The sequence below is a fragment of the Microbulbifer elongatus genome (genome assembly GCF_020524885.1).
Classification (GTDB): Bacteria; Pseudomonadota; Gammaproteobacteria; order Pseudomonadales; family Cellvibrionaceae; genus Microbulbifer; species Microbulbifer elongatus_A.
Genome location: NZ_JAIVKJ010000002.1, coordinates 288,358 through 344,017, shown reverse-complemented (window position 1 = coordinate 344,017; position 55,660 = coordinate 288,358). Strand labels below are relative to the sequence as shown.

At 59.6% G+C, this 55,660-nt stretch carries 61 protein-coding genes (2 of these 61 running past the window's edge); 26 read left to right on the top strand and 35 right to left on the bottom strand.

The genetic code is table 11. From position 1 onward, the window contains the following. On the bottom strand, nt 1-452 hold the beginning of the coding sequence (locus LC059_RS08870) for an NAD-dependent epimerase/dehydratase family protein (protein WP_226703491.1). Its footprint begins 565 nt before the window's first position; 452 of the gene's 1,017 nt are visible here — the first part of the coding sequence; the start codon lies at nt 450-452; its stop codon lies off the left edge, out of view. 58 nt (nt 453-510) lie between these two features. Beyond that, complete coding sequence (locus LC059_RS08865) at nt 511-2,643, bottom strand: prolyl oligopeptidase family serine peptidase (protein ID WP_226703490.1); 2,133 nt, start codon at nt 2,641-2,643, stop codon at nt 511-513. A gap of 96 nt (nt 2,644-2,739) precedes the next feature. On the opposite strand from LC059_RS08865, the gene dtd reads away from it, so the two are divergent. After that, a complete protein-coding gene (gene dtd, locus LC059_RS08860; RefSeq protein ID WP_226703489.1) occupies nt 2,740-3,186 on the top strand; it encodes a D-aminoacyl-tRNA deacylase in 447 nt (148 codons plus the stop codon). Here the strand turns inward: dtd and LC059_RS08855 are convergent. Continuing rightward, nucleotides 3,117-4,217: an aminopeptidase gene (locus tag LC059_RS08855; RefSeq protein ID WP_226703488.1), complete on the bottom strand. Its 1,101-nt coding sequence runs from the start codon at nt 4,215-4,217 to the stop codon at nt 3,117-3,119. The two genes, dtd and LC059_RS08855, sit on opposite strands and share 70 nt — an antisense overlap. A 76-nt stretch (nt 4,218-4,293) precedes the next feature. Here LC059_RS08855 and LC059_RS08850 point away from each other — a divergent pair, with 76 nt between their 5' ends. Next, entirely contained in the window at nt 4,294-4,527 is a 234-nt protein-coding gene (locus tag LC059_RS08850; protein WP_226703487.1) for a hypothetical protein, read from the top strand. Nucleotides 4,528-4,567: 40 nt separating this feature from the next. On the opposite strand, the gene tatC is transcribed toward LC059_RS08850, so the two are convergent. From tatC to ubiE, 8 genes are all read right to left on the bottom strand, one after another. Then, nucleotides 4,568-5,308 (bottom strand): twin-arginine translocase subunit TatC, encoded by a 741-nt coding sequence (gene tatC / locus LC059_RS08845; protein ID WP_226703486.1) that lies wholly within the window; start codon nt 5,306-5,308, stop codon nt 4,568-4,570. Next, nucleotides 5,305-6,039, bottom strand: a complete 735-nt coding sequence (gene tatB, locus LC059_RS08840; protein ID WP_226703485.1) for a Sec-independent protein translocase protein TatB — start codon at nt 6,037-6,039, stop codon at nt 5,305-5,307. The genes tatC and tatB overlap by 4 nt, the downstream gene beginning before the upstream one ends. Before the next feature lie 42 nt (nt 6,040-6,081). Next, nucleotides 6,082-6,333 carry a twin-arginine translocase TatA/TatE family subunit gene (gene tatA, locus LC059_RS08835; RefSeq protein ID WP_226703484.1) on the bottom strand — a complete coding sequence of 84 codons (252 nt, stop codon included), beginning with the start codon at nt 6,331-6,333 and terminating at the stop codon, nt 6,082-6,084. A 61-nt stretch (nt 6,334-6,394) separates the two neighbouring features. Further along, a complete protein-coding gene (locus LC059_RS08830; RefSeq protein WP_226703483.1) occupies nt 6,395-6,742 on the bottom strand; it encodes a phosphoribosyl-ATP diphosphatase in 348 nt (115 codons plus the stop codon). Between the two features lie 9 nt (nt 6,743-6,751). Further along, nucleotides 6,752-7,159 (bottom strand): phosphoribosyl-AMP cyclohydrolase, encoded by a 408-nt coding sequence (hisI, locus tag LC059_RS08825; protein ID WP_226703482.1) that lies wholly within the window; start codon nt 7,157-7,159, stop codon nt 6,752-6,754. A gap of 108 nt (nt 7,160-7,267) precedes the next feature. Continuing rightward, complete coding sequence (gene ubiB, locus LC059_RS08820; protein WP_226703481.1) at nt 7,268-8,902, bottom strand: ubiquinone biosynthesis regulatory protein kinase UbiB; 1,635 nt, start codon at nt 8,900-8,902, stop codon at nt 7,268-7,270. A gap of 3 nt (nt 8,903-8,905) precedes the next feature. Beyond that, nucleotides 8,906-9,568: an SCP2 domain-containing protein gene (locus LC059_RS08815; protein ID WP_226703480.1), complete on the bottom strand. Its 663-nt coding sequence runs from the start codon at nt 9,566-9,568 to the stop codon at nt 8,906-8,908. Nucleotides 9,569-9,748: 180 nt separating this feature from the next. Then, nucleotides 9,749-10,498: a bifunctional demethylmenaquinone methyltransferase/2-methoxy-6-polyprenyl-1,4-benzoquinol methylase UbiE gene (gene ubiE / locus LC059_RS08810; protein ID WP_226703479.1), complete on the bottom strand. Its 750-nt coding sequence runs from the start codon at nt 10,496-10,498 to the stop codon at nt 9,749-9,751. Between the two features lie 145 nt (nt 10,499-10,643). Between ubiE and LC059_RS08805 the strand changes: the two genes are divergently transcribed. Then, on the top strand, nt 10,644-11,474 hold the full coding sequence (locus LC059_RS08805; protein ID WP_226703478.1) for a CHAD domain-containing protein: 831 nt from the start codon (nt 10,644-10,646) through the stop codon (nt 11,472-11,474). Nucleotides 11,475-11,495: 21 nt separating this feature from the next. Here the strand turns inward: LC059_RS08805 and LC059_RS08800 are convergent, their stop codons facing one another. The 5 genes from LC059_RS08800 to hslV all read right to left on the bottom strand — a co-directional run bounded on the left by LC059_RS08800 (nt 11,496) and on the right by hslV (nt 17,373). After that, nucleotides 11,496-13,115 (bottom strand): alkaline phosphatase, encoded by a 1,620-nt coding sequence (locus tag LC059_RS08800; protein WP_226703477.1) that lies wholly within the window; start codon nt 13,113-13,115, stop codon nt 11,496-11,498. Between the two features lie 16 nt (nt 13,116-13,131). Beyond that, a complete protein-coding gene (locus LC059_RS08795) occupies nt 13,132-14,691 on the bottom strand; it encodes an alkaline phosphatase (protein WP_226703476.1) in 1,560 nt (519 codons plus the stop codon). Between the two features lie 164 nt (nt 14,692-14,855). Further along, nucleotides 14,856-15,233 carry a gamma-butyrobetaine hydroxylase-like domain-containing protein gene (locus LC059_RS08790; protein ID WP_226703475.1) on the bottom strand — a complete coding sequence of 126 codons (378 nt, stop codon included), beginning with the start codon at nt 15,231-15,233 and terminating at the stop codon, nt 14,856-14,858. Nucleotides 15,234-15,303: 70 nt separating this feature from the next. Continuing rightward, entirely contained in the window at nt 15,304-16,617 is a 1,314-nt protein-coding gene (gene hslU, locus LC059_RS08785) for an ATP-dependent protease ATPase subunit HslU (RefSeq protein ID WP_226703474.1), read from the bottom strand. 216 nt (nt 16,618-16,833) lie between these two features. After that, on the bottom strand, nt 16,834-17,373 hold the full coding sequence (hslV, locus tag LC059_RS08780; protein WP_226703473.1) for an ATP-dependent protease subunit HslV: 540 nt from the start codon (nt 17,371-17,373) through the stop codon (nt 16,834-16,836). A gap of 119 nt (nt 17,374-17,492) precedes the next feature. On the opposite strand from hslV, the gene LC059_RS08775 reads away from it, so the two are divergent. Next, the gene (locus LC059_RS08775) at nt 17,493-17,726 is read left to right on the top strand and encodes a DUF2798 domain-containing protein (RefSeq protein WP_226703472.1); all 234 of its coding nucleotides are present in this window, start codon (nt 17,493-17,495) and stop codon (nt 17,724-17,726) included. 6 nt (nt 17,727-17,732) lie between these two features. Here the strand turns inward: LC059_RS08775 and LC059_RS08770 are convergent, their stop codons facing one another. Together LC059_RS08770 and LC059_RS08765 are read right to left on the bottom strand one after the other, a co-directional pair. Beyond that, nucleotides 17,733-18,299 (bottom strand): SPOR domain-containing protein, encoded by a 567-nt coding sequence (locus LC059_RS08770; protein ID WP_226703471.1) that lies wholly within the window; start codon nt 18,297-18,299, stop codon nt 17,733-17,735. A gap of 65 nt (nt 18,300-18,364) precedes the next feature. After that, on the bottom strand, nt 18,365-20,635 hold the full coding sequence (locus LC059_RS08765) for a primosomal protein N' (protein ID WP_226703470.1): 2,271 nt from the start codon (nt 20,633-20,635) through the stop codon (nt 18,365-18,367). Nucleotides 20,636-20,923: 288 nt separating this feature from the next. On the opposite strand from LC059_RS08765, the gene LC059_RS08760 reads away from it, so the two are divergent. The 12 genes from LC059_RS08760 to rsd all read left to right on the top strand — a co-directional run bounded on the left by LC059_RS08760 (nt 20,924) and on the right by rsd (nt 29,900). Continuing rightward, nucleotides 20,924-21,499 carry a hypothetical protein gene (locus LC059_RS08760; protein ID WP_226703469.1) on the top strand — a complete coding sequence of 192 codons (576 nt, stop codon included), beginning with the start codon at nt 20,924-20,926 and terminating at the stop codon, nt 21,497-21,499. Beyond that, nucleotides 21,496-21,801, top strand: coding sequence for a winged helix-turn-helix domain-containing protein (locus LC059_RS08755; protein ID WP_226703468.1), 306 nt, complete (start codon nt 21,496-21,498; stop codon nt 21,799-21,801). Before LC059_RS08760 ends, LC059_RS08755 begins: the two co-directional genes overlap by 4 nt. A gap of 178 nt (nt 21,802-21,979) precedes the next feature. Next, nucleotides 21,980-22,192 (top strand): 50S ribosomal protein L31, encoded by a 213-nt coding sequence (gene rpmE, locus LC059_RS08750; protein WP_226703467.1) that lies wholly within the window; start codon nt 21,980-21,982, stop codon nt 22,190-22,192. 23 nt (nt 22,193-22,215) lie between these two features. Beyond that, nucleotides 22,216-23,064 (top strand): thermonuclease family protein, encoded by an 849-nt coding sequence (locus tag LC059_RS08745; RefSeq protein ID WP_226703466.1) that lies wholly within the window; start codon nt 22,216-22,218, stop codon nt 23,062-23,064. A 167-nt stretch (nt 23,065-23,231) separates the two neighbouring features. Next, nucleotides 23,232-24,485, top strand: a complete 1,254-nt coding sequence (locus tag LC059_RS08740) for a malic enzyme-like NAD(P)-binding protein (RefSeq protein WP_226703465.1) — start codon at nt 23,232-23,234, stop codon at nt 24,483-24,485. 136 nt (nt 24,486-24,621) lie between these two features. After that, complete coding sequence (locus LC059_RS08735; RefSeq protein WP_226703464.1) at nt 24,622-25,110, top strand: hypothetical protein; 489 nt, start codon at nt 24,622-24,624, stop codon at nt 25,108-25,110. A 137-nt stretch (nt 25,111-25,247) separates the two neighbouring features. Beyond that, the gene (gshA, locus tag LC059_RS08730) at nt 25,248-26,855 is read left to right on the top strand and encodes a glutamate--cysteine ligase (RefSeq protein ID WP_226703463.1); all 1,608 of its coding nucleotides are present in this window, start codon (nt 25,248-25,250) and stop codon (nt 26,853-26,855) included. A 188-nt stretch (nt 26,856-27,043) separates the two neighbouring features. Further along, nucleotides 27,044-27,652 (top strand): ACP phosphodiesterase, encoded by a 609-nt coding sequence (locus LC059_RS08725; RefSeq protein ID WP_226703462.1) that lies wholly within the window; start codon nt 27,044-27,046, stop codon nt 27,650-27,652. A 4-nt stretch (nt 27,653-27,656) separates the two neighbouring features. Then, nucleotides 27,657-28,157 (top strand): disulfide bond formation protein B, encoded by a 501-nt coding sequence (locus LC059_RS08720; protein WP_226703461.1) that lies wholly within the window; start codon nt 27,657-27,659, stop codon nt 28,155-28,157. A gap of 13 nt (nt 28,158-28,170) precedes the next feature. Further along, the gene (locus LC059_RS08715) at nt 28,171-28,569 is read left to right on the top strand and encodes a CidA/LrgA family protein (RefSeq protein ID WP_226704109.1); all 399 of its coding nucleotides are present in this window, start codon (nt 28,171-28,173) and stop codon (nt 28,567-28,569) included. Next, nucleotides 28,559-29,305 carry an LrgB family protein gene (locus LC059_RS08710; RefSeq protein ID WP_226703460.1) on the top strand — a complete coding sequence of 249 codons (747 nt, stop codon included), beginning with the start codon at nt 28,559-28,561 and terminating at the stop codon, nt 29,303-29,305. Before LC059_RS08715 ends, LC059_RS08710 begins: the two co-directional genes overlap by 11 nt. Nucleotides 29,306-29,432: 127 nt before the next feature. Continuing rightward, a complete protein-coding gene (gene rsd / locus LC059_RS08705; RefSeq protein ID WP_226703459.1) occupies nt 29,433-29,900 on the top strand; it encodes a sigma D regulator in 468 nt (155 codons plus the stop codon). 77 nt (nt 29,901-29,977) lie between these two features. Here the strand turns inward: rsd and LC059_RS08700 are convergent, their stop codons facing one another. Beyond that, nucleotides 29,978-30,766 (bottom strand): FKBP-type peptidyl-prolyl cis-trans isomerase, encoded by a 789-nt coding sequence (locus LC059_RS08700; protein ID WP_226703458.1) that lies wholly within the window; start codon nt 30,764-30,766, stop codon nt 29,978-29,980. A gap of 495 nt (nt 30,767-31,261) precedes the next feature. Between LC059_RS08700 and LC059_RS08695 the strand changes: the two genes are divergently transcribed. Continuing rightward, nucleotides 31,262-32,260 (top strand): histidine kinase, encoded by a 999-nt coding sequence (locus LC059_RS08695; protein WP_226703457.1) that lies wholly within the window; start codon nt 31,262-31,264, stop codon nt 32,258-32,260. Between the two features lie 22 nt (nt 32,261-32,282). Here LC059_RS08695 and LC059_RS08690 read toward each other — a convergent pair whose 3' ends face one another. Then, nucleotides 32,283-32,825 carry a TIGR02444 family protein gene (locus LC059_RS08690; protein WP_226703456.1) on the bottom strand — a complete coding sequence of 181 codons (543 nt, stop codon included), beginning with the start codon at nt 32,823-32,825 and terminating at the stop codon, nt 32,283-32,285. Nucleotides 32,826-32,923: 98 nt separating this feature from the next. On the opposite strand from LC059_RS08690, the gene LC059_RS08685 reads away from it, so the two are divergent. Next, nucleotides 32,924-34,840, top strand: a complete 1,917-nt coding sequence (locus tag LC059_RS08685; RefSeq protein ID WP_226703455.1) for an ABC-F family ATP-binding cassette domain-containing protein — start codon at nt 32,924-32,926, stop codon at nt 34,838-34,840. An 18-nt stretch (nt 34,841-34,858) separates the two neighbouring features. Here the strand turns inward: LC059_RS08685 and LC059_RS08680 are convergent, their stop codons facing one another. The 7 genes from LC059_RS08680 to ftsY form a co-directional block, all read right to left on the bottom strand. Further along, on the bottom strand, nt 34,859-35,683 hold the full coding sequence (locus tag LC059_RS08680) for an outer membrane beta-barrel protein (protein ID WP_226703454.1): 825 nt from the start codon (nt 35,681-35,683) through the stop codon (nt 34,859-34,861). A gap of 87 nt (nt 35,684-35,770) precedes the next feature. Beyond that, nucleotides 35,771-36,508, bottom strand: a complete 738-nt coding sequence (trmB, locus tag LC059_RS08675) for a tRNA (guanosine(46)-N7)-methyltransferase TrmB (protein ID WP_226703453.1) — start codon at nt 36,506-36,508, stop codon at nt 35,771-35,773. A gap of 221 nt (nt 36,509-36,729) precedes the next feature. Then, entirely contained in the window at nt 36,730-37,107 is a 378-nt protein-coding gene (locus LC059_RS08670) for a DUF423 domain-containing protein (RefSeq protein ID WP_226703452.1), read from the bottom strand. Nucleotides 37,108-37,361: 254 nt separating this feature from the next. After that, on the bottom strand, nt 37,362-38,216 hold the full coding sequence (gene rpoH, locus LC059_RS08665) for an RNA polymerase sigma factor RpoH (protein ID WP_226703451.1): 855 nt from the start codon (nt 38,214-38,216) through the stop codon (nt 37,362-37,364). A 314-nt stretch (nt 38,217-38,530) separates the two neighbouring features. Then, entirely contained in the window at nt 38,531-39,544 is a 1,014-nt protein-coding gene (gene ftsX / locus LC059_RS08660; protein WP_226703450.1) for a permease-like cell division protein FtsX, read from the bottom strand. Then, nucleotides 39,528-40,211, bottom strand: a complete 684-nt coding sequence (ftsE, locus tag LC059_RS08655) for a cell division ATP-binding protein FtsE (RefSeq protein ID WP_226703449.1) — start codon at nt 40,209-40,211, stop codon at nt 39,528-39,530. The genes ftsX and ftsE overlap by 17 nt, the downstream gene beginning before the upstream one ends. Before the next feature lie 239 nt (nt 40,212-40,450). Then, the gene (ftsY, locus tag LC059_RS08650) at nt 40,451-41,680 is read right to left on the bottom strand and encodes a signal recognition particle-docking protein FtsY (RefSeq protein WP_226703448.1); all 1,230 of its coding nucleotides are present in this window, start codon (nt 41,678-41,680) and stop codon (nt 40,451-40,453) included. Between the two features lie 177 nt (nt 41,681-41,857). On the opposite strand from ftsY, the gene rsmD reads away from it, so the two are divergent. From rsmD to ggt, 3 genes are all read left to right on the top strand, one after another. Then, the gene (rsmD, locus tag LC059_RS08645) at nt 41,858-42,463 is read left to right on the top strand and encodes a 16S rRNA (guanine(966)-N(2))-methyltransferase RsmD (RefSeq protein ID WP_226703447.1); all 606 of its coding nucleotides are present in this window, start codon (nt 41,858-41,860) and stop codon (nt 42,461-42,463) included. Between the two features lie 108 nt (nt 42,464-42,571). Beyond that, complete coding sequence (gene coaD / locus LC059_RS08640) at nt 42,572-43,060, top strand: pantetheine-phosphate adenylyltransferase (RefSeq protein WP_226703446.1); 489 nt, start codon at nt 42,572-42,574, stop codon at nt 43,058-43,060. Between the two features lie 111 nt (nt 43,061-43,171). Continuing rightward, the gene (gene ggt / locus LC059_RS08635; RefSeq protein WP_226703445.1) at nt 43,172-44,944 is read left to right on the top strand and encodes a gamma-glutamyltransferase; all 1,773 of its coding nucleotides are present in this window, start codon (nt 43,172-43,174) and stop codon (nt 44,942-44,944) included. A gap of 21 nt (nt 44,945-44,965) precedes the next feature. Here the strand turns inward: ggt and LC059_RS08630 are convergent, their stop codons facing one another. From LC059_RS08630 to radC, 6 genes are all read right to left on the bottom strand, one after another. Further along, the gene (locus tag LC059_RS08630; protein WP_226703444.1) at nt 44,966-45,538 is read right to left on the bottom strand and encodes a disulfide bond formation protein B; all 573 of its coding nucleotides are present in this window, start codon (nt 45,536-45,538) and stop codon (nt 44,966-44,968) included. A 27-nt stretch (nt 45,539-45,565) separates the two neighbouring features. After that, nucleotides 45,566-45,718 carry a DUF5993 family protein gene (locus LC059_RS08625; protein ID WP_226703443.1) on the bottom strand — a complete coding sequence of 51 codons (153 nt, stop codon included), beginning with the start codon at nt 45,716-45,718 and terminating at the stop codon, nt 45,566-45,568. Between the two features lie 67 nt (nt 45,719-45,785). Further along, complete coding sequence (mutM, locus tag LC059_RS08620; protein ID WP_226703442.1) at nt 45,786-46,601, bottom strand: bifunctional DNA-formamidopyrimidine glycosylase/DNA-(apurinic or apyrimidinic site) lyase; 816 nt, start codon at nt 46,599-46,601, stop codon at nt 45,786-45,788. Nucleotides 46,602-46,834: 233 nt separating this feature from the next. Next, nucleotides 46,835-46,990, bottom strand: a complete 156-nt coding sequence (rpmG, locus tag LC059_RS08615) for a 50S ribosomal protein L33 (RefSeq protein ID WP_066960071.1) — start codon at nt 46,988-46,990, stop codon at nt 46,835-46,837. A gap of 32 nt (nt 46,991-47,022) precedes the next feature. Further along, a complete protein-coding gene (rpmB, locus tag LC059_RS08610; protein WP_010132080.1) occupies nt 47,023-47,259 on the bottom strand; it encodes a 50S ribosomal protein L28 in 237 nt (78 codons plus the stop codon). A gap of 403 nt (nt 47,260-47,662) precedes the next feature. Next, the gene (radC, locus tag LC059_RS08605; RefSeq protein WP_226703441.1) at nt 47,663-48,337 is read right to left on the bottom strand and encodes a RadC family protein; all 675 of its coding nucleotides are present in this window, start codon (nt 48,335-48,337) and stop codon (nt 47,663-47,665) included. A gap of 141 nt (nt 48,338-48,478) precedes the next feature. On the opposite strand from radC, the gene coaBC reads away from it, so the two are divergent. From coaBC to slmA, 4 genes are all read left to right on the top strand, one after another. After that, nucleotides 48,479-49,693, top strand: coding sequence for a bifunctional phosphopantothenoylcysteine decarboxylase/phosphopantothenate--cysteine ligase CoaBC (coaBC, locus tag LC059_RS08600; RefSeq protein WP_226703440.1), 1,215 nt, complete (start codon nt 48,479-48,481; stop codon nt 49,691-49,693). Between the two features lie 134 nt (nt 49,694-49,827). Beyond that, nucleotides 49,828-52,155 (top strand): phosphomannomutase/phosphoglucomutase, encoded by a 2,328-nt coding sequence (locus tag LC059_RS08595; protein WP_226703439.1) that lies wholly within the window; start codon nt 49,828-49,830, stop codon nt 52,153-52,155. A gap of 43 nt (nt 52,156-52,198) precedes the next feature. Beyond that, complete coding sequence (gene argB, locus LC059_RS08590; protein ID WP_226703438.1) at nt 52,199-53,119, top strand: acetylglutamate kinase; 921 nt, start codon at nt 52,199-52,201, stop codon at nt 53,117-53,119. A 238-nt stretch (nt 53,120-53,357) separates the two neighbouring features. Beyond that, a complete protein-coding gene (slmA, locus tag LC059_RS08585) occupies nt 53,358-53,972 on the top strand; it encodes a nucleoid occlusion factor SlmA (protein WP_226703437.1) in 615 nt (204 codons plus the stop codon). A gap of 57 nt (nt 53,973-54,029) precedes the next feature. On the opposite strand, the gene LC059_RS08580 is transcribed toward slmA, so the two are convergent. Both LC059_RS08580 and pyrE read right to left on the bottom strand, forming a co-directional pair. Then, the gene (locus tag LC059_RS08580; RefSeq protein WP_226703436.1) at nt 54,030-54,626 is read right to left on the bottom strand and encodes a hypothetical protein; all 597 of its coding nucleotides are present in this window, start codon (nt 54,624-54,626) and stop codon (nt 54,030-54,032) included. Between the two features lie 147 nt (nt 54,627-54,773). After that, nucleotides 54,774-55,430, bottom strand: a complete 657-nt coding sequence (gene pyrE / locus LC059_RS08575; RefSeq protein ID WP_226703435.1) for an orotate phosphoribosyltransferase — start codon at nt 55,428-55,430, stop codon at nt 54,774-54,776. A gap of 123 nt (nt 55,431-55,553) precedes the next feature. Here pyrE and LC059_RS08570 point away from each other — a divergent pair, with 123 nt between their 5' ends. Beyond that, nucleotides 55,554-55,660, top strand: partial view of an exodeoxyribonuclease III gene (locus LC059_RS08570; protein ID WP_226703434.1) — the start only. Its footprint extends 661 nt past the window's final position; the window shows 107 of its 768 coding nt (coding positions 1-107); it begins with the start codon at nt 55,554-55,556; the stop codon falls past the right edge of the window.

Below are 55,660 nucleotides of genomic sequence, written 5' to 3'. Positions count from 1 at the left end.
TGCATTTTGGAATAGTGGTAGTGATAGCGGGGATCCGTTGCGAGTTGCGGGCTGGCTTCGCTGATCACTCCCTTCTGGTACCCATAAGCGGAAATGGAGCTGGTAACAACCATACGACCCGGCTTGTCCTGACGCGCGAAATGCTCCCGCGCAGTCAGTGCGAGGTTCGCCGAGCCGACCACATTGTCCTGCCACTGCTGGGCATCGCCGCCGCGCCACATGCTGGTATTGCCGGCCAAATGGAATACCGCATCCGCTTCCGCCGGCAGAGCCGCGCGCAGCGAATCGCAGTCTCCGAGGGATGCCTCTACCGGTATTGCACCCAGCCTGAGAAGTCGGCTTATATCAGCTCCGGGACGATGCATGGCGGTAACTCGCCAGCCCTCGGCCACCAGTTGCTCGATCAGGTTGGCACCGAGAAAGCCCGTGCCGCCGGTTACAAATGCGTGCATGATCACCCTCAATCGCCCCTCGCTTCCGGGGCGCGGTCAGCGCCCCGATATCAGGAGATTACTCGATTGCGAGCCCCAGTTCATGGGCAAGAAACGCATACTGGTTGGTAAAGTCTTCCACCTGCATCCACACCGGCTTGCCGGCGCCATGGCCCGCGCGGGTCTCTACGGCGAGGTAGATGGGGTTGTCGCAGCCCTGGTCGCGTTGCAGCGCAGCGGCAAATTTGTAGCTATGCCAGGGCACCACGCGGTCATCGCGGTCGGCGGTGGTGATCAGGGTAGCCGGATAGCAGCTGCCTTTTTTGGTGTTATGCACCGGCGAGTAGGCGTAGAGCGCGGCGAACTCGTCTTTGTTTTCCGACAGGCCGTAGTCACTGGACCACTGGCGCGCATTGGCCGATGCCGTGTGGTAGCGCAGCATATCCAGCACGCCGACGATGGGCAGTGCCACCTTGAACAGCTCCGGGCGCTGCACTTCCGTCGCGCCTACCAACAGGCCGCCGTTGGAGCGGCCCATAATGCCGAGCTTTTCCGGTGAGGTGACCTTTTCGTCAATCAACCATTCCGCCGCACCGATAAAGTCATCGAAGACATTCTGCTTCTGCAACTTGGTGCCGGCCTTGTGCCAGTCACCGCCGTACTCGCTGCCACCACGGAGGCTGACCATGGCGAAGGTCCCGCCCATGTCCAGCCAGCCGGCAAAGCGGGTGTAGAACTGCGGCAACTGCGCCGCATTAAAACCGCCGTAGCCGTACAGCAGGGTCGGGTTACTGCCATCTTTTTTCAGCCCTTTCTTGTGTACCAGGAACAAAGGCACACGGGTGCCATCCTTGCTGGTGAAGAAATGCTGGCTAACGGTGTAATCAGAAAAATCGGCCGGGTAAGCCGGCGCCTTGACCTTCTCACTCTTTCCGGAAGCTACGTCCAGCTTGTAAATACTGGGGGGAGTCAGGAAGTTGCTGAAAGCGTAATAGGTTTCGGTATCGTCCGGATCCCCGTAAAAGCCCTCTACCGTACCCATGCCGGGAATCTTCAGTTCGTATTTCTGTTTGCCGTCCAGATCGGTGACCAGCACTTTGGATTTGGCATCTTCCAGATAGTGCAACACAAAGTGCCCGCCGATCAGGCTGGCACCCTGCAGGGCATTTTTCTGCTCCGGCACCAGCGTTTTCCAGTTGGATTTTCCCGGCTTGTCCAGGTCGATGGCGACAATGCGGCCGTTGGTAGCATCGGCATTGGTCTCGAAATAGAAGGTCGTGCCGCTGTTGCCGAGATAGGTGTACAGAGCATCCCATTGATCCAGCAGCTTTACGACCGGGCTGTCTCTTTGACTCAGGTCTTTGTAGTAGACGCCGTTGCTGTCGTAGCCGTCGAAAATACCCAAGATCAGGTATTTGCCGTCATCGCTGACTTCCGCTTCCGGGTTGCGGGTGGGGTGATCGGTAATTTTATATACCAGCTGGTCTTTGCTCTGGGGCTCGCCGATCTTGTGGAAGTACACCGATACCTGCTTGCTGTCGTCGGCAGTACCATCTTCGTTAAACGGGTATCGGCTGTAATAGAAACCGGATTCATCCTTGGCCCAGCTGGCCCCACTGAACTTGATACCGGTCAGGTGGTCCGGCAGCAGGCGGCGGGTCTTCAGGTCGCGCACATGGTAGTCGGTCCAGTCGGTGCCGCCATCGGAGGTACCGTAGGCCAAGTAGCGCCCGTTGGGGCTGACGGAATAGCGCTTGGCGGCGATGGTGCCGTCTTCACTCAGGGTACGCGGATCCAGTACCACACCACCGTCTTGTTGGATATCCCGGGTGGAGTAGAACACGCTCTGGTCCCAGGTGCCGTCGTTGTACTCGTAAAATACCTGGCCGGCCTTTTTGTAAGGCACACCGTAGCGTTCGTACTCCCACAATTCGGTGAGCCGCTTATTGATCTTGTCCCAGCCGGGCAGCGCCTTAAGTTTGGGCAGCGAAAATGCGTTTTGCTCGGTCACCCAATCTTTGACCGGTTTAGACTCCTGATCTTCCAGCCAGCGGTAAGGGTCGCTCACGTTGGTGCCGAAATAGTCGTCTTTTTGCTCGACCGTCGCGGTCTTGGGGTAGGCAGGCGTGTCGCTATTGGCGGCAATAGCGGCTACCGCGGCAATGACGGGTATGGCGGCACCCGCAATCAGGGTCAATGCGGTCTTGTTCATGGAGGCTTCCGGTTTTTTATTGGCGATCAGTGGGCTAATCTAGAAAATTCGCCGCCAGGGATCCAGCGGCTCACAGCATTTTAGAAGAGGTTATCGATGAAAGGCCTGATACAGCGGGTAAAACACGCAAAGGTGGAAGTCAGCAGTGAATCCGTCGGCGCCATCGATCACGGCATCCTGCTGCTACTGGGCGTCGAGGCGACGGACACCGAGGAGACCGCGAACAAGCTGCTGCACAAGGTACTGCACTACCGAATTTTCAGTGACGACCAGGGCAAGATGAACCTGAATGTGCAACAGGCCGGTGGCGGACTTCTGGTGGTAAGCCAGTTCACCCTGGTGGCAGACACCGGCAAGGGGCTGCGGCCCAGTTTCAGCCGCGGGGCGACGCCAGCGCAGGCGGAAGCGCTGTATGAATACTTTCTCGCACAGGCGCGGGGAAAAATTGCGGCAGGCTGCCCGGTGGCCGGCGGTCAGTTTGCGGCCGACATGCAGGTGTCCCTGTGTAACGACGGTCCGGTGACTTTCTTGCTGGAAGCCTGAGCCCGCTCATTGAGCAATTTCAGGCGCTTCTTGCGCTCGTCTTTCGGCAACGCCCCCAATTGTTCCACTGCGGTATAGAAGGCTTCCCAGTCACTACCGGAATCCTTGTACAACTGCACAAAGGCCGGTACCTGAGACTGGTACTCACTCACCAGCGCAAGCGTGGCGTTGTTGGTTTTCTCGATCAACCGGGTGAACTTTTCGTCCTCAGTCCAGCCTTCCGATACCTTGCGGTAACAATATCTCAGCTGTTGCAGGGTGTTCGCTTTTCGCTGGCGCTTTTCCTCGTCCGTAGCCTTTGAATCGTATATATCCTGAAGCTGCTTGCGTGCACTTACCATTAATCCATTCACCCGTCGTGCCTGCTCCACATTCGCCACCTTTGGCGCCGCGATGCCATTGCGGCGGCGCCAGTCCGGCAGGGCTATGCGGGAAACAGCGGTGGCAAAGCTCTCGTTGAACCGGGTATCGCCTGAGATATACACGCGGCGATGGGCCAACTCGTGGAATAGCAGGCTGGCCAATCGATCTGGCGTCCAGTTCACAAAACTCGACAGCACCGGATCGTCAAACCACCCCAGCGTGCTGTAGGCGGGCACCGGCCCGAGATATACGTCGTACCCTTCGGCGCGCAGCCGCGCCTCCTGAGTTTCCGCATCATGCTTTTTGAAATAACCCCGATAACTGGCGCATCCGGCAATGGGGTAACACCAGCGCTTTGGTGACAATGAAAATTCCGGCGCCGCCACCAGGTTGTAAAGGACGTACTCATCCTCCAACTGGGTGAAATCACTGTAGGCGGTGCCCACCGGCAACCGCAGCTCACCAGCGGCGTAGGCACGAATGGCACGCACCCACTCCAGTTGACGGCGCAGCGTAGGGTCCGTCTGCTCGTCCTGCACCAGGCGATCAATTGGCTTGCGGCCTGCGAGAACCTTGAGCTGACCAGTGGCCGCCTGGGAGTAGAAGTGGACGGTTTCGCAGCCGCCGAGGGGCAGAACCGCCATCATTACCAGAGTCGGAAACAACAAGCGACGACGGCAACTTCCGATTGCGCTGGAAGCAGCTAACTTTAGGGGAACGAGTAGGTATTTAAGGGAAGTGTCCATGCAGCCCGTGGCAGCGGTCTCATTGGTGTTTGCGATTGTGCTTAGCGTCGTTCTGTGGCTTCAGGTGCTGCGGCTGAGCTTTGCCCGGTCCGCATTTCTGGCCGTGCTGGCCTTCCTTTGTCCGCCCATCCCGCTGCTTCTGCTGTTGCTCGAAGCCAAACATCGTCAGCGCCTGTTGCCACTGGTATTACTGGTGGCCGGCTTCTCCAGCATAGTCGCAATTTATTCCTGAGGTAGCACGCCCGGCGCAACCTCAAAAACCAGCAATGATCTCAGGGGCTCTCGAGCTCTTCGCGCTTGCCGCGCTTGATCATGCGCCCGAAAAATACGCCCACTTCAAACAGGATCCACATGGGTATCGCCAGCAGGGTCTGGGAAATCACATCCGGCGGGGTGAGTAACATGCCCATCGCAAAGCAGGCGACAATCACGTAGGGACGTTTTTTGGCGAGATCTGAGGCACTCACTGCACCGCTCCAGATAAGCAGCACTGTGGCGATGGGAATCTCAAAGGCAAAGCCGAAGGCGAAGAACAGCTTCAGTGCCAGATCCAGGTAACTGCGAATATCCGGCATTACCTTGATATCCGCGTGTGCGGAACTGATGAAGAATTCAAAAATCAGCGGGAACACCACAAAGTAGGCGAACGCCATTCCCGCGTAAAACAGAAAAATGCTGGAAAACATCAGCGGCGCGATCAGGCGCTTTTCATGCTTGTACAGCCCCGGGGCAATAAACGCCCAGAACTGGTACAACACAAAGGGTATGGCGACGAAAAAGGCCAGTACAAATGTGGTTTTGAACGGGGTCAGGAAGGGCGAGGTCACTTCAGTCGCGATCATGCCTGCGCCTTCAGTGAGGCGCGCCTGCAGCGGGTCGGCAACAAAGTTATAGATGTCGTTGGCGAAAGGCACCATGCAGGCAAAAATCGCCACCACCACCAGCAGGGTCTTCAGCAGGCGGTCGCGCAATTCGATCAAATGCTCGATAAACGGCTGGTCTTTTTCGCTCATGGACGCTTGTCTTCCGACTCGGTGGGACTGTCATTCTCGGACGGGCGGTTCGGGGCGGCGGCTTCCCTGGACTTTTCCTGATTGGGCTCTTCCAGATCCAGGCGATCTACCTCTGCCCAGGCCTCGTCTTCCTCGTGCTTGAAATGATCCGGGTGGTGCGGATTAAATTCCGGGTCACCATGATCGTGCAGATGTTCCGGGTACTCTGGATCTTCCAGGTCCTCGTCGTCTTCGTCCTCTTCCGGCAAATATTCCTCACCGGCCTTTTCGTCCATCGGCGAATCGCGCTCTTCTTCCGGCAGGTAATCCGCGGCCTGGCGAAGCTTGTCGGCCTCCACATCCGGTTCGGATGGCACCTGCGCCGAAATTTTCTCTTCCGACTTTACGGCTGTATCCGCGGTTTTCGCCGCATCATCCTTGAGTGCGTTAGCCTTGGCCTCTACGGACTTCAGGTCCTGCTCGAACTTGCGCTCGGCCTCACTGAAAGTGCGCTCCATGGCCTCCTGGCTTTCGCGCAGTTCTTTCAATACCCGCTCGTTGTGCAGTTCACGACGAATATCGTCGGCGCCCACTTCCCGCTCAAGTTCATCCTTGGCATTCCCAAGGGTCTGCTTGAGCTGCGTCCACCAGCGCACGGTCGTGCGCACGGCATCCGGCAGGCGCTCGGGGCCGATGACCACCAGGCCAACGACGCCAATCAACAGCAGTTCAAAAAATCCGATATCAAACACGCGCGCTCGCTCTATCAGTTGCGGACGATGGCTGTCCTGGATTTATTTATCCTGAGACTGTTTTTCTTCGCTGGAAGTTTTCTGTTGTGGCTTGGTGCTTTCGTCCTTGGTCAGCAGCTCCGGATCCTTGTCTTCGTCTTCCTCGCCGTCTTTTTTGCCTTCGTCCTTCATGGCTTTCTTGAAGCCCTTGATGGCGCCGCCAAGATCTCCACCCAGGTTGCGCAGGCGCTTGGTGCCAAAAATCAGCAAAACGATGACCAACAGAATCAGCAGTTGTTGCCAGCTAATGCCCATGAGAAATACTCCTGAATCAATACTTAATTGCGAAATTTAAAAACTGTGTGGCAACTCGCGATCAGTCCTGGTCGCGGGAAGCTTTCTCTTCCAGCCCGGAAAGCCCGAAGCGACGTCCCAGCTCATCCAGCACGGCGCGGGAGTCGGTGCCCAAATGGTTCAGCATGACCAGGGAGTGGAACCAGAGGTCCGCGGTTTCCGCGATCATTGCCTTGTGCGCTTCGCTGTCCGTATCTTTGCCCTCGGCATCTTTGGCAGCGAGCAACAGCTCGGTGGCTTCTTCACCCACCTTTTCCAGAATCTTGTTCAGCCCTTTGTGGTGCAGGCTGGCGACATAAGAGGAGTCTGCATCACCCTGCTGCATACGCAGTCGCAGCACCCGATCCAGCTGTATCAGCATATTACTCATGGCGTCGGTCTATTTCCCTGCCTTCTTTTCTGAATATATTTCTTTCGGGTCGGTGATTACCGGCTGGCGGACCTGCCACTGGCCGTCTTCCAGTACCTGATAGAAACAACTGGTTCTCCCGGTATGACAGGCAATGCCACCCAGCTGCTCCACCATCAGCACGATGGTGTCGCCATCGCAGTCGAGACGGATTTCCCGCACCTCTTGTACGTGGCCAGAGGACTCTCCCTTGCGCCACAGCTTGCCGCGGGAGCGGGACCAATAGACCGCACGGCCTTCTTCCACGGTCAGGCGCAGGGACTCCGGGTTCATCCACGCCATCATCAGCACGCGACCGGTTTTGAAGTCCTGAGCAATGGCGGGTACCAGCCCGTCGCCATTCCAGCTGACCGCTTGGGTGAAATCGGATTCGCTCACAGTTACGTCCTTACTGCACTCGTTATTGTAGGCTGCCGACTGTTCGACCCGGCGGCCATTTTAACCCCTGCTCGACACACTGCGCGTTGCCCAACCTGTAAGTCGGGCTCAGGGCCAGAGCAACAACCCCAGCGCTACCGCACCGAGCACCCAGCTCGCCACCGGCACCTGCGCCAGCAGACCGGGCGAGGCCACAAGCGCCGCACCCGCGGCCAGCAGGCCGCCCACGATCATGCGCGCATAGCGAGCGCGCCCGCGCTGACGGCTGCCGGCCAGCTGATCGCTCAGTTGCTGCAACTTGGGTCCCAGCTCCTGCCCCTGCTCCAGGGCGGAGAAGGCCATTTGTGGCAGTTGGGGGAATTTTTCCAGCCATTCTGGGCCGTATCGCCGGATTTCGCCGACGATGGTCCGTGGGTGAATACGCTCGCGCATCCAACGCTCCAAAAATGGATGGGCAGTCTTCCACAGATCCAGTTGCGGATAAAGCTGTCGTCCCAATCCTTCGATATTGAGCAACGTTTTCTGCAGCAACACCAGTTGAGGCTGCACTTCCATCTCGAACCGCTGCGCCGTCTGAAACAGACTAATCAACACCCGCGCAAAGGAAATCTCTCCCAGCGGCTTCTCGAATATCGGCTCGCATACCGAGCGGATCGCGGATTCAAAGGCGTTGATCGGCGTGTCCTTGCGCACCCAGCCGCTCTGCACATGCAATTCCGCGACCATGCGATAGTCGCGACGGAACATGGCGAGCAGGTTGCGTGCCAGATAGTACTGATCTTCGCGCGTCAGACTGCCGACGATGGCGGTGTCGATGGCGATGTATTTGGGGCGGTCGGGATGCTCACGGGACACGAAGATATTGCCGGGGTGCATATCCGCGTGGAAGAAGTTGTGCTCGAACACCTGCTTGAAGAAGATCTCCACCCCGCGCTCAGCGAGCAGCTCCATATTGGTATTCTGCGCGCGCAGCTGATCGAGGTCCGTCACCGGGATACCGTCAATGCGCTCCAGCACCAGTACATTTTCACGGGTGTAGTCCCAGTGCACTTCGGGGATATACAGCAGGGGAGAACTGGCAAAATTACGCTTCAGCTCAGAACCGTTCGACGCCTCGCGCACCAGATCCAGTTCGCCCTCAATAGTGTGACGGTAATCCTCCACCACCTCCACCGGACGCATACGGCGGCCATCGGGAAGATAGTGTTCGATCCAGCGCGCAATATAGTGCAGTAACTCCAGATCCTGCTGGATGATTTTATCGATGCCGGGACGCAGCACCTTCACCACCACCGCCTGACCCGGCTCACCATTTTCGCCCTTCAAACGTGCGCCGTGCACTTGGGCCACGGAAGCGGACGCCAGCGGCTCGCGCTCAAACTCCGCAAACAGTTCATCCACAGGCGCGCCGAGCGCTTCCTCGATACGCGCAATGCACTGATCCGCCGGGAAGGGCGGCACATTGTCCTGCAGATGATTCAGCTCCTGCACCATGTCCGGCGGCATCACATCCGGACGGGTGGACAGCAACTGGCCGAACTTCACATAAATCGGTCCCAGATCCTCCAGCGCCCGACGCAGCCGCTCGCCGCGGCACATGTTCTTTGACGCGCCGCTCGGCAACAGCTTTGCCGGCGCCCACAGCGCCCGCAGCCACAGCGGCTGATGTTCCACAGGTACCAGTTCATTCAGGCGGTAGCGCAGGAACACCCGCGCAATGGTCAGCGTTCTCGCAATCGGCACTTGTTACTTCTCCTCGCCACCGAACTGGCCCCGGCCTTCCAATTTGCGACGCAGAACCTCGATCCGCGCCTCCAGCCGATCCACGCCCTGAGCAAACTCCGCTACATCCTCCGCAAACGCCTCAAACTGCGCCTGCGGCGGCGTCATCTGCCACTCCTCACTTACCGCCTCGGCACTGGCCTTCGGCGCCGCACCCAGCGCATCCTTCAGCCAGCTCGCCGCCACGCGCACACCGGTACCCAGCTGATGCGCAGGAGAATCACCAACCAGCTTCGCCAGTGGCTCTTCCCAATCAATATCCAGGTCTCGCATGATCGCCTGCAACTCCGCCAGCAGCGCACTGGAACCACGGACCGTCACCCCCAGCTTGGCCGGTGTAGCGTCGCGATTTCTCAGTAACTGCACAAAAGCCAGCGCAGAGCCAGACAGCTCGGTAGTCACATCGCCACTCCAGCGACTGTGCACCTCGATATAGCCTCCATCCTCGTCATCTCCATCATCGATGGGGAGGAATAAGGTCAGGGCAGGCGCAGTGAGATCCACCCGCAACACCTTGCCCGCCAGTTTTGCCAGGCGCGCGCGGCTGCCCGGGTCATAGCGCAGGGCGGTGTTGATGGCGGTTTCCAGGGTGGCGTCGAAGCCGGCGCGGAAGGTGGGGTCGGTCATTTTTATCTGTGTTCGTCCATGCGATAAACGCTGATGCGAAGGTCCGGGCGGCGGGAACCCCTCGCGAGACCTTCTAAAACAGGGATGTTTTAGAAGAGCCCCCAGGGATGGGTTCACGGCGTGTCTCGCGAGGGGTTACCGCCGCTCGGACCGCCACAGACTAGGAAAAGAGCTACAGAACTAGGGCTTGATGCCCTTGTGCAAGGCCACAATGCCACCGGTCATATTGTGGTATTCGCAGTCCACGAAGCCGGCCTCGCCCATCATGTCTTTCAGGGTCTGCTGATCCGGATGCATACGGATACTCTCGGCGAGATAGCGGTAACTGTCCGCATCGTCCGCCACCAGCTTGCCCATAAACGGCAAAAGGCGGAACGAATACTGATCGTAGACCTTCTCCAGCAGCTTCGACTGCGGCTTGGAAAACTCCAGCACCAGCAGGCGACCGCCGGGCTTCAGCACCCGCAACATCGAACGCAGCGCCAGATCCTTATCGGTCACATTGCGCAGGCCAAAGGCAATCGTGATGCAATCAAAGGTATCGTCCGGAAACGGCAGGTACTGGGCATCTGCCTGCACCGTCTCCACATTGCCCGCGATACCCCGGTCCAGCAGACGATCGCGCCCAACTTTCAGCATCGACGCATTGATATCCGCCAGCACCACCTTGCCAGTGGGGCCCACGATGCGGGAAAAGCGCGCCGTCAGATCCCCGGTACCGCCGGCAATATCCAGAATCGTCTGCCCCGGCCGCGCCGCGGAAAGCTCGATAGTAAAACGCTTCCACAAGCGGTGGATGCCGCCGGACATCAGATCGTTCATCACATCGTAGCGGGCCGCCACCGAGTGAAACACATCCGCCACCCGTCCGGCCTTCTCCTCGACCGGTACTTGCTGGTAGCCGAAATGGGTCGTCTTGCGTTCTGTCATTGTGTGCCTGCTGTGCCAAATACTGGGCGTTATTGTACATGGGGCACGCGGGAACAGCACTGCCACCGACTAAACTACCTGGTGACCGATTCTTGCACAGTACGCTCTACCCAAACCCGCTGTCCACACTCGATCGCCACACCCTATGCCCTATCGATTCCGAGCCAGGTCCAAACCCGCCAGCAATATCTCAAGGGTCGCATGGGCGCAAGCCGGGGCAGCAATCGCCTGCTGTCAGGCAGACAACCCGGCTGAAGCCATTCACAGTATTCGCAAACACGGCAAGAAAATGCGCGCGCTCGTACGCCTGACTCGCAACACTGACAGTCGCAGCAAAGCCCTGTACCGACTGGAAAATGCCCGCTACCGCCACATCAACCTGCAACTCTCAACCAGCCGTGACGCCACCTCGCTGTACCACGCCCTGAGAGACCAGCTCGGCGCCGATCGCTTTCCCGGCACCGCTGCCTACCTGCAAAGTCGGATACCGGAAGACAAGGGTGACGAACTGGAACAGGCAGAACTGCAGCTGCGAGAGGGAATGGCACACATCGAAAACTGGGATCTTGCGCGACTCAAGTGGGGGGATATCGAACGCGGCTATTGCAGAAGCTATCGCCGGGCCAGAAAGGCCAGCAAACGCGCATTCCAGCGGGAGACAGACGAAGCGTTCCACACGTTACGCAAACGGGCAAAAGACCAGTGGTACCACAGCCGCCTGCTAAAAAAACGCTACCCGAAAACTGTTGGTAAACGCGTTGCCGATTTGAAAAAACTTTCGAGCGCGCTGGGAGACTGGCGCGACCTGCGCCTGCTGTGTCACTTCGTCGCCCTGCACGGCAGCGACAACCCGGACATGGCAAAGGAAAGAATACCGCTGCTGGACCTGGCCCAGCAGCGGCTGCGGTCGCTGCGAAAGAAGATCGACCATTTGAGTGAGCAGCTGCTTCATCGCAAGAAGTGGACTTTCGACTAAGCAGCTGCCCCCTGATCGCCTTTACTGTTCTTCCAGCAGCCCGCCCGCATGGGCCATCACGTGGAAGATAAAGCTCTGCTCATTGGTGCCGGACAACAGGTGCGCGCCGGGGCCGCGCGCCCAGATGCCGACGTCTTCACCGCCGTGGGTTTCGCTACCGAGGGGCACCAGGGCTTCCTGGTGATAGCCGGCGGATTCGGTATCGCTGGCGCTGATATCCTGGCGACCGGCGCTAATCGGATCTTCATAGCGATCGTCGGCATCCGGGCTGGCACCGTAGTGGGCGTGGCCCAGACCGTTGGCATAGGTAATGGTGGTGTAGGGCATGCCATCAGCCGCCAGAGCCACCGCAGATTCCGGCTGCCCGCTGCTGTCGTTGTTGACCACCTTACCCAGGATGGGATTGCCGCGGGTGGGGTAGCCGGCGATGGTCATCACGTGGCTGTGGTCCGCGGTGACGATAATCAGGGTGTCTTCCGCACTGGTGTTGTCCATTGCCACCTGAACTGCATTGGCCATTTCCACCGCGTCGGTCAGGGCGCTGTAGGCGCTGCCTGCATGGTGGCCGTGGTCGATGCGACCGGACTCCACCATCATGAAATAGCCGCTGTCGTTCTTGCTCAGCAGCTCGATGGCCTTGGCGGTCATTTCGGACAGGGACGGCTCACCGGCCACATCATTTTTGCGGTCCGCCTCGTAACGCATATGAGCGCTTTCGAACAGGCCCAGCAGCTTGTCGGTGCTCGCCACGTCCAGTCCGTCGAAGCCCGCCTGATCCTCAATGTAGAGAGCGTTGGTGACACCGTCGCTGTAACGGTCTTTCCACGCATCGACCAGGTTTACACCGTCGGTGCGCCGACCAGCCTTACCTTCCAGATCAGTGACATCACTCGGCAGGAAATTGCGGCGGCCGCCGCCCATCACCACATCGATGCCATCGCCCGCACTCAATTCCACCATCTGCGTGGCGATATCCACACAACCCTGCGGTGCGGCGTACTCCCAGCCGCGCTCGGGTACCTTGGCGTAGGTAGCAGCAGGGGTCGCGTGGGTAATACGCGCGGTACTCACCACACCGGTGCTCTTACCCAGTCCTTCCGCCAGTTCCAGCGCGGTGGTCAGCGGGCGCTCAAGGCTTGCCGCGCAGTCGCCGCGGGGGACAGTTTCATCCACATTCAGCACGCCGGCCTTGGTTTTCACCCCGGTGACCATGGCCGTTGCAGTACCGGCAGAGTCCGGAGTCTGCTGGTTGGTGTTGTAGGTCTTGATCAGACCCGCGAACGGCATCTTCTCAAAACTGAGCTGGTACTCCTCACCGCTTTGGCCCTGCATCTGGCCGGCGAGAATGCGGGCGGCGGTGACGGTGGAAATACCCATGCCGTCACCCACAAACAGGATGACGTTTTTGGCTGCGCCGCGCTCATTGTTGATCACTACATCGCGCGCACTGGCGATTGCCGTTTCACCACTCTGGTACCAGCTGCTGCTGCGCTGGGATTCCGGCAGGCTCAGGCGCTCTGGTGCGGGCTCCGGCTGCGGGTCCGGCACTTGCGGTGCGGGACTGGAATTGTTGTCGCTACAGGCAGCGATGGTGATGGCAAACGCCGCGGTAAAGGCGACGGAAATTCGTTTCGGTTGCATGATGTTACCCCCCAACTTATTCGGCAGTGACCGGCAGCCCACTGGCGCCGATCATCAGATGAAATACCGCACTCTGCTCCAGGGTGCCCTGGACCAGTTCCGCGCCCGCGCCGATGGCATGCAGGCTGATGTCTTCCCCAGCGTGTGACTCAGAGCCCATGGGAACCATCGCCTCTTGATGGAACCCCGGGGCCTCGGTGTTTACGTCAGACAGGTTCTTGCGGCCGGTATCTGCAGCGAGATTGTAACGGGCATCGGCGTCAGTTTCGTCACCCAGATCGGCAAAGCCGAGGCCATTGGCATAACTGAGTGCGGTGTAGGGTTGATCGTCTGCGGCAAGCGCCGGTTCGCCGGCGGGTGCGCCGGCGCCATCGTTGGTTTCCACTTTGCCCAGAATCGGGTTACCGCGGGTGGCATAGCCGGCAATGGTCATCACGTGGCTGTGGTCCGCGGTCACCAGAATCAGGGTGTCTTCGAGATCGACTTTCTCCGCCGCGACCTTCACCGCTTCGGCAAAGGCGATGGTGTCATGCAGTGCGGTGTAGGCGCTGCCGGCGTGATGCCCGTGGTCGATACGACCGGACTCCACCATCAGGAAGTAGCCGTCTTCGTTTTTGGACAGCAGCTCGATAGCGCTGCCTGTCATCTGCGCTACCGACGGTTCATCTTTGGCATTTGCCATGCGATCGGCTTCGTAGCTCATATGGGAGCTGGTAAACAACCCCAATAGTTTGTCGGCAGCTGCGAGATCGGCAGATTCCAACTCGCTGCCAGTCTGCACATAAAGCGCGGTCTGATCGACGTAGCGATCCAGCCATTCGCTGGTAAGGTCGCGTTCGTCGGTTCGCTTGCCGCCATTCTCTGCCGTGATGAAGTGACGGCGGCCACCGCCCAGGATCACGTCGATACCGTCACCCACATCCAGGCCCACCAGCTGTGCGGCAATATCGGCACAGCCGTTTTGCACTGCCTCATCGCTGAGGCCATCATTTGACTCCCAGTTGCGCTCTGGAGAGCGCGCATAGGTTGCGGCGGGGGTGGCGTGGGTGATGCGCGCCGTGGAAACGATACCGGTACTGCGGCCCTGGTCTTCCATCAGCTCAAGAAACGTATTCAGCTCGTTACCGGCAGTGCCCGCACAATCTGCGCGCAGGCCGTCGCTGTCGATATTGATCATGCCCGCACGTGTTTTTACGCCGGTCATCATGGCGGTCATGGTACCCGCGGAGTCCGGGGTCTGTTGATTGGTGTTGTAGGTTTTGATCAGCGCAGTGTAGGGAAATGCCTCGAAGGAAAGCAGGTTTTCTTCACCGCTCTCTCCACGCAGCTGCCCCTCAAGAATCCGTGCAGCGGTAAGCGTGGAAATACCCATGCCGTCGCCCACAAACAGAATGATATTTTTGGCGGTTCTCGGCGAACGCTGATCAGCGAGCTTCTCTGCCAGCCTCGACTCACCACTCGTGTACCAGTTACTGGCTTGTTGGTATTCCGGCAGCTCTGCCGCCGCCTGCATGGAAAGTGTGAGTGCGGTGGCTGCCGTCAGCGTGCACAACCCGCGGTAGACCTGCTTGGCCATATCTGTTGCCCCCCTGGCAAACTTGAATTGGAGGCAGGCATTAAAAGCGCCGGCGTGTGAAGCTGGCGTTACAGATTATTCACGGTTTGATGAAGGAAATAATAAATGGGGAGTAATTCGCGATCCGGGACGCTATCGCGTCAACTGTGCAAGCCTCGCTAAGTTCAGCCGATGAACTTCACCGCACTTTCGTCAGGATCTCGTCCTTTACCAGCATTTTCCAGTTGCTGCAGATAGTCCCGCCATTTTTGCGGATGGGTATCGCAGAGTTCGCGCAGGTACTGCCAGGTATAAATACCGCTGTCGTGACCATCGTCAAAATAGATCTGCAAAGCGTAACGGCCGGCAGCGGCGACCCTTTCAATACCCACGTGTATTTTTCCACTGACCAGTATGCCTTCGCTAGCGCCGTGACCGCGCACTTCGGCACTGGGGGAGTAAACGCGAAGGTATTCAGCGGGGAGTTCAAATTCGCCATCCGGGTAGTGAAGGATGAGCTTTTTACCGGCTTTGTCGAGGCGGATTTTCTTGGGTGAGGACATTTTGGATCCGAGCGCAATTGCCCTGTAGGAGCCTGCCTTGCAGGCTCCTACAGGGAGAGGGGTGGCTGGTTTACAAAATAAAGCGCGACAAGTCTTCGTCTTTACTCAATTCACCCAGGTGTTTGTCCACATAGGCCGCGTCGATGGTGATATTGGCACTGCCATCACCACCGGCAAACGAAATTTCTTCCAGTAGTCTTTCCAGCACCGTGTGCAGACGGCGCGCGCCGATGTTTTCGGTGGACTCGTTGACCTCGAAGGCGACCTCGGCAATACGCTGGATACCGTCTGCGGAAAATTCCAGGTTTACACCCTCGGTGCCGAGCAGCGCTTTCTGCTGTTCAGTGAGCGATGCGCTGGGCTCGGTAAGAATGCGCTGGAAATCCTTGGAGGTGAGCGAGCTCAGTTCCACCCGAATCGGCAGTCGGCCCTGCAGCTCCGGAATCAGGTCCGAAGGCTTGGACAGATGGAAGGCACCGGAAGCAATGAACAGAATGTGGTCTGTTTTGATCATGCCGTATTTGGTGGTGACGGTGCAGCCTTCGATCAGCGGCAGCAGGTCGCGCTGTACACCTTCGCGGGAGACGTCGGCACCGCCGCTTTCCTGACGCTTGGCGACCTTGTCGATTTCATCAATAAATACGATCCCGTTCTGCTCAGCGGAGCGGATCGCTTTGGTTTTGATTTCTTCGTCGTTGATGAGCTTGGACGCTTCGTCGTCGGTGAGCTGCTTGAGGGCCTGCTTTACCGTGAGCTTGCGCTTTTGGGTTTTGCCCTTGGACATGTTGGAGAACATGCCCTGCAGCTGGTTGGTCATTTCTTCCATGCCGGGAGGTGCCATGATTTCGACACCCATGGGGCTGGCGGAGACGTCTATCTCGATCTCTTTGTCGTCGAGCTCACCTTCGCGCAGTTTTTTGCGGAATACCTGGCGGGTGCTGGAGTCTTTTTCGCTGGGGTCGGTGTTGCGCGCAGGGGGCAGTAGGGCGTCTAGCACGCGATCTTCTGCGGCATCCATGGCTCGCTGTTTTACGCCTTCGGTGGCGCGTTCGCGCTCGAGCTTGATCGCCATTTCGACGAGGTCGCGCACGATGGATTCGACGTCGCGACCGACGTAGCCGACTTCGGTGAATTTGGTGGCTTCGACTTTGATAAACGGTGCGCCGGCGAGTTTGGCGAGGCGACGGGCGATTTCGGTTTTGCCAACACCGGTGGGGCCGATCATCAGGATATTTTTCGGGGTGATTTCCGCGCGCAGCTCTTCGTTGACCTGCATGCGGCGCCAGCGGTTTCGGAGCGCAATGGCAACAGCGCGCTTGGCGTCATTCTGGCCGACGATGTGGCGATCGAGTTCGTGGACGATTTCTCTAGGGGTCATGGACATGGTCTTTACTCGGATTCTTTTCGCTTCGCTCCGGCTTCTGATGCGTTGAAGCTGGCTCGGTGGCAGCGGTGCACCGGGTACTGGTTTTTGAAACCGCTGTGAATACGTCCCTGTACGCTGCGTCGGCGACTTCCCTGTCGCCGACGCTTTCAAAAACCAGTACCCGGCGCCCCGCTTTCAATTCGGGTTAATTGACTTCGTTAGATGTTGAGACAGTTAGTAACTCAGCTCTTCAATGGTGTTGTTGTGGTTGGTGTACACACAGATATCACCAGCAATCTTCAATCCTTGCTCGACGATGCTGCGCGCATCCATCTCGGTGTTGTCGAGCAATGCGCGCGCTGCGGACTGGGCAAAGGGCCCACCGGAGCCGATGGCAATCAGGTCATCTTCCGGCTGGATCACGTCGCCGTTACCGGTGACGATCAAGCTGGCGGTTTCGTCGGCGACGGCGAGCAGCGCTTCCAGGCGGCGCAGGGCGCGGTCGGTACGCCAGTCTTTGGCGAGTTCGACGGCGGCGCGGGTGAGCTGGCCGTTATGGGCCTGGAGTTTGGCTTCGAAGCGTTCAAACAGGGTGAAGGCGTCAGCGGTGCCGCCGGCGAATCCGGCGATGACTTTGTCGTTGTACAGGCGGCGCACTTTGCGGGCGTTGCCTTTCATGATGGTGTTACCCATGGAGACTTGCCCGTCACCGCCGATTACGACTTTGCCGTTTCGGCGGCAGGAGAGGATGGTAGTGCCGCGATATTGTTCCACGTGTGCCTCGGTGTTTTACATTTCGAGAGCACTAAGTGTGGTCGATGGGGCTGAATTTCAACTTGGCCGTTGCGGCTTTATACTGCGCGGCGTCTTCTGAGGCTCTGTGGAGAACGCCTGTGGCCCGTATCAAGCGCCGGTATTACACCCTGGTTTTTGCCCTGTTTATGTCGTTTTTCATGTCGAGCCTGATGTCCGGTGTAATCACGGTGATCAATACGGGGCTGACAGAGGGGTTCTTTGAGCGCTGGCTGCACGCAGGTGTGGCGGCCTGGGTGATTGCGTTTCCGCTGGTTTCCTTTATTGCGCCGCTGGCGCACTGGATTACGCGCAAGCTGGTGGAAACCGAGTAGCGGCGCTTATCCCTGCGCCGGGCGCTTGAGGACCAGGGGCATCAGCCGGTGTTCGGCGAGGATACTGCGGGCTTTGGCGACCTTGGAACGGTTGGTGTAGGGGCCGACGAGGACCCGGTGCCAGGTGCCGCGGCTGTCGGTGGCGGATTCCACTTTGACGTCGAGGTTGGCAAGCATCAGCTGGGCCCGCAGGCGCTCGGCTTCGGCCTTGTCACGGAAGCTGGCGGCCTGGAGGATATACACCAGGTCGGACTTGGGCTCGACCCGCGCGCTGGTCTCGCCGCTTTTCTCTTCTCCCTCGCGCACCCGCACCTGCTGGTTTTTCGGCTCGGGAACTTTCACCTCGTTTTCTTCCAGCAGCTTGTAGAAGTCGAAGCGTGGCTTTGCCTCGGTGGGCGCGGGCTGGCGGGCGGCGGGCTTTTCGGCTTTGGCCGCGATCTTGCCCTGCTCGACCTTGAGGTCATTTAACAAAAATACAAATACCGCGAAACCGCCGACAAAATTGCCGAGCACAAACCAGACCCAGGCAGGTTTACCGGTGGACTGTTGGCGGCGGGTATTGCGGCGGGCCATGTGACTTCTCTCGATCTGTACTGATTATTCTACGGGCGGGAAATTGTAACCCCTGCAAAGGATGTTTAGGAAAGTTCCTGCGCGTCCATGTCGATCGCCCAACGGATGCGGCGATTGCGATTGCCTTCGGCCCACTGGCTGAACTGCGCAAGCATCCGTTGCAGCAGGCCGCGCTTTTCCGCGGTGATCTGTATATAGAAGCGGAAGCGCCCGGACTTGCGCTCCAGCAGCGCGGGCACCGGCCCCAGATACTGCAGTTCCGGCGAGGGCGGCGCCAGGGCCTGAAGATAGTCCCGCGCATTGGCCAGGAATTCCTCGGCCCAGCGCGGCTCTTCGCATTCGGCACGCACCAGTGCCATGGCCCGCAGTGGCGGTAGCTGCGCGATCTTGCGCTCCTCCATCAGCTGGCGGGCGAAGGCGCCGTAGCCCTTGTTCAACAGCAGCTGCAGCAGCGGGTGCTCGGGGTAGCGACTCTGCACCAGCACGTGTCCGGGCAAGTCACCGCGGCCGGCGCGTCCTGCCACCTGCTCCAACAATTGGCCCATGCGCTCGGGAGCGCGGAAGTCTGCGCTGAACAAACCGCCATCGGCGTCCTGAATCACCACCAGGGTTACCTTGGGCAGGTGGTGCCCCTTGGCCAGCATCTGTGTACCCAGTAGCAGACAGGGCTCACCGTTGCGGGCGGGCTCCAGCAATTTGTCCAGGGCCTGTTTGCTGGCGGTAGTGTCGCGGTCCACGCGCACCACCGGAAACTGATTGAAGGTGTGGGTAAGGAAGTCCTCACTGCGCTCAGTGCCGGCGCCCAGCGCATTTAGGTTGCGGCTGTGGCACTGCGGGCAGCTGTGCGCCTCGCGCATGCGGTAGTCGCAATGGTGGCAGCGCAGGTGACGCTGGCGCCGGTGCAGGGTGAGCTTGGCGGAACAGTGGGGGCAATCGGCAAGCCAGCCACAGTCTTCGCAGGTCAGCGCCGGGGAATAGCCGCGGCGGTTGATAAACACCAGCGCCTGCTCGCCCCGATTAAGGGTTTCACCGATGTGCCGTAGCACCTGCGGTGTAAAACCCTCCTGCAATTGCTGGTGCAGCGTCGGCACCACACTGATTTCCGGCGGGCGAGCATTGCCGGCGCGGTGGCGCAGGCGCAGGTGCTGGTAGCGACCGGTAAGTGCGTTGTGCAGACTCTCCAGCGACGGCGTGGCGGAGCCAAGCAGCACCGGTACACCAGCACTTTTCGCCAGCACAACCGACAAGTCGCGCGCGGAGTAGCGCACGCCGTCCTGCTGTTTGAAGGAGCCATCGTGCTCCTCGTCGATCAGAATCACCCCGAGGCGCGGCAGCGGGGTAAAGATCGCGGAGCGGGTGCCGATGACGATATCCGCCACACCGCTGGCAGCGGAGAGCCAGGCGCGGGCGCGCTCGCCATCGGCGAGACCCGAGTGCAGGGCGGCAATGCGAAAATCCGGGAAGCGCGCGGCAATCCTCCGCAGGGTCTGCGGCGTGAGGCCGATCTCCGGCACCAGCAGCAACGCCTGGTTACCTTCGCGCAGGGCGCGCTCCATCAGGCGCAGGTAAACTTCGGTCTTGCCGCTGCCAGTGGTGCCCTCCAGTAACGAAGCGCTGAATCCTTTGGTCGGCACCGCATCGATCACCTGGCGCTGCTCGTCATTCAATTCGGGGGCAGGGCGGGGCTCCACCACTTCCAGCGGTGGCGGCGCGGTGGGACCGGATACCCAGCGCGCCACACCGCGCTCGACCAGCGCCTTGCACACGGCGCTGTTAAGGCCGCGGGCATTCAGCGCAGTGCGGCTCTGGCGGCCGCTGCGCAACAGCAGTTGCAGGAGCTCCTGCTGTTTTTTGGCGCGCGCAAGCGCAGTCTCCGGCAGGCCCTTGCCCTCGGTGGTGATTTCCAGCCACTGTTCCGCCCAGTGGTCGGCAGGCTTGCCCTTGCGCAGGGCAACCGGCAGCGCCGCGGCATAAAGTTCGCCAATTGGCGCCTGGTAGTAATCCGCCGCCCACTGCAGGAACCCGCGGCTGCGCTGGTCGAAGATCGGCTGGCTGTCGATGCGCTCCAGCGCCGGCTTGAGCTCTGCCAGCGGGGATTCCGCCACCAGGTCCACCAGTACCGCCACCAGGCTGCGGTTGCCAAAGGGCACCCAGAAGCGCTGCCCCGGGCGCAGGTCATCGGCGCTCAAGCCTTCCGGCGGCAGGTAATCAAACAGGCGGCGCAAAGGAACGGGTACGGCCAGGCGCAGAATTACCTGCTGACCACCTTGCTGCGCAAATTCCGGGCCTGATTCCTGGCCTGGCTCCCGGCTTGAACGTACCGCCGCTCCCGTCAAACTGCCTCCACCTGTAACTCTTCTTGCCTTATCTGGATCTGATTCTTCACGCTGCACCCGTCCCTTTACCGGCTCAATGACCAGCACCGCGCGAAAGCGCGCTAGTTTACCGGCTGTGATCCGCGGTTACAGCAGCCGCGCACAATCTAGGGTGAAGCGCGATTGGCGGCGCGAAAAGTCACGCAAGATGCCGCCATTCCATTGCCAACTCTATTTTTTAGAGTACTCTACAACTAACTCTAAGATTTAGAGTCCGCACATATTCAGAATCAACAGGGAATCGTGATCATGACCGACGTCAATAAACTGCAAAGTGACCTGGACTATATCAGTAGCGCGGTACGTGCCGACGCCACCGCCGGCGGTATACCCGCGCTCTACTTTTTATGGGCACTGCTGATCGCCGTGGGTTTCAGCCTGCCGGATTTTGCGCCGCAGCTGGCGGGGATCTACTGGTTATTCGCCGGTATCGGCGGTGGCCTGTTCAGCTGGTGGCTGGGCGCACGCCAGAGCCGGCGCGGTGGGGTCAACAATACGCAGCTGGGGCAGCGCTACGGGCTGCACTGGTGCCTGGCTGGCGCGGCCTTTCTGCTGTGCTTTCTACCACTGACGCTGGGGCGCGTGCCCCCGGAAATGGGCGGCGCGAACTTTCTACTGGTGACCGGCATCGCCTACGGCCTCGCCGGGGTGCACCTGGAGCGACCGCTGCTCTGGTGCGGCATGCTAATGCTACTGGCCTACGGCGTACTGGTTGTACTGATGCCGCCCTATATCTGGACCATCACCGGCATCACCGTAGGGATCGCCCTGTGCTGGGCCGGTTTCAGTCGCCGCGCCGCTATCACGGCAGGTGGAGCCCAATGAAGGCACTGGCATCCCTGGACCCGCTGCTGGAACACCGCATCCGCCTGGGCGCCAGTGTGCTGCTGGCAAAGCACGGAGAGGTGACCTTTGCCCGCCTTAAAGCGCAGCTGCAGGCCACGGACGGCAATCTGGGCGCGCAGCTGCGCAAGCTGGAAGACCGCAACTATATCCAGTCGCGCAGGGATTTCGTGGAGCGCAAGCCGACTACCTGGTACCAGCTCACCAATGAGGGGCGCGCGGCCCTGGAGGGGCATATGGCCGCATTGCAGGCGCTTATCGACGCCAGCGCCGGCGGGGGCTGAGCGCCAATTGAGCGAGGGCGGTACTTCACCGCCACCTGCACTGCAATTGCGCTTGAATCGGCGGACTAATCTGATAGTATGCGCCGACTTTTTAAGCAGCCCGGGGAATCCTCCCCTGCACCAATGACGATCCCGTGCTCAGCAGATGACTGGGTGGCGGTATCGAGTAGAGGCCATCATGAAGACCGATATCCATCCGAACTACAGCGAAATCACCGCAACTTGCTCCTGTGGCAACACCTTCAAAATGGGTTCCACCCTCGGCAAGGACATGCAGCTGGACGTATGCTCCAACTGTCACCCGTTCTACACCGGCAAGCAGAAGCAGGCGAGCACTGGCGGCCGCGTAGACCGCTTCAAGAAGCGTTTCGGCAGCCGTATCACCAAGTAAGTACGACCGAGCCGCACACCGGAATGACTTTTGTGATTCCGGCAGCGATCAGCTCACGACTTACCAGAAAGACGCCCAGGGTTTCCCTCGGCGTCTTTTTTTGTGCCTGCCTATCGCTAATCAGTGCCTTTCTTCCCATCCACGCCCGCGCCGATTGCGTACTGGGGCCGGCGGACGAGCTGGTAGCGCTAAAAAAAGTGGTGGACGGCGATACCCTGCGCCTGAAAGACGGCCGCCGGGTACGCCTCATCGGCGTCAACACGCCGGAACTGGCACACGGCAAGCACCCCGCCCAACCCCTGGCGGAGGAAGCAAAGGAGTTTACCGAGCGCTTCCTGGCCGGTGGCGACCTGGAGCTGGTATACGACCGGGATCGTCACGACGACCACGGCCGTGTGCTCGCCCACGTCTACAATCATCGCGGCGACAGCCTCGAGTCGGCACTGCTCTCAGCCGGCCTCGCCTTCCATATTGCCATCGCGCCCAATTTCGCCCTCGCTGAATGCCTCGCCAGCCGCGAAGACCAGGCCCGTGAACACCATCGCGGCGTCTGGGCACCCGGTGTTTGGCCGACGCTCGCGGCAGATCGGGTACGCCCCGGCGACGGTGGCTTTGTGGTGCTCACGGGCACGGTTAAAAAGACTGACCGCAACCGCTACTTGTGGCTGGAACTGGATGGCCCCGTGGCCGTGCGACTGGATCCAGAGCGGGATTATGGCCACCGAAACGGGCGCAACTGGCAAGGGCGCAAAATAGTGGTGAAAGGCTGGCTAGTAGACAGGGGAGAGAAATATTCATCCCGAAATAAGCAACATAAAAGATGGTTTATTGCATCTGATTCCGAATTTACCATCGATATTAGTAGGAATTAACCCAGCAGCTCAGTTTTTGAGCTTGTGAACTTCCAGTCGTCTCGGTTATCCTTCGCGCCCCGGATAGGGTGGCACAACACCCCACAATAAAATCAGAAAATCCGCTGTAACCCTGCCGCCAGCGAGAGTGCGCTGGCCGCACTCCAATTCCAAGAGATGACATCCTGATGACCGACAATCTGCGCCAGGCCGCGCTCGATTACCACGCCTTGCCGACACCGGGCAAACTATCGGTGGAACTCACAACACCCGCACACACCCAGGAAGATCTTTCCCTGGCTTATAGCCCGGGCGTGGCGGAACCCGTGCGCGAAATCGCCAAGGATCCGGAAGCCGCATACCTGTATACCGGCAAGGGCAACCTGGTGGCGGTCATCTCCAACGGCAGTGCCATCCTCGGCCTCGGCAATCTGGGCCCGCTGGCCTCCAAGCCGGTGATGGAGGGCAAGTCCCTGCTGTTCAAGCGTTTTGCCGACATCAACTCGGTGGATATCGAGGTGGATTGCCCCAGCCCCGAGCGCTTTATCGAAACCGTTGCGGCCATTGCCGACACCTTCGGCGGCATCAACCTGGAAGATATCAAGGCGCCCGAGTGCTTCCACATCGAGGAAGCCCTGATCCAGCGCTGCTCGGTACCGGTATTTCACGACGACCAGCACGGCACCGCGATCGTCACCGTGGCGGGTATGCTCAACGCGCTGGAGATTCAGGGTAAGAAGATTGCAGATGCACGCATCGTCTGCCTTGGCGCCGGCGCCGCCGCCACCGCCTGCTGCAAATTGCTGCTGGCCGCCGGCGCCCGCAAAGAGCAGATCACCATGCTCGACAGTCGCGGTGTGATCCACGCCGGCCGCAGCGACATCAATGCTTATAAGGGCGAGTGGGCCCGCGATACCGAAATGCGCACCCTGGACGACGCCATTGAAGGCGCCGACGTTTTCCTCGGTGTATCCGGCCCGGATCTGCTGACCGCCGAGCAGCTGGCGCACATGGCACCCAAGCCCGTGGTATTCGCCTGCTCCAACCCCAATCCGGAGATTGCCCCGGAGCTGGCCCACGCCACCCGCGACGACCTGATCATGGCTACCGGCCGCTCGGACTACCCGAACCAGGTCAATAATGTGGTGTGCTTCCCGTTTATCTTCCGCGGCGCTCTAGATGTGCGCGCTACCCGCATCAACGAAGATATGAAGCTCGCCGCCATCGAGGCCATCCGCAAGATCGCCCACGAGCCGGTACCCGAACAAGTGCGCGCCGGTTACGGCGGTGTGGAGCTGAGCTTTGGCTCTGACTACATCCTGCCCAAACCCACCGACCCGCGCCTGCTGCCGGAAGTAGCGGCCGCCGTTGCGCGCGCTGCGGTGGATAGCGGGGCGGCGCGCCTGCCATATCCGGCGCACTATCCGTTGAAGACCCTTTAACCGCTCACCCTCTCACTTTCCCCCTGTAGGAGCCTGCCTAGCAGGCTCCTACAGGTCGGGCTCAAGCAGCTCGACCGCCCCAATCCTTGAGCCTCCCCCCCACCACCGCTAAACTGCGTCTCATGTCTGAGCAAAGATGTCCCCACGCATGAGTCACGTCTATGTGCTGACCAACCAGCACCAGCAGTTTTTAAGCAAAAGCAACGAGTGGATTGACGGCCGCGAGAGCACCAAGCTGTTCCGCACCGAGCACAAAGATGTCGCCATCAACCAGATGTTCGAGGCCAACACTCGCAATGTGAGCCTGCGCATCGAACTTCTCGAATGCCCACTCGACACTAAAAAACACCCCCAGATTCCCGCCGACGCCCTCAGCGACGAGCCATTACTTGCGCCCGATGAGGCGGCACCCGCGGAAGAAGCACTGAGTGCCGGCGACCCGGAAGAACTACCGCAACCGGATCCGAGCGAGACGCCGCCGGAGTACAACCCGGAAGTGGAGCCCGCACCCGCCCCAGAGGTTGCGCCGGATTCGCAGCCAGAGGTAAACCCGGAGCAGTTCCCCGGTACCGCCCCTGAAATCCAGCCGGACCAGCCCCCGGAGTCCACAATCGGGCAAGCGTAACCCGCGCGGTCACTTTGACCACTTGAGTTGCAGACACGCGCCCCCATTTAGGCCGGATCGTCTTTAGACGGACATTGCGCAGCGCCCCCGTGGCGCACCCGGCCAATCAGCCTACCGGCTGCCCACAGGAGATCCCCTTGTCGACGTTCAATCTGGCCGAGCTGGCCCAGCCGGAAGCTTTAGCCCTACTAAAGGGCATTCGCCGCGGCATTGAAAAGGAAGGCCTGCGGGTTTCCCCGCAAGGGGAGTTGGCCCAGACCGACCACCCCAAGGGCCTTGGCTCCGCACTCACGCACGAGTACATCACCACCGACTTTGCCGAAGCACTGCTGGAATTCATCACGCCACCTGTGGCTACGCCTGAGCAGGCGCTGGAGCAGCTCGACCATATCCACCGCTACACCTACAGCAAGATCGGCGACGAGCGCCTGTGGGTAAACAGCATGCCGGGCCGTATCGGCCGCGACGAAGACATCCCCGTGGCCCGTTATGGCAGCTCCCACAGCGGCACCATGAAGACCATCTACCGCCTCGGCCTGGGCCTGCGCTACGGCCGTGCCATGCAGACGATTGCCGGCATCCACTACAACTTTTCTTTGCCAGACACCTTCTGGCAGTGGCTGCAGGAAAAAGAGGGCGCCAGCAGCGAAGCGGGCAACAAAGAATCCCTGCAGGATTTCAAAACCCGCCGCTACTTTGACCTGATCCGCAATTTCCGCCGCCACTACTGGCTGCTGATCTACCTGTTCGGCGCCGCTCCCGCCGTGTGCGGCACCTTCGTGCAGGATCGCGAGCACAAGCTCCAGCCCTTCGATGGCGACGGCCGCAGCCTCTACAGTCCGCAGGCCACCTCACTGCGCATGGGCGATCTGGGCTACACCAGCGACGCACAGAAATCCCTGATCGTCTGCTACAACGACCTGCAGAGTTATCTGTCCACCCTGTGCGCCGCCATCAGCAAGCCCTACCCGGAATACCACCAGCTGGGCGTGAAGGACGACAAGGGTGACTACCAGCAACTGTCTACTGGCCTGCTGCAGATTGAAAACGAGTTCTACTCACCGATCCGCCCAAAAAATCCGGCGGGTATGGGCGAAACCGCACTCTCCGCCCTCGACGCCCGCGGAGTCGAATACATCGAAGTGCGCTGCCTCGACCTCAACCCGTTTGTACCGCTGGGTATCGAAGCTCCGCAGATGCGCTTCCTCGACGCCTTCCTGCTGCACTGCCTGTTGAGTGACAGCCCCATGACCGATGAAGCCGACTACCGTGCGGTTCAGGAGAACCAGGCGCGCATCGTCTACCAGGGGCGCGACCCGGAAGTACAGCTGATTCACAACGGCGACGAGCGCAAGCTCACGAACTGGGCCGAGGAACTCCTCGATCAGATCGCCCCCATGGCCGAGCTACTCGACAGCGCCTGGGACAGCCACGACTACCAGCGCGCCGTCACCGCCCAGCGCGACAAGATCCACGGCAAAGTGCCCACCCCCGCCGCGCAGATGCTGGCGGAAATGCACGAACACAAGCAGACCTTCTTCCAATGGGCTCAGTCCAAGGCCGAGCAACACCGGCAGTATTTTCTTGAGCGCCCGCTCAGCGAGGAAGATCAGGCCGAGTTTGAACGCCTGGCGACAGAGTCGCTGGAAAAGCAGAAACAAGTGGAAGAGGCCGATACCGGCAGCTTTGAAGACTTTCTCGGCAAGTACTACGCACAATATGTGTTTTGTCAGAGAGGGCTCTGAAACAGCCGGGTGACCAATTGAGTTCCGGGCGAAGGTGCCGATGGCGGGGGCAGCCTTGCGAGACCTTCCGCGAGAGGGACCTCGCGGAAGAGCCCCCATGGATGGGTCCACGGCGTGTCTCGCAAGGCTGTACCCGGCAGCGGCGCCGCCAATAAAGCCAATTTAGAACCCAATCAACAAGACTCGCAATGAACTACCTTGCCCATCTGCTGCTCTCAGGCCCCGACCCGGACTGGCAACTGGGCGGGCTGCTCGGTGACTTCGTCAAAGGGCCCATGAAAGGCGAGCGTCCGCAGGCCATCGAAGACGGTATCCGCCTGCACCGGCGTATCGACCTGCTGAGCGATCAGCACCCTGCCTATCTCAACGCACTCACGCGGCTGGGCCCCCAATGGCGCCGTCTCGGCGGCATCGCCCTCGATATCTGGTTCGACCATCTGCTCGCCAACGACTGGCAAAACTGGCACTCACAGTCCCTCGAAACCTTTACCGACCGATGCTGGTCAAACTTCCGAAAGCGACAGCAGTGGATCCCCGAAAACGCCCGGGCATTTATTCACAGGGCCGAGCAATTTAAACTGCTGCCCGGCTACCGCGACGTAGCCATCATCCAGCGCACCCTCGAACGGGTGGGCCTGCGCCTGCGGCGCCCGCAGCCCCTGGCAGATATGCTGCCATTGCTGCTCGCCGACCAGGCCGCACTGGAACACGACTTTCAACAACTATTTAGCGACCTCACCCATCAGGCCGAACAGTTCCGCCTGGAGACAGGTCCACGGAAACCATCCGGACAATAACGTTATGACACTGCCGACACCCCGCACCACCTTCCTGCTGATGTTTCTCGCCGTCATCTTTGTGCTCGGTGTCGCCTTCTACATGGAATACATCATGGGGCTGGAACCCTGCCCCCTGTGTATCACCCAGCGAGTCATGTTCCTCGGTGTCGGTCTCATATCCCTGATTGCCTTCCTGCACAACCCGCAGGGGGCAACCCAGATCGGCCGCCGCATCTACGGCCTGCTGGTTTCCCTGTTCGCGATCGGTGGCCTTTACTTCTCCGGCCGCCAGCTGTGGCTGCAAAGCCTGCCGGCAGACCAGGTCCCCGCCTGTGGCCCGGGTATCAGTTATATGGTGGATGCCTTCCCCATGTCCGAGGTCATCAAAACGCTGCTTACCGGCGACGGCAATTGCGCGGAAGTGCAGTGGACCATGCTCGGCCTGTCCATTGCCGGCTGGGCCGCGGTGGGCTTTGTGGGGCTGATCTTGTTCGGCGTGTGGCAGGCGTTCCGCAAAAACTGATTCGACCTTGCCGATGGCGTTACTGCGCAATCTCCCTCGCTGGCTGCTGGGGGCCGGCCTGCTGCTCGCTTTCGACCTGGCCGGTCGCACCCTGGTAGCGGCCCTCGCACTTCCGGTACCGGGGCCGGTTGTCGGCATGCTGCTCCTGTTGCTGGCGCTGATGCTCTACGGGCGCGTACCCCGCGGACTGGCGGAAGTTGCCGAGCAGATACTGCGCCTGCTGGTTCTTATCTTCCTGCCCGCCACCGTGGGCATCTACTTCCTGCGCGATCTCTCCAGCGGCGACTGGGTTGCACTGCTCGCCGCCATGGTGATCGGCACCCTGATCAGCTTTACCCTTACCGCACTGCTGCTGAACCATCTTATCCAGCGCGCTGGCACCAAGCGGAACAGGGACTCCCATGTGGATTGAATGGCAGCGCTGGCTCGATCAGCTCCAGCGGGTTATCGGCGATTTTGCGCAACCGCTTACTGGTGCACACCCGCTGGTCATCCTGCCCCTGAATATTCTCGGCTTCTGGATCGGCCTCAAGATTTATCGCCGTATCGGCAGTCCAATACTGCATCCGGTGGTGGGCGGCAGCCTGCTGGTGTTTGCCTGGCTGGTGTTCATGGGTGTGGATTTCGCCGCGTATCAGCGCGGCAGTGGTCTGCTGTACCTGCTGCTGGGCCCCGCGGTAGTCGCCCTCGCCATTCCGCTCAAACAGAACCTGAGCGTGGTGCGCAAAGTCGGCTGGCCGCTGATGTTGGGGCTATTGGTGGGCGCAGTGCTTGCGCCTCTGGTGGCGGTGGTAATCGCGCTGCTCCTGGGCGGCAGCAAAACCGTGCTGATTGCGCTGACCACAAAGTCTGTGACCACACCGGTGGCGCTAGCGCTGGCGCAGGAGATGCACGGCATCCAGAGCCTTGCAGCCGGCGTGGTCGCGTTCACCGGGATTGTCGGTGCCGTTTTCGGGCCGGGGCTGCTGCGCCGGATGAACATTACCGACGAGCGGGTCGTGGGTTTCTCCATGGGCGTTAACGCCCACGCTATCGGCACCGTGCGCGCGCTGGAGATCAGCGCCCTGTGCGGTGCTTTTTCAGCCTTGGCGATGGGTCTTTGCGGCGCGCTGACCGCGCTCGTCCTGCCAGCATTCGTGACTCCATAAAGCCAATCCGTCACCGGTGGACATACTTCTCTTTCTGGCGCTTATTGTGGTGTCGTCCTTGCCCGCGGCGGCAGAAGCTTCTACATTCCTAAGAGCAGGTGTAGAAGTCACAAAAGGAAACTTGGAGATGTTGGAAAACTGTAAAAATGCGCAGGAGCGCTGGGGCGGCGTGAGCCAGATTATCGATCGCTGGCTGCATTCCCGTCAGTCGCTACTGGTCAGCTTTTGCCAGCTTTCGGAGAAGAAATCCTTCGCCGATGGCGACAAGGAAGCTGAGACCAATGTGCGCATCCTGTGCCAGCAACTGGTGGACTATGTGTCTGCCGGGCACTTCGAAGTTTACGACCAGCTCATTCAGGAAGGTCAGGCATTCGGCGATACCGAGGGCCTGCTGCAGGCCAAATCTCTCTATCGTGAAATCGACGCCACCACCGATGTTGCCGTGGACTTCAACGACAAATACCTTGAGACCGACGACCTCAGCACCCTTACCAAAGATCTATCTGAACTCGGCGTTGCCCTGGAAACCCGCTTTGCCGCGGAAGACCTCATGATCGACACCCTGCACACCGCACACAAAAATCAGCTGGCCTGACGTCTCTTAAACGCGCAAAAAAAGGGGCCAATTGGCCCCTTTCTTTTCTTCTGCTTTTTTCTGCAGATTCGGAAACCTTATTCGGTCTCCGGAGCCTCTTCCGCGGCCTCTTCTTCCGCAGCACCGTCGCTATTGCTGGCGTCGGCCTTGTGCAGCTCCACCTCGAAGATCAGTGTGGCGTTAGGGCCAATCAGGCCACCAGCGCCGCCCGGGCCATAGGCCAGGTCAGAGGGGATATACAGTTCCCATTTGGCACCTTCCTTCATCAGTTGCAGCGCTTCGGTCCAACCCTTGATCACGCCGTTCACCGGGAACTGAACCGGCTTGCCGTTTTTGTATGAGCTGTCGAATTCGGTCCCGTCAATCAGGGTGCCTTTGTAGTCCACTTCAACCACGCTGGTTTCGGTCGGGCTGGCACCGGTACCTGCAGTGATCACTTTATACTGGAGGCCCGAATCGGTGGTCTGAACACCTTCTTTCTTGGCATTCTCTTCCAGGAATTTTTTGCCTTCTTCCAGGTTCTTGTCGGCGGATGCCTTGAACTCAGCTTCCTGCTTCGCCATCAGTTCTTTCTGCTTGGCCTGCATGCTCTCCTGGAAAACCTTGATCACTTCCTGCTTTTCTTCTTCGCTCAGGCGGGACTCGCGGCCGCTCGCCACATCGTTTAACGCCATAGCCACAATGTTCGGATCCAGAGCCACTTCCTGGCTCTTGAGGCGATTGGCCATATCTTCGGCGATGATATAGCTGACCTTCTGCTCCTGGGACTCGAGCTTGATATCGGCGGAGCCGGCAGACTCCTGTTTGTTACAGCCAGCCAGTGCAATACCCAGTGCAACCGCAGCGGCCAAAGAAGTTTTGTTCATGAGAATCGTCTCTTTATTTCCGTGAAGCATTTATTCGTACGAGCGGGGTTCCACCCTTCTCTGCTGTTGTACACCCGAATGCCCGCGCACTTTGTGCGACAGATCACAGTACTGCGGGTTCGGCCAGCGACAGGCAAGTCTACCCCATGCAGGTTGACCCTGCACATCGCTGGCTCAGACTACGCACAATGCAAGAGGTTTCATTTTGCAGTAATTTTTCTGACCTCCGTCGCCCGCGCTTCGCAAGGTAGAAAATCCTCAACAGCGGTTAGCTGCGGCCAACCGCAGAAACACCCTGTAAAAAAGCATTGAATCGAAGCGCGCACAGGGATGCACTTACTAAATAACAGCGCTATTATCAGCGTTCTACCCTGATATTTATTTACTCCTGCAGAGAGGTGATGCTGCATTAAAAAGGGAGGCCTTTCAGGGCGCTGTTCGGACCTATACTCACAATCGATACCCAAAACCGTTTCAAACGCAGGATCTCAACTCATGGCCGCCAAACGCAAAGCTGCTGTATCCATTGCCGATCTCGAAAAACAGATTGCCAAGATCACCACCCAACTCGACAAGGCTCGGGCCAAGGAAGCGGCCGATGCCGAAAAAGCCCTGAAAAAAGCCAGCAAGGAAGCGGAGAAAGCACAGGCCCAGGTGAAGAAAGCCAAAGCCAAGCTGGCCACCGCACGTACCGCTGCCGGCAAGGCAAAAACCCCAGCCGCCAAGACCTCGGCCAAGAAAAAGGTCGATGCGGCCAAGGCTGCCGTTACAAAGGTAGAAAAAGTCGCCAAGGATGCTGCCAAGTCACTGAGCGACTCCAAAGCTGCAGCGGCCACCAGTAAACTGGCTGAAAAGACCGCGGATACCATCAAGAAGGCCGGTGCAGCCGCGGCGAAAAAAGTGCAGGCCGCCGCCGGCAAAAAACAGAAAAAGGCTTCCAGCAAAAAACCGGCCGCCAAAAAAGCCACAGCGAAGAAAGCCACTGCCAAGAAGGCCGTAAGCAAGAAATCCCCCGCTAACAAGGCCGCGGCGAGCACCGCAACTGCGAAAAAGGCAGCCGCGAAGCCAGCGACGAAGAAAGCCTCTGCGAAAAAAGCACCTGCGAAGAAGACTGCCACGAAAAAAGCGACCAGCGCCAAGTCCGGTGCAGCTGCGGTAAAAACCACAAGCAAGAAGACTGCGGCTAATAAAAAGGCCGCTCCCAAGAAGGCCGCTCCCAAGAAAGCCACAGCGGCAAAACCGGCACCGACAAACGGCAGCAAGCCCGCGCCTCAGGCGAAGCCCAGTGCACCGGCGGCACCTGCCGCAGACAAAGCCGCTGCAGAGCCGATCATGGGCAAGACTTCAGAGCCAAAACCGCTGGTACCCGAATCCAGCCCGGCCGCTGTAACACCGGTGACACCATCCATCACCCCTAGTACTCCGGCCAATAGCCTGTTTTCTACTGAAGAAAACCCCCACTACGGTCCGGAAGAGCACAAACACAAGCACTGAGTGCTCGTGCTACAGCCAGACATCAGGTAACGGCGGCGCCACTATCGGTAGTGCCGGTTCCTGTACTGTAGGCATCGATCAGGCCCGCCCAGCGGGCCTGTTCTTTTTGTAGAAGTCCGTATTGCTGCCCCGCGAGTTCCAGCGGTGAGCGGGTCTCCGGCCAGGTCTCACTGTCCAGTTTCCACAGAGCCGCCAGTTGCCGCTGCTCCATGCGCAACTCGCAGCGTTTGCACCACTCATAAAGTCCGGTGTTTTTCTTTATCCGCCCGAGCAGTCGGCGCAGGTGGCGCACGCTGTTGATCATGCGACGGCGGGGCGCCAGTCCACGATCCGCCACCCGCCAGCTCTCCTCACTCAGCTGCCGACCGCAGGCACTGGTATAACTCGCCCACAGCAGCAGACACACATCCGCACCGCGGGTGTCCTGACACTGGAGCAGGAATTCGGCGACCTGAGGCTGGCGATAGAAGTCCAGGCTGAAGGTCCACAGGGGGTTCTGCAGCGGCGACTCGGGCGGCGTGTCTGACGGAGAGTGCGGCGGTGATGGAGGTGCGGTTTCTGTCACGTTAGAATCCCGGCGGTTTGTTATAGCCGATAGCTTAGCAGGCTGCTGTATACCCCGCCGCTGGCGAGCAATATCGGTCAAGTATTAAGAGGTCTCCATTGATTAATCTGCAAGGCGTATCGCTGCAGGTGGGCGGGCGCGATCTGCTCAACAACGCCAGCTGCCGAATCTTCCCCGGCCACAAGGTAGGTGTGATCGGCGCCAATGGCTGCGGCAAGTCCACCCTGTTCAAAATGCTGCTGAAACAGCAGGACAGCGATGCCGGCAGTATCGACATACCATCCGGCTGGGAAGTGGCGCATATGGCCCAGGAAGTCTCCGCCACGGACCAGAGCGCTCTGGACTATGCACTGGATGGCGACCACCGCTTGCGCGACCTGCAACAGGCACTGGATGCTGCCGAAGCCGACGGCAGTGACGGCAAGCGAATCGCAGAGCTGCACGAACGCATGGCCGCCATCGACGGTTACAGCGGACCCGCGCGAGCAGCGCAACTGTTGGACGGACTCGGCTTCTCCCACGCCGACCAACAGCGCCCGGTGAAAAGCTTTTCCGGTGGCTGGCGTATCCGCCTCAACCTCGCCCGCGCCCTGATGTGCCCGGCCGATCTGTTGTTGCTGGACGAGCCCACCAACCACCTGGACCTGGACGCCACCCTTTGGCTGGAGCAGTGGTTGCAGCGCTTTCCCGGTACTTTGCTGATCATTTCTCACGACAGGGACTTTCTCGACGCGGTGGTCGACGGCATCGTCAGTTTCGAACAGCAGGATATGGTGCTCTACAGTGGCAACTACACGGCATTTGAACGTGCCCGCGCCGAGCGTTTGGCACAGCAGCAGGTCCAGTACGAGAAGCAGCAGGCGCAGCGCGCGCACATGGAAGACTTTGTGCGCCGGTTTCGTGCAAAGGCCACCAAGGCAAAGCAGGCACAAAGCCGCCTGAAAGCTCTGGACCGCATGGCGGAGATCGCGCCGGCCCATGTGGACTCACCGTTTCGCTTTCGCCTGCCTTGTGCCGACAAGGTGTCCAACCCGCTGATCGACCTGCGCGAGGCGGAGATCGGCTACCCCGGCAAAACCATTCTGCCGAAGGTGGAGCTGGGTATTCAGCCCGGTCGCCGCATCGGCCTGCTGGGCCCCAACGGTGCCGGCAAATCGTCGCTGATCAAAACCCTCGCCGGCGACCTGCCGCTGCTGTCCGGCGTGCGCCAGTGCGGTGAGCACCTGAAGATCGGCTATTTTGCCCAGCACCAGCTGGAGGCACTCGATGCCAAGGCATCGCCGCTACTGCATGTACAGCGACTATCTCCCGATGCCAGTGAACAGCAGCTGCGGGACTTTCTCGGTGGCTATGGCTTCGTTGGCGACCGGGTGTTTGAACCAGTGGGCGGTTTTTCCGGCGGCGAAAAAGCGCGGGTAGCGCTGGCGTTGCTGGCCTGGCAGAAACCCAACCTGCTGCTGCTGGACGAACCCACCAACCACCTCGACCTGGAGATGCGCCACGCGCTCACCCTGGCGCTGGCAGAGTTCCCCGGCGCCATGCTACTGGTATCCCACGACCGCCACCTGCTGGCCAACACCACCGACGAGTTCATTCTGGTGGCCGACGGTCGCGCCGAGCCCTATGACGGCGACCTGGACGATTACAAACAGTGGCTGCTGTCGTTCAAGCGCGATGAAAAGCGCCGCCAGGACAGTGACTCCGGCTCCGCGCAAACCACAGACAAGCCTATCGAAGACAAAAAAGCCCAGCGCCGCGCCGCAGCCGCGCTGCGCGAACAGTTGAAGCCGCTCACCAACAAGCTCAAAAGCATCGAGCAGAAGATGGCGAAGCTGGAGAAAGAGGTGCAGTCCCTGGAGGAAAAGCTGGCGGATGAAAGTCTTTATAGCGGTGGCCAGCAGGATGAGATCACCCGACTGACCAAAGCGCAGGGGGAAGCAAAGGAGTCACTGGAAGAGCTGGAAATGGAGTGGCTGGAAATCTCCGAGCAGCTGGAAGAGGCCCGCGGCGCCTGATGCGCCGCTAGCCCTGCATTATTTGGAAAAGTCACCCGGGTCGTAGGGTTCGCGGGGGCAGCCATCATCGTTCACTGCCATACCCATGGGCGTCCCCGGGCACATGTCGAGATAGTCCGGCACGCCGTCACCATCGCTGTCGATGGGGCAGCCGCGCGCGTCCACATCGATACCCGGTGGTGTTTGTGGGCACTGGTCAATATTGCTATAGACACCATCACCATCCCAGTCCCGCGGCGTTACCTCATCCTGCCACTGGTAGCCGATGGCAAAGCTCAGGAAACCGTCTAAACCGCCTTCCTCGACGCCCTGAAAGCCACGCAGGTCGCCGCGCATCTGCCAACGCGGCAAGAACTGGTATTTGATGCCGGCACCAAAGTTGACCATGGTCTGGCGTTCATTCCAGTTGTCGGGATACTCGAACGAGTCTTCATCTATCCGCAGTTCACCGGCGCCGACGACAACATACGGCTGCCAGACATAGTTGCCACAGAATTGGCCAGCGAACTGGTACATCAGGTCCAGGTGGTAGTTTTGTACTTCGACGTTATTGGGGGAGTCTTTCAGGTTGACACTGAAGTAGTCGTATACACCCTCAATCGCCCAGCGGTCGGTAACGTTGTAACCAAAACCGATACCGCCACCACTGCTATCTTCCAGCTCATCGAGAAAATAGGGTGTGCCTGAGAGGCGCTCCTCATCAAACCAGTATCGGCCGCCATTCAGGTAAAGGTTGAGGGTGCCTTCGGCGTCGGCATACGTATGGCCACTGAGCACCAACAGGCCACTGCTGAGGAGTAGCGCGCAAAGACGTTGGCGAGCGAGGGTGGGGCTTGTTGTCATTGTTGCTCCGGAGCATCCATTTACCGGTAGACAGAAGATAGCACAGCGGGGGTGGCGCAATTATGCAGAGCCCGCTGCGCCCAGTGACTATTTTTTCTTGTACAAGAGGTCCCAGACGCCATGCCCGAGGCGCTCACCGCGGCGCTCGAATTTGGTCTGCGGGCGGAATTCCGGGCGGGGGGCATAACTGCCCTGGCCGGCGGTATTTTCCAACTGCTCTTCCGCCTCGAGAACTTCGAGCATCTGCTCGGCGTAGTTCTCCCAGTCGGTGGCCATATGCATCAGACCGCCTGGCTTTAATTTTGTGCACAGGAGTTTTACAAACTCTGGTTGCACGATGCGGCGCTTGTTGTGCTTTTTCTTGTGCCAGGGATCGGGGAAATACAGCTGGAAGCGGTCCAGGCTGGCATCGGGGATGCAGTCGTTCAGCACGTCGATGGCATCGGCCATATAGACGCGCAGGTTTTTCACTTCGGCTTTGCCGGCGTTGTTGATCAGACGACCGACGCCGGGCGGGTGGACTTCGATACCGATAAAGTCTTTGTCGGTTTCGGCTTCGCTCATCTCCAGCAGGGAGTCGCCCATGCCGAATCCAATTTCCAGCACCACCGGTGCTTCGCGGCCAAAAACCTCTTTCGGATCGATGAGGCCGTCATACAGGGACAGGCCAAACGGCCCCCAGTAGGTATCAAACGCCTTGCGCTGCCCCTCGGTCATCCGCCCGCCGCGAATCACATAGCTGCGGATAGATTTCTTTTTGAATTCGGTGCGGTAGGGGAAGTCTTCTTCCTCATTACCTTGTTCGTTGTTGGGTTCTTCTTGCATCTTTTACCTCTGAGCTTCGTAGCTTTTTGGGTGCTCCGTAGCTGGTGGTGGGGCGGCCCAGCACCGGGGATGGGGTTTCAGAACCGGGCTAGGCGCCCCCCTTCAATACATCCCTGTACGCTGCGTCGGCGACGTCCCTGTCGCCGACGCTTCTGAAACCCCATACCCGGCACTAGGCCTTCAATTCATGTTTCTGTGTTCTTACCACTTAACGTGGACAGTTACTTTGAATAATTTAGTGCGGCGATAAACAGCGCTATCCAACCGCCAATAAGCAGGGTGCCACCCAGCGGGGTGATGGGGCCGAGAATTCTGGGGCCGCCGAAGGTCAGGCCGTAGAGGCTGCCGGAAAAAAACAGGATCCCAACCGCAAACAGGGCACCAGCGACGATCAGCGAAGTTTTTGCGCCAACCTGGTGAATCAGCACAGCCACGGCAATCAGAGCCAGGGCGTGGATCATCTGATAGTGCACACCGGTTTTATAGGCTTCTAACAGGTTTTCTGCGACCTTGTTGCGCAAGCCGTGGGCACCAAATGCACCGAGCATGACGCCGGTGCCGCCAAAAAAAGCGGCGAGCAGTAAATACAATTTAGCCATCTTTATTCCTTTCGTTCTGGCTTACGAAGCAATTCAGTTCAATGCGAAGGGGGAGCACTGGGTGCGGGTTTTCAGAAGCGTCGGCGACAGGACGTCGCCGCCGCAACGCCCAGGGATGGGTTCACAGTGGTTCTGAAAACCCGCACCCAGTGATCCCCCGCCACCGGACCGGCTTCAAAGCAAAACCCCCGAACCAGATACGAAAAAACCGCGCCAATAGCGCGGTTCTTGAATCCGGTCAGTGATAAGGCTTATCAGGCCTCCATCGCCACCCGGACTTTTTTCATGGCGTTCTTTTCAAGCTGGCGGATACGCTCAGCGGAAACACCGTATTTGTCGGCCAGTTCGTGCAGCGTCGATTTGGACTCGCTCAACCAGCGCGCTTCGATAATATCGCGGCTGCGGTCGTCCAGCTGCTCCATCGCGGCAGTCAGGTTGTTTACGCTGGTTTCCTGCCAGTTATCATTCTCCAGCATGGTGGCCGGATCGTAACGGCGATCTTCCAGGTAGTGAGCCGGCGCTTGCCACGCGGAATCTTCATCGTCATCCACGCCGGCATCAAAAGCCGCATCGTGAGCCGCCAGGCGGCCTTCCATGTCGTGAACATGCTGCACATCCACGTTCAGCTCAGCAGCCACGCGCTTGGCTTCATCGTTGGTCAGCCACGCCAGCTTCTTCTTCTGGCCACGCAGGTTGAAGAACAGCTTGCGCTGCGCCTTGGTGGTCGCAATCTTGACGATGCGCCAGTTGCGCAGGATGAACTCGTGGATTTCCGCCTTGATCCAGTGCACCGCAAAGGACACCAGACGCACACCCTTCTCAGGGTTGAAACGCTTCACCGCCTTCATCAGGCCCACGTTACCTTCCTGAATCAGGTCGCCCTGGTTCAGACCGTAACCGGAGTAGGATTTGGCGATATGCACTACAAAGCGCAGGTGAGACATGACCAGCTGACGGGCCGCCTCAAGATTTTCGTGATAGTAGAGATCTTCCGCGAGCTTCTTTTCTTCCTCGGCGGACAGTACCTCAAAGCCGCTGACTGTCTGAATATAGGCGTTCAGGTTGGCGCCCGGCGACAGTGTATGGATCGGCTGTAGACTGGTTCCCATTCAGGATTCTCCTCGTAACTCTTGTTGCCCCGCTTGGCACTTGCTGCCCGGACTATTTCTTACCGGGACCAGTAGTTTGCGGCGGCTTGCGACTCTCAGCCCTGGACCAAACAGCCCTAAGCTGTTCGGTTTTTAAGCGGCACCGGGAGCGCAAAGTCGGCCACAGTGTAGCACTCGCAACGGGAAATGGAACCCCGTCAGCGAGCGGCCGGCAAACCGCGCCAGGCCTTGATTTTCGCTGGATTAGAGCAGTTATCCACAGGGGAAGTTCCACCCGGCGGAGGGGGCTTTACGAATCTTGACTGACCGGATAGTCAGCGTGGCTGAATCGCCGAAATATGCCGCGCCACCGCCAGCCAGGCGCCGGTCAGGCCGAGCAGGGCGGCGCCGCCCGCCAGCCCCACCAGATAGGTAAACCCGGGCCCGTCGAGGCGGAAGCCACTGCCGTAGAGATTCGCCAGGCCGCTCACCGGCCCCGCCAGCATCCAGACCCCGATACTCACCAGCAGCCAGGCAACCAGCCCACCCACCAGTCCGTATACCAGTCCGGTGTACAGGAACGGCCGGCGCACAAACGCATCCGTCGCCCCCACCAGCTTCACCACCAGAATCTCGTCCCGGCGGTTCTCGATATGCAGGCGGATGCTGTTCACCACAACCAAAAGCACCCCCAGCGCCAGCAGAAACGCCAGCCCAAGGCTCATGCGGCGCCCAAGCGCCGTCAGGTTCGCCAGGCGCTGTACCCAGGCCATATCCAGCACAACCGAGTCCGTCAGCGCGCTCTCGCGCAACTGCGTGGCCAGGGCCTCCAGCGAAGTGCTTTCGGAACTCCGCGGGCGCACCAGCAATACTGCTGGCAGCGGATTGCTGTCCATCCCCAGCAGTGCATCACCAAGTCCGGATGACTGCTGGAATTCCGCCAATGCCTGCTCGGGGGAAATGTACGTCACCTCCGCCACCAGTGGATCACCGCGCAGATCGTCGGCGAAGGAGGTTACTGCACTCTCCTTGGCGCGCTTGTGCAGAAACACCGAGATCTGCGGCTGCCCATCCCAGCCGGCCACCGCCTTCTGAAAGTTAGTAAGCCCCAACTGCAGTGCCGCCGGCAGCGCCAGCGCAATCGCAATCACCAGCGCGGTCATGCTGCTGGACATGGGCGAGGCAAAAAACCGCACCCAGGATTCCTTCCACATCTCGCGGTGGTGATCCAGCCAGCTGCTGAAGCGGTCACCCACACCAGTTCGCGCGGTCACCGCACCGGCTGAGCGGGTGCGTTCGGGGGCGGGGGAAGCGGTTCTGGCGGGTGAGGGTTTAGTACGCTGGTTCACGGCTCGGGTATCCGTCGTAGATCAATTGGCCCTGCTGCAGGGTCAGCACCCGCTGGCGCATCCGCGCAATCAGCTCGAGGTCGTGGCTGGCAATCAACACGGTCGTGCCCACCGCATTGAACTGCCGGAACAGCCCCATGATCTCTTCCGACAGCTTCGGGTCCAGGTTGCCGGTCGGCTCATCCGCCACCAGCAGCGCGGGCTTGTTTACCACCGCCCGCGCAATGCCGACCCGCTGCTGCTCACCACCGGAGAGCACGATCGGGTTCTGCTTTTCTTTGTGCAGCAGGCCCACCTTGTCCAACGCCGCGCGCACCCGCCGGCCCACCTCGCGCTTGCTGCAGCCAGACACGGATAGGGGTAGGGCCACGTTTTCAAACACACTGCGATCAAACAGCAGCTGGTGGTTCTGGAACACGATGCCGAGATTGCGGCGATAGTAGGGGATCTGGCCGTTGCGCAGCCGATTCAGGTTCTGCCCGCCGACAATGATGCTGCCGCGGGTAGGGCGCTCGATGGCGGTGAGGAGTTTCAGCAGGGTACTTTTGCCGGCGCCGGAGTGGCCGGTGAGAAACACCATCTCCGCACGGTCGATTTCCAGACTGACACGCCCCAGCGCATCCTGGCCGGATTCGTAGCGTTTATTGACGTTATCAAACTGGATCATGAGCGCGTTTTTGTTGTTTTTAGTTTTCGAGAGCGGGACGGCACCTTCAGGTCCCGAGGCGGCGCCGCTACCGGGTATAGGTTTGTGAGACACGAGCTAGGCGCCCCCCCGAAAACCCATCCATGGGGGCTCGGCTGCGGCCGTCCTGGCCGCAGACGGTCTCACAAACCTATACCCGGTATCGACACCTTCGCATCTGAGTTCAGATTATTGAATCTGCCGCTGAAAGGTCTGCCAGTTCAACCTTGGCTTCTGTTAAACAGCGCCGCCACAAAATCTTTAGCCACAAACGGTTGCAGGTCCTCTGCCTGCTCCCCAACTCCGATAAAGCGTACCGGAATCCCCAGCTTCTGCGCCAGCGCGAAAATAACCCCGCCCTTGGCGGTGCCGTCAAGCTTGGTCAGTACCAGGCCAGAAACCCCCGCAGAATCCTGGAACGTCTCCGCCTGGGAAAGCGCGTTCTGGCCGGTCCCCGCATCCAGCACCAGCAACACCTCATGTGGCGCCGAATCGTCCAGTTTGCCCATTACACGGCGCACCTTGGACAGCTCCTCCATCAGGTTGGCCTTGTTGTGCAGACGGCCCGCAGTATCCGCAATCACCACGTCCACACCACGAGACTGTGCAGACTGTATCGCATCGAAGATGACAGAGGCGCTATCCGCACCCGTATGCTGGGCCACCACTGGCACATTGTGGCGCTGACCCCATACCTGCAGCTGCTCTACTGCGGCCGCGCGGAAAGTATCACCGGCCGCCAGCATCACGGATTTGCCTTCGTTCAGGTAGCGGTGCGCCAGCTTGCCGATGGTGGTGGTCTTGCCCACGCCATTGACGCCCACCACCAGAATTACAAAGGGTTTCTTGGTCTGGTCGATGGCCAGTGGCGCTTCTACCTTGTCCAGCAATCCCGCGAGCTCTTCCTGCAGCGCGTTGTACAGTGCCTCGCCGTTGGACAGCTCGCGGCGGGAAACCCGCTCGGTCAGGCGATCGATAATCTCGGTGGTCGCATCTACACCCACATCCGCCATCAGCAGCTGGGTTTCCAGCTCCTCCATCAGGTCTTCGTCGATCTCCTTGGCACCCAGGAACAGGTTGCCCATGCCTTCAGCAAACTGGCTGCTGGTGCGCGACAGGCCGCGTCGGATGCGAGCAAAGAAGCCCTCTTTTTTTGGCTTGTCCTGGGTGACGGGCTGGGGTGCAGCTTCCGGCTCCACTGATGTCTCGGCAGCGACTTCGGCAACCGGATCAAACGCCGCTTCCGGGGCCTCTTCAGTGGACAGCTTTTCCTCGGGCTCAGCCACCGGCTCTGGTGTGGGCTCGGCCGCCTCTTCGCTCGGCTCAGCCAGCAGGTTGTCCGGAATCTCCAGCTCCGGCTCGGCAGATTCCGTCGCCAGGGGATTCTCCACGCGCTCTGTGGTGGACTCTTCTGCCTCGGGCTTTTTCTTGCGCAGGAAATCAAAAATCATCGGATGTGAATTCTTCGGCTGGAGAAACGATAGATGAAGAGGCCTACGGCAGCGGCTGGCGGCCGAAGGCGGAAAGGCGCTAATCTTAGCACCGCTGACTGTTTAGCACACAGTAACGCCCGTCATATTTTGACAGTAACTATTTTTGCAGTACCCGCCCCTGAAACCGGATTCCGAATGCCCAGAAATCGCAGCGCCCGTCCCAGCAGCCAAAAAACCAGCCGGCAAAAACCCGCTGCCACCTCACAGCTGCGCATCATTGGCGGCCGCTGGCGCGGGCGCAAAGTGGCATTTGCGCCCATAGAAGGCTTGCGCCCCACCGGCGACCGACTGCGCGAGACCCTGTTCAACTGGCTGCAGTTTCACCTGCCAGGTGCCCGCTGCCTGGATCTCTACGCAGGCTCCGGCGCCCTCGGTCTCGAAGCCCTGAGCCGCGGGGCCGCCGAAGTGGATTTTGTAGAGCTGGATGGTGGCGCGGCGCAGACCCTGCGGCAGCAGCTGGATCTGCTACAGGCAGAAGGGGCCCGCGTGCACAACTGCCCGGCAGAAGTGTTTCTAAGCCAACCTGCACAGCCTTACGACGTGATCTTTGTTGATCCGCCCTTTGCCAATGACCTGTGGGAAAATGCCCTGGCAGGGCTGGAGGACGCCGGGTGCATTGGCGAAAGCACCCGCATCTATGTGGAATCACCCCGTGCCACTCAGGTTGCGGCACCCGCCGACTGGCAACTCGAGAAGGAAAAGCAGGCCGGACAGGTATGCATGCGGCTATTTACCCGCTGAATCCCGGGTATACCCTTGAGTTTGACGGTTTTTGAGCGGACTTTTTGAGAGCGGGGGCTAAATTGTTTAACATGCGCGTCCCTTCTGGCCGGCAAGGCGAATTGGCTTATGAAAAAAGTGGTTTACCCGGGTACCTTTGACCCCATCACCAATGGTCATATGGACCTCGTTGAGCGGGCTTGCCGCTTGTTCGATCACGTGGTGGTCGCCGTTGCCGCCAGCACCCGCAAGAACCCCCTGTTCACCATGGAAGAGCGGGTTGAGCTGGCCCAGCAGGAACTGGCCCACCTGGACAATATCGAGGTGATCGGTTTTGACATCCTGCTCGCCGACCTGGTGCGCCAGCTGGACGCCTACGGCGTGGTACGCGGCCTGCGCGCGGTATCGGACTTCGAGTACGAGTTCCAGCTCGCCAATATGAACCGCCAGTTGGCGCCGCAAATGGAAAGCCTGTTCCTGACCCCGGCAGAGCATCTTTCCTATATCTCTTCATCCCTGGTACGTGAAATCGCCTCCCTCGGCGGCGACGTCACCAAGTTCGTGCCACCGGGCGTGCAGAAAGCTCTGAAAGAAAAGTACAACCGCCAGACGCCCTGATCGGCGCCAGGCGGCCGTCAGGCGGCTACTACAGCTAAACTCTGTCCTGCTGTCCACCTACCACCCGTCTGGTACACTCGGGCGATCCCGCGAATTTATTTGGATCGCCCAGTGAAAAAATCGCTCTCGTTTTTCCTTTCTGCCTTGCTGTCTTCCGCGCTCACTGCGAGCACCGCGGTTGCTTCGCCCATGCCCGGCAAGCAAAAAGAACCGCACAAGGAAGTCCAGCCGGAAGTGGCCACCGGGCGCTCGGAAATCAAATCCGCTACCGCAGAAAAGTACATGGCGGTCACCGCCAACCCTCACGCCTCCACCGCCGCTGAAAACATGCTCGCCAGGGGCGGCACCGCTGTCGATGCGGCTATTGCCGCACAACTGGTTCTCAGTCTTGTCGAACCGCAGTCGTCCGGTATCGGCGGCGGCGCCTTTATGCTGAGCTACCGCGCCGACGACAAAGATCTCTACTTCTACGACGGCCGCGAAACCGCTCCTATGGCGGTAGACGAGAATTACTTTATCCGCGACGGCAAGCCCCGCGGCTTTTTCGAAGCGGTGATCGGCGGTTACTCTGTGGGGGTTCCCGGTGTCATGCGGATGCTGGAACTGGCTCACGAGCGGGATGGCAAACTGCCGTGGAAGGAACTGTTCCAACCCGCCATAGAATTGGCCGAGCAAGGGTTTGCAGTGTCTCCACGTATGCATCAGTTGATCGCCCGTATGCCGCGCGTAGACGCACGCCCGGCCATCCGCGATTACCTGTTTAACGATGACGGTGAGCCGCTGCCAGTTGGCCATATCCTGAAAAACCCGGACTATGCGGCGACCCTGAAAGTGCTCGCAGAGCAAGGTGTAAAACCCTTTTACGAGGGTGACATCGCTGCAGCCATTGTCGATGCCGTGAGCAACGAGCCTGAAAACCCGGGCGTGATGACCCGCAAGGACATGGCTGATTACCAGGCCAAAGTTCGCGAGCCGGTATGCGCGGAATTCCTGGTATATGAAGTCTGTGGTGCAGCCATGCCATCTTCCGGCGGCACCACGGTGGGCGCCATCCTTGGCATGCTGCAACATTTTCCGCTGGACCAGTATCCGGTCGGTAGCGCCGAACTGACCCACCTGTTTGTGGAGGCATCAGAACTCGCCTTTGCGGACCGCAATACCTATGCCGCCGATAGTGACTTCACCGATGTGCCCACCAAGGCACTGGTAGCCCCCCACTATCTCGCCCAGCGCGCCAAGCTCATCAACCTGCAACGCGCACAACCGGCACGGCCCGGTGTCCCCGGCGAGTTCAGCGGCAAGCGCCTGAAAGCGGCTTCTCCAGAGATGCCCAATACCAGCCACCTCTCTATTGTCGATCAGTACGGCAATGCGGTGAGTATGACCACCAGTATCGAAACCGCGTTTGGCTCACGCCTGCTGGTGAAGGGGTTTCTGTTGAACAACCAGCTGACCGATTTTTCCTTTGTGCCACGCAACAGTGACAAGCAACTGGTGGCCAACCGCATTGAACCGGGCAAACGCCCGCGCTCTTCCATGTCACCCACCATCGCCTTCAACCGCGACGGCAGCCCGCGCCTGATCGTCGGTTCCCCCGGCGGCTCGCGGATCATCGGTTATACGGCGCGCACCATCCTCTACCACCTGGCCAAGGGCATGCCCATCGCCGAAGCCATCCATGCAGGCAATATCGGTGCAATCGGTTACCGGGTGGAAGTGGAGCCGGAGACGCTCACAGATTCTGAGTTGAGAAAGCTCGAGGCCAAAGGTCACCAGGTGGTGCGCAAGGAACTGAACAGCGGTCTCCACGGCATCGCGCTGGAGGACGGCAAGCTGTTCGGCGGCGCCGACACCCGCCGCGAGGGCAGCGCCCAGGGCAAGTAAGTCAGGCGCACACTATCGGATTTATTTGCCCGGCAGCCACAAGTAGTTGGTGGGGTTGTCCGGGCAGGGGCCGAAGCCGCACTCCACCAGCGTGGAGAGTACATTCAGTATCAGAATCACCAGAAAGCTGATGCCCGCCAGCCTCCCCAGCCAGCCCATCACGCGCGGTGTGTTCGCCGCTTCCTTCAGCTTCATTTCATCGATCAGCAACAGCCCCCCCAGGTACAGGGCGAGCAAAAAAAACGCGATCAGCGCCCAGGTGTAAAAGTGCAATCCCAAAAACGGTGAGCCGTACCCTGGATCGCCGGGAGCAATATGCAGCAGCACCTGACGTGTGGAGGCGACCATCCCTGCGAGCGCCGAGATCAGCGCAATGCCGTAGTGCGCCGGCCGGCTGCCGAAGCAGATATTTAGCAACAGGCCGATCCCAATCATGAGGAAGGCGACGCGCTGCAATAAGCACAGGGGGCAGGGCAGCTCATTCAGGACTATCTGCCAGGCGAAGGCGAACCAGAGCACACCGCTCACACCCAGAAGACCCAGGGCATTGAAGCAATCGGACCAGCGGCCGAGGCCGGTGACGGGCTTAGTCACTACAGGTTTCTCCAAGGGCAAGGTGGGCTAGAGGGAAATTTTTAACGCGGAGGTCATGTGGTAGAAGCACCAGGCCACGTAAATGACACCGGTGACGGCCCACCAGGCCATGGCCGCACTGCGCCGCCCGCGCCAGCTGAACCAGGCGGAGATGAGCACAGTGAGGAAAGGCAACATCATGACCATTTGTGCGAGCCCGAGTGGAACTTTGGACTCAAATTTAGGGTGGGGGTAAACGAATTCCCAATTAGCGCTGGCACCGCGGACAATAGAAGGTATTGCGCTGGCCGATGATTTGCTCGCGGATGGTGCCGGGGCAACGGGGGCAGGGCTGCCCGGCGCGGCCGTAGGCGTTGAGTTGCTGGGCGAAATAGCCCGGCTTGCCGTCGCCACCCACGAAGTCGCGCAGGGTGGTGCCCCCTTGCCGGATCGCGTTGTCGAGAACGGTTTTTATGGCTTCCACTAGCCTCTCGTAGCGCGGGTGAGAGATTTTGCCAGCTGGGGTAGTCGGGCGGATACCAGCCATAAACAGGGCTTCGCTTGCGTAAATGTTGCCAACACCAACGACGATACGGCCATCCATGATAAATGCTTTCACCGGGGCTTTGCGGCCGCGGGAGGCATTGAACAGGTAGTCGCTTTGGAAGTCGTCACTCAGTGGCTCGGGACCCAGGTGGGCGATGAGTTCGTGCTCGGCGATATCTTCGGTGGTCCACAGCAGGGCACCGAAGCGCCGGGGGTCGTGGAAACGCAGGCGCTGGCCGCTGTCCAGCAGCCAGTCGATATGGTCGTGTTTTTGCGGGGGTAGTTTGCCGTCGACGATGCGCAGGCTGCCGGACATGCCCAGGTGCCAGATCGCCATGCCTTTGTCGGTCTCGACCAGCAGATATTTGGCGCGGCGATCCAGGCGCTGGATCCGGGCGCCCTGGATCTTCTCGGCAAAATCCGCGTCCACTGGCCAGCGCAGGCTGTGCTGGCGGATTTCGCACAGCTTTACCTTGCGGCCCTCCAGGTGAGGGGCCAGTCCGCGCTTGGTGGTTTCAACTTCTGGCAACTCTGGCATCGATTGGGCTCCGGGCAACCACTAGCTGGGTCCGTGGCGGCTCCACTGCCGATGCCCCTTTGCGGGACACGCCGTAAACCCATCCATGGGGGCTCGGCTGCGGCCGTCCTGGCCGCAGACGGTCCCGCAAAGGGGCATCGGCAGCAGAGCCTTCTATTCTTAGGCTTTAAAAATATCCAGACACAAAAAAGCCCGGAAAACCGGGCTTTTTCGCGAACTCGTCAGGCAATCAATTACTTGATTTTGCCTTCCTTGTACATAACGTGCTTGCGAACAACGGGATCGTATTTTTTGATCTCCATTTTCTCAGGCATGTTGCGCTTGTTCTTGTCAGTGGTGTAGAAGTGGCCGGTACCGGCGCTGGAATTCAGGCGAATCTTGTCACGCATTGTTCTGTCTCCAATCTGCAGTTAAGCAGTAATTAAACTTTCTCGCCGCGCTTGCGCAGCTCTGCCAGTACGGTATCGATACCTTTCTTATCGATAATACGCATACCTTTAGTAGATACACGCAGCTTAACGAAGCGCTTCTCTGCTTCCACCCAGAAACGGTGGGACTGCAGGTTCGGCACGAAGCGACGCTTGGTGCGGTTTTTGGCGTGAGAAACGTTGTTTCCGGTTACCGGGCGTTTACCGGTTACCTGACATACCTTGGACATCTGATTGGCCTCTTTAAAACTCTCGTGCCCTCAGCTCAGGTGCGGGGCAAATGCAAAATTCGGTATCCAGCGCGACCGCGGGATCTGTACAGAATCTGGCCCGGCCGCAAAGAGCGGCGTTTTATACCAGAACACCCTAGGTGGGGCAAGTTTTAACCAGCTTTTTTGCTGTCTGGTCGGACACTTTGGGTCGAAGGTTGGAAACCCGACTATGAGGTCCCGATTACTCGCCACAAAGCACACACGCTGAAGCGAAGGCAGGGTGCCGGGTGCAGCTTTTCAGGATCGTCGGCAACAGGGATGTTGCCGACGAAACGTACAGGGATGTATTCACAGTGGTCCTGAAAAGCTGCACCCGGTGCCCTGCCGCCACCAGCAGCCTCTACGGAGTTCTATTCAGGGCTCAAAGCAGCCCGCGCTCCGCAAAAGAACACCCACCGCCCTCGCCAACAATAAGATGATCCAACACCCGAATATCCACCAGTGCCAGGGCCTCCTTGAGACGCCCGGTGATATGGATATCCGCCTGACTGGGCTCGCTCACCCCGGAGGGGTGATTGTGGGCGAGGATCACCGCAGCGGCGCCCTTAGCCAGAGCTGCCTGCACCACCTCCCGCGGATACACGCTGGCGGCATTCACGGTGCCTTCGAACAACTCCTCGTAGGCGATTACCCGGTGCTGACTGTCGAGAAACAGGCAGCAGAATACCTCGCGGGTACGGTGGCGCAGCTGTGAAGATAGATAGTCGCGCACCGCTTGCGGGCTGGTGAGCGCATCCGAGCGCTTCAGATCCTCTGCCAGATGCCGCCGGCTCATTTCCAGTACCGCCTGCAACTGCACAAACTTGGCGTCTCCGAGGCCCTTGCCCGCGCAGAAGGCCTTGTGCTCCGCCTCCAGAAGCGGCCGCAGACCGCCAAAGTCCACCAGCAGCTGGCGCGCAAGATCCACCGCCGAAAGCCCCGGCAACCCGGTGCGCAGAAAGATCGCCAGTAGCTCCGCATCCGACAGCGCCGCCGCACCTTTCACCAGTAACTTTTCCCGCGGGCGCTCCTGCGCCGGCCAGTCTGGAATGGCCATTTCCCCTCCCTGGGTAAAACTGATCAGTCAAAGTGAACGCTCGCTTCCCCTGCAAGCCTGTAAGGGCTCCCGATTGGGCATATTGCCAACGGCGCTAAAATGGTAATCTTACGCGCTCCCCGAGTTCCGGAACCACTGAATATGTCCTCTCTGGCCCACAAACGGATACTGCTTGGCGTTTCCGGCGGTATTGCCGCCTACAAAAGCGCCGACCTGGTACGCAGGCTCCAGGATCGTGGCGCCACCGTGCGCGTAGTGATGACAGCTGGCGCCCAGGAGTTCGTAAAGCCGCTCACCTTTCAGGCGCTTTCCGGCAACCCGGTGCACACCGATCTGCTGGATCCGGCCGCTGAAGCCGCCATGGGACATATCGAGCTGGCCAAATGGGCCGATGCGATCCTGATTGCACCGGCGAGCGCCAGCGTAATGGCGAGACTTGCGGCGGGCATGGCAGACGACCTGCTCTCCACACTTTGCCTTGCCAGCGAAGCACCCCTGGTGCTGGCGCCGGCAATGAACCAGGCCATGTGGCTCCACCCGGCCACCCAGGCCAACACACAAACACTGCTGAGCCGAAACGTTACCCTTTTGGGCCCTGACGCCGGCAGCCAGGCCTGTGGCGATGTGGGTCCCGGGCGTATGCTCGAGCCGCTGGATATTGTCGAAGGGCTGATAGACGCCATCGCACCGGAGCAGATGCTCGAAGGCAAAAAGGTCACCATCACCGCAGGCCCGACCCGCGAGGCGCTGGACCCGGTACGCTACCTGAGCAACCACAGTTCGGGGAAAATGGGCTTTGCGATTGCCGCCGCCGCTGCGCGCGCCGGTGCCGAAGTGACGCTGATTGCTGGGCCAGTGAGGCTTGCCACTCCTGCGGGCGTCCACCGTGTGGACGTGGTAAGCACCGACGAGATGCTTGCCGCCGCGGAACAGGCAGCCGATGACTGCGACCTGTTTATTGCCGCTGCGGCGGTGGTGGATTTCCGCCCGAAGGTGGTCGCAGACCAGAAGATAAAGAAAGAAGATGGCAACGACAGCGACGTGTTGAGCCTGGTAAAGAACCCGGACATCGTCGCCACCATTGCCGGGCGCACGAGCAAACGCCCATTTGTAGTGGGCTTTGCCGCAGAAACCGAAAAGGTTGCCGAGCACGCGAAAGGCAAGCTCGCGCGCAAAAATCTCGACATGATTGTGGCCAACGACGTGAGCGACCCGGAAGGGGGCTTTAACAGTGACCGCAATCAGGTTGTGGTGATCGATCGCGATGGAGAGCAACCGCTGCCGGCGGCACTGAAAACGGAGCTGGCAACACAGCTGGTGGCACTGATTGCGGCGCGGGCGTTTCCGGACACCTAGCATGAGAAGCTCAAAGAGTTAAGCAGTGCAAGCGAGCACAAGATAAAAACAACAAACCCAACAACACAAAAGATTCAGAAAACACTGAACCGGTCCGGGGGCTGGTCTGGAAAGACTGGGAGACTGAGCTAGTCGTGGCTTTACAAATTCAATTGCAAAACAAACCCCTGTGGCACCGGGGGTTGAGCCTGCCTGCACTGCTGGCCGCCGCTGTGTGGCTCGGAGGGGCGCACCTGCTGATGTCAAACGTCATCGCGGGGCACAATGCCAATAGCGTACACAGTGCAGCGCAACAGGTAGCCGACCGCTACGCGCAACAGCTCGACAACTTTTTCACTGAGCGCCAGCAGAAACTGGCCTCATTGAAAATGCCGCACAAGTCCACGACTGCTGTCGCCATGGGGCCCACGACCTTACAGTTTTTTCCCCCGGACCAGCTGGGGGTAGGGTCGGGTAAACCACCGCTGGATTTCGCCCTCGTCGACCTGGCCAAACGCAGTCTGGAAAAAAAACAGAAACCGGAATTCCTGCGCGGCAGTGACCAACAGTGGCGCCTGTACAGTGCCCGTGCGGAAGAGGGCGGTGTACTCCTCGCCAGCCAACCTTTCTCGGTATTTGAACAAGCGCTGTCGGCTCTCGACCAGAGCATCGGCACCATCCAGATAACGCAGCAGTTTCCCGATGGCCCACCTCGCGGGCTGTGGAACTCACCCGCAAGGCCGCGCGGCGGTGACGCAGCCACCACTGCGGTCAACGGATCCTACCTGAAAGCTTCCTTCACGCCCTCGACAGAATTCGCTGCCGACCACAGCATTCCCGCAGGCTGGATTTATGGGCTGGCCTTGATTGGCTTGCTGGGCACCCTGTTTGCGCTGTGGAAAATGCTTCCCGCTGACGCTGACGCTGCGCCTTGGGAAAAGTTCTCCCGTACTGGCCGCGCGCCGGCGAAAAAAGCGCTGAGCAGAGAAGACCTGAAAAAGCCCCAGGTATCGAAAGAAAGTGAGGCAGCGCCAGCCGCTGCCGCTTCAGCGGTCGCCCCGCAGGCCGAGGAGGCAGCCCGCGGCGAATTGATGCGCACGCCGAGTACAGAAATTCCACCGCATGTATTCCGCGCCTACGATATTCGCGGGATTGCCGGTGAAGAGATCAACGAACCCTTTGCCTACCAGTTGGGCCGGGCGCTGGGCACTCTTGCCCTTCAGTCTGGTGAGAAGCTGATGTTGGTCGGTCGCGACGGTCGCAACAGTAGTGAGCTGCTGCGCGACTGCCTGATCGAAGGCCTTCTGGAAAGCGGCTGTAACGCCGTAGATCTAGGGCTGGTGCCGTCGCCGGTGCTCTATTTCGCCTGCGCCAAGGGCAAGAATGCAAACAGCGGGGTCATGGTGACCGCTAGTCACAACCCCGCCGAATTCAATGGCTTCAAGATTGTGATGAATGGCCGCCCGCTGGCCGGTGAAAAACTACCCGAACTGCGAGCACTGATGCAGTCCGGCCAGTTCGCCAGCGGCGAAGCCAGCAATAGCCGGCAGGATATCCGCGACACCTACATCGACGAAATTTTCAACGACGTGGCTCTCGCCGGCCAACCCCGTATCGTGATCGACGCCGGCAATGGCGCCACCTCCGAACTGGCACCGGAACTGTTTGAGCAATTGGGCTGCGCGGTGGAAACCCTCTACTGCGAAGTAGATGGCGACTTCCCCAACCATGCGCCGGACCCATCGCGCCCGGAAAACCTACAGGACCTGATCACCGCAGTGAAAGGCGAGGATGCAGATCTGGGGGTAGCCCTGGACGGGGACGGCGACCGTGTAACCCTGATCAGCGGCAGTGGCCGCATTGTGTGGGCCGACCAATTAGTGATGCTGCTGGCACGGGATATCCTCGCGCGCAATCCGGGTGCGGATATCGTGTTCGATGTAAAGAGCACCCGCACCCTGGCCAACCTGGTGACGCAATACGGCGGCCGTCCGGTAATGTGGAAAACCGGCCATGCGCCGATGAAAGAGAAGATGTTGGAAACCGGCGCGTTGCTCGGCGGCGAGCTGTCCGGGCATATCTTTATCAAGGACCGCTGGTATGGGTTCGACGACGGCATCTACGCGGCGGCGCGCGTGCTGGAAATTATGGCCCTGCGCGAGCAGAGTCTCGACGAGTTGATCGACTCCCTGCCGCAGATGGTCAATACCCCGGAGATTTTGCTGCCGGTACCCGAGCAGAGAAAATTCGCCCTCATCACCAAGCTGCGCGAGCAAGGGCACTTTGGCGATGCCGACCTCAATACCATCGACGGCCTGCGCATCGAATTCGCCGATGGCTGGGGGCTGGTGCGCGCGTCCAATACGACGGCCGCCCTGACCCTGCGCTTTGAAGCCGACGATGAAGAAGCGCTGGAGCGCATCCGCAAAATTGTGGCGGTCCAGCTCCAATCCATCGATCCCGCCCTGGCTCTCCCGGGCTGATCAACCGGTTTATGCAGTAACCCCAAGTAGCAAGGAAAACGCTATGTCTCTGGATCAGAAATCCGCCCTGCGCGTTGCACAGGTTCTCAATGAAGCGCTGCCCTATATCCAGCGCTTTATAGGCAAGACCGTGGTGGTCAAATTCGGCGGCAATGCCATGGTCGACGAGGAGCTACAGAACAGCTTCGCCCGCGACGTGATCCTGATGAAGCTGGTGGGCATGAACCCGGTGGTCGTGCACGGCGGAGGCCCTCAGATCGGCGACCTGCTGAAAAAACTCAGTATTGAATCCCGCTTTGTCGACGGCATGCGCGTCACCGACAGCGAGACCATGGACGTGGTGGAAATGGTGCTTGGCGGCACCGTAAACAAACAGATCGTAAACCTGATCAATAAAAACGGCGGCCGCGCTGTGGGCGTGACCGGCAAGGATGGTTTGCTGATCCGCGCTAAAAAACTGCGTCGCAAGGACCAACAGGAAGAGACCGCTGGCCTGCACGCCTCGGAAATTATCGATATCGGCCACGTGGGGGAAGTGGACAGCGTGGATACCGGTGTGATTGACATGCTGATCAACAGCGACTTTATCCCGGTGATCGCGCCGATCGGCGTTGGCAAAAATGGCGAGTCTTACAACATCAACGCCGACCTGGTCGCCGGCAAGATCGCCGAATACCTGAAAGCGGAAAAACTGATGCTGCTGACCAATGTGGCGGGCCTGCAGGACAAGGAAGGGGAAGTGCTCACCGGCCTCTCCACCCTTGAGGTGGACGGCCTGATCGCCGACGGCACCATCTACGGCGGCATGCTGCCGAAGATCGCTTGCGCCCTGGATGCGGTAAAGGCCGGCGTGACCTCCGCGCACATCATCGATGGCCGCGTTCCCCACGCGGTATTGCTGGAAATTTTCACCGACACTGGCGTCGGCACCTTGATCACTAACGCCAACCTGAACGAAGATTGATTGCAAACCCGCGTGACACCGATCACAGAACCGGTGTTAACGGTCACTAACAATTGATGCCAAGGCGCCGAATCGTTACGATTCTGGCGCCGGTTTACAGGCTTTCAGCGAATTAAACTTTTTATCAAAAAAAGTGCGGGCTTCTGACACCCCAGCGCTGCCAAGCCAAGCATCGATCAAAAAACCGGCACAACAACAAAATCAGATCCCGGCTGAATACTCCGGGCAAAGGCAGTTCATGAGCAGCGAAAAAATCAATCGACGCCAGCAGATCCTGCAGGCCCTGGCCCACATGCTGGAAGCCAGCCCCGGCGCCCGCATTACCACCGCAGCACTGGCCAAAGAGGTAGGCTTCTCGGAAGCCGCGCTCTACCGCCACTTCCCCAGCAAATCCAAGATGTTCGAAGGCCTCATCGAATTTATCGAAGAGACCATCTTCAGCCGCATCAAGATGATCATGCAGGACGAGCCCAGCGCACTCGCCCGCTGCCAGAAGATACTGCATCTGCTGCTCGCCTTTTGCGAGCGTAACCCGGGTATCACCCGCCTGCTTACCGGAGACGCCCTGACGGGTGAAACCGAGCGCCTGCACGGCCGCATCCTGCAGTTGTTTGACCGCCTGGAGACCCAGCTCAAACAGATACTGCGAGAGGCAGAACTGCGCGAACAGCTGCGCCCAGCCATCCCGCTGACCGCCGCCGCCAACCTGCTGCTGGCCAGCGCCGAGGGGCGCATCGTCCAGTACGTGCGCAGCGGCTTCAAGCGCAAGCCCACCGAATACTGGACAGAACAGTGGCCGGTTCTGGTGGCAGGGTTCTTCCGGGAAAGTGCGCTGGCTGCGCAGAATGGATAGGGAAGGAAACAGACCAGGGCGAACTAAACCGCCCTGGACGAACACAAAAAAGCCGGCTTATTTGCCGGCTATTTCCTGATAGCGGCTGGTAGCCTGATCGAACTCACTGTTGATGGCCACTGCTTCTTTCTTTCGCAGCGCCAAACGCTGATTGACCACATCCACCTCTTTGCGCAGATTCTCGATGCGCGCCAGCTGTTCCGTAGACACAGAGCCGCCATTGCGCTGGGTGCGTGCCGCTGATGATTCTTCGCTTTCGATCTGACGGTTGAGGGACGCCATATTGGAACGCAGGATCGCCATATCCTGCTGCACGATGGCGAGCTTGCGCTTGCGCGCGGATTCGATGTCGGCAAGGCTGTTGTAGCGTTTCAGTAACTGCAGATCGGCGGCCAGGCGCGCCTCGCGGCGCTGCTTCTCGGCCAGTTCCTTGCCAGTCAGCTCGGGTTCCACCACTTCCAGAAGTCGCCCGGAAGGCGTCAACACCTCGTAGCCCCCGGCTACATAACGTGGGGGCACCAGATCGTCCAGCACCTGCACGCCGTGTTCGTTGGTATAGCGGTATAGCTTCTTGCCATCCCACCCCGATCCTGCAGCTCCGACATCCATTGTCAGAAAGGCGCCAGCCAGTGCCAGCGCTAGTGCGGTTTTCACGCTTGCCTCTCTAGTTATTTTCAATAAGCGTTCAATAATCGACCAATGGCGCTGATCCATCTGCGCCGGCAACTCTGTACTAGCTCTTTATCGCTAATGGGCTTTGCTTTTTTAGCCTCATAGAGTCAATTACGTAAATCGCTCTACTTACCCCTCAGAAGATACGCCATATTTCTGCCGGTAGTCGATAATCCGCTGCAGCAATTCATCGCTTGCAGCCTCAGTCTTAAGATAGGAAATAATATCGTCCAGTTCCACAATCCCGATCACAGGAATGCTGTATTCCTGCTCCACCAGCTGGATAGCGGAAAGGTCAGTGTCGTCGTTGGCTTTTTCCTGACGGTTTAGGCCAATCACCACGCCGGCAGGCTCGGCGCCCTGGGCCTGGATGATCTGCATCACCTCGCGCACCGCGGTACCCGCGGTAATCACATCATCGATGATCAAAACCTTGCCTTTAAGCGGCGCACCCACTAAGGTTCCGCCCTCGCCGTGGTCCTTGGCCTCTTTCCGGTTGTAACAGAAGGGTTTATCGACCCCTTTCTGCGCCAATGCCACTGCGGTTACCGCTCCCAGCGGGATGCCTTTGTAGGCCGGCCCGAAAATGACATCAAACTCCACTCCAGAGGCGATGATCGCTTCCGCATAGGCATTGCCCAGCGCGGCGAGCGCTGCACCACTGTGGAATCGGCCGGCATTAAAGAAATAGGGGCTCTGGCGCCCGGATTTCAGCGTAAAATCCCCGAAACAGAGCACATCGTGCTCCAGGGCCAGTTGGATAAAGTCGCGCTGGTACTGCTGCATGGCAATTTGATAACTATTGGCTAAGGTGAAGGAAGGTCCCCATGGAACGGGGAGCGGCTATCGAAAAATGTTCAGACGAATAACGACTGCAATTTTACACAGTCCGCTGGTAAGGGGCTAATAATGCGAATAGTGAGTTTGTCCGTAGATGGAGTGCACCAGGCTGCACAGCGCGGGCTCTACGATTGGCTGTCAGATCAGGATGCGGACATCATCTGCCTGCAGGATCT

Bases quoted from the DNA above. Each gene is read 5' to 3' on its own strand.
- LC059_RS08725 (WP_226703462.1), top strand. From the start codon at position 27,044: ATGAACTACCTTGCCCATCTGCTGCTCTCAGGCCCCGACCCGGACTGG.
- hslU (WP_226703474.1), bottom strand. From the start codon at position 16,617: ATGTCCATGACCCCTAGAGAAATCGTCCACGAACTCGATCGCCACATC.
- ftsE (WP_226703449.1), bottom strand. From the start codon at position 40,211: ATGATCCAGTTTGATAACGTCAATAAACGCTACGAATCCGGCCAGGAT.
- LC059_RS08700 (WP_226703458.1), bottom strand. From the start codon at position 30,766: ATGAACAAAACTTCTTTGGCCGCTGCGGTTGCACTGGGTATTGCACTG.
- trmB (WP_226703453.1), bottom strand. From the start codon at position 36,508: ATGCAAGAAGAACCCAACAACGAACAAGGTAATGAGGAAGAAGACTTC.
- LC059_RS08830 (WP_226703483.1), bottom strand. From the start codon at position 6,742: ATGAGTAATATGCTGATACAGCTGGATCGGGTGCTGCGACTGCGTATG.
- rsd (WP_226703459.1), top strand. From the start codon at position 29,433: ATGTTGGAAAACTGTAAAAATGCGCAGGAGCGCTGGGGCGGCGTGAGC.
- LC059_RS08720 (WP_226703461.1), top strand. From the start codon at position 27,657: ATGACACTGCCGACACCCCGCACCACCTTCCTGCTGATGTTTCTCGCC.
- LC059_RS08735 (WP_226703464.1), top strand. From the start codon at position 24,622: ATGTCCCCACGCATGAGTCACGTCTATGTGCTGACCAACCAGCACCAG.
- argB (WP_226703438.1), top strand. From the start codon at position 52,199: ATGTCTCTGGATCAGAAATCCGCCCTGCGCGTTGCACAGGTTCTCAAT.
- mutM (WP_226703442.1), bottom strand. From the start codon at position 46,601: ATGCCAGAGTTGCCAGAAGTTGAAACCACCAAGCGCGGACTGGCCCCT.
- coaD (WP_226703446.1), top strand. From the start codon at position 42,572: ATGAAAAAAGTGGTTTACCCGGGTACCTTTGACCCCATCACCAATGGT.
- ubiE (WP_226703479.1), bottom strand. From the start codon at position 10,498: ATGACAGAACGCAAGACGACCCATTTCGGCTACCAGCAAGTACCGGTC.
- rpmE (WP_226703467.1), top strand. From the start codon at position 21,980: ATGAAGACCGATATCCATCCGAACTACAGCGAAATCACCGCAACTTGC.
- LC059_RS08710 (WP_226703460.1), top strand. From the start codon at position 28,559: ATGTGGATTGAATGGCAGCGCTGGCTCGATCAGCTCCAGCGGGTTATC.
- LC059_RS08670 (WP_226703452.1), bottom strand. From the start codon at position 37,107: ATGGCTAAATTGTATTTACTGCTCGCCGCTTTTTTTGGCGGCACCGGC.
- LC059_RS08795 (WP_226703476.1), bottom strand. From the start codon at position 14,691: ATGGCCAAGCAGGTCTACCGCGGGTTGTGCACGCTGACGGCAGCCACC.
- LC059_RS08790 (WP_226703475.1), bottom strand. From the start codon at position 15,233: ATGTCCTCACCCAAGAAAATCCGCCTCGACAAAGCCGGTAAAAAGCTC.
- LC059_RS08850 (WP_226703487.1), top strand. From the start codon at position 4,294: ATGCAGCCCGTGGCAGCGGTCTCATTGGTGTTTGCGATTGTGCTTAGC.
- LC059_RS08755 (WP_226703468.1), top strand. From the start codon at position 21,496: ATGAAGGCACTGGCATCCCTGGACCCGCTGCTGGAACACCGCATCCGC.
- rsmD (WP_226703447.1), top strand. From the start codon at position 41,858: ATGCCCAGAAATCGCAGCGCCCGTCCCAGCAGCCAAAAAACCAGCCGG.
- rpoH (WP_226703451.1), bottom strand. From the start codon at position 38,216: ATGGGAACCAGTCTACAGCCGATCCATACACTGTCGCCGGGCGCCAAC.
- LC059_RS08740 (WP_226703465.1), top strand. From the start codon at position 23,232: ATGACCGACAATCTGCGCCAGGCCGCGCTCGATTACCACGCCTTGCCG.
- rpmG (WP_066960071.1), bottom strand. From the start codon at position 46,990: ATGCGTGACAAGATTCGCCTGAATTCCAGCGCCGGTACCGGCCACTTC.
- LC059_RS08800 (WP_226703477.1), bottom strand. From the start codon at position 13,115: ATGCAACCGAAACGAATTTCCGTCGCCTTTACCGCGGCGTTTGCCATC.
- coaBC (WP_226703440.1), top strand. From the start codon at position 48,479: ATGTCCTCTCTGGCCCACAAACGGATACTGCTTGGCGTTTCCGGCGGT.
- pyrE (WP_226703435.1), bottom strand. From the start codon at position 55,430: ATGCAGCAGTACCAGCGCGACTTTATCCAACTGGCCCTGGAGCACGAT.
- LC059_RS08770 (WP_226703471.1), bottom strand. From the start codon at position 18,299: ATGGCCCGCCGCAATACCCGCCGCCAACAGTCCACCGGTAAACCTGCC.
- LC059_RS08745 (WP_226703466.1), top strand. From the start codon at position 22,216: ATGACTTTTGTGATTCCGGCAGCGATCAGCTCACGACTTACCAGAAAG.
- rpmB (WP_010132080.1), bottom strand. From the start codon at position 47,259: ATGTCCAAGGTATGTCAGGTAACCGGTAAACGCCCGGTAACCGGAAAC.
- LC059_RS08760 (WP_226703469.1), top strand. From the start codon at position 20,924: ATGACCGACGTCAATAAACTGCAAAGTGACCTGGACTATATCAGTAGC.
- LC059_RS08865 (WP_226703490.1), bottom strand. From the start codon at position 2,643: ATGAACAAGACCGCATTGACCCTGATTGCGGGTGCCGCCATACCCGTC.
- LC059_RS08805 (WP_226703478.1), top strand. From the start codon at position 10,644: ATGCCCTATCGATTCCGAGCCAGGTCCAAACCCGCCAGCAATATCTCA.
- tatC (WP_226703486.1), bottom strand. From the start codon at position 5,308: ATGAGCGAAAAAGACCAGCCGTTTATCGAGCATTTGATCGAATTGCGC.
- LC059_RS08680 (WP_226703454.1), bottom strand. From the start codon at position 35,683: ATGACAACAAGCCCCACCCTCGCTCGCCAACGTCTTTGCGCGCTACTC.
- ftsY (WP_226703448.1), bottom strand. From the start codon at position 41,680: ATGATTTTTGATTTCCTGCGCAAGAAAAAGCCCGAGGCAGAAGAGTCC.
- LC059_RS08625 (WP_226703443.1), bottom strand. From the start codon at position 45,718: ATGATGTTGCCTTTCCTCACTGTGCTCATCTCCGCCTGGTTCAGCTGG.
- slmA (WP_226703437.1), top strand. From the start codon at position 53,358: ATGAGCAGCGAAAAAATCAATCGACGCCAGCAGATCCTGCAGGCCCTG.
- dtd (WP_226703489.1), top strand. From the start codon at position 2,740: ATGAAAGGCCTGATACAGCGGGTAAAACACGCAAAGGTGGAAGTCAGC.
- radC (WP_226703441.1), bottom strand. From the start codon at position 48,337: ATGGCCATTCCAGACTGGCCGGCGCAGGAGCGCCCGCGGGAAAAGTTA.
- tatA (WP_226703484.1), bottom strand. From the start codon at position 6,333: ATGGGCATTAGCTGGCAACAACTGCTGATTCTGTTGGTCATCGTTTTG.
- LC059_RS08695 (WP_226703457.1), top strand. From the start codon at position 31,262: ATGGCCGCCAAACGCAAAGCTGCTGTATCCATTGCCGATCTCGAAAAA.
- LC059_RS08815 (WP_226703480.1), bottom strand. From the start codon at position 9,568: ATGACCGACCCCACCTTCCGCGCCGGCTTCGACGCCACCCTGGAAACC.
- LC059_RS08715 (WP_226704109.1), top strand. From the start codon at position 28,171: ATGGCGTTACTGCGCAATCTCCCTCGCTGGCTGCTGGGGGCCGGCCTG.